Raw genomic sequence first — 48,575 nt, forward strand, 5'->3', positions numbered from 1 at the left:
CAACATAGACTTAATGTGTCCAATTGCTTTAGTTGGATTAAGCCCTTTAGGACAAACGTCAACACAGTTCATGATGCCGTGACAACGGAATACGCTGTACGCATCATCAAGACCTGATAAACGTTCCTCTGTTGCCGTATCACGGCTATCAATCAAGAAACGGTATGCGTGCAACAAACCACTTGGGCCGATGAACTTATCAGGGTTCCACCAGAACGAAGGACATGCCGTAGAACAACATGCACACATGATGCACTCATAAAGCCCATCTAGATGTTCACGTTCCTCTGGAGATTGCAAATGCTCACGCGCCGGCGTTTTATCATCGTTAATCAAATAAGGCTTAATCTTTTCATACTGGGTGTAGAACTGGGTCAAATCAACAATCAAATCACGCACGACTGGCATACCTGGCAGCGGACGGATCTCGATTTTTTTACCCTTGAAGGTAGAAACAGGCGTGATACACGCTAGACCGTTTTTACCATTCATGTTGATACCGTCACTTCCACATACACCTTCACGGCATGAGCGTCTAAACGCCAGTGTCGGATCTTGTTCTTTTAGCTTTAAAAGTGCATCAAGGACCATCATATCGGTACCTTCTTGAACTTCTACGCTGTAATCCTTCATGTATGGCTTAGTGTCTACATCAGGATTGTAGCGATAAACTGCAAATTCCAATTTCATCGGGTCTTCTCCTTAGTAGGTACGCTTAATTGGCGGGAATGCATCACGAAGTTTTGGCTCCATGTTGACATCACGCTTTGACATAAGCTCGGTTACTGGGTCATAAATACTGTGACATAACCAGTTATCATCATCTCGGTCTAAATAGTCTTCACGAGAATGTGCGCCGCGACTTTCTGTGCGGAAATTAGCAGCAGTTGCCGTTGCAATCGCTGTAGCCATCAAGTTATCTAACTCTAAGCACTCAATACGTTGAGTATTAAATTCAGTTGAGTTGTCAGAAAGCTTAGCATTGGCTAAACGCTCACGAATCACTTTAAGCTCTTTCAGGCCTTCAGCCATCGCATCACCACTTCTAAATACAGAGAAGTTCAGCTGCATACAAAGTTGTAAATCTTTACGGATCACCGCAGGATCTTCGCCATCTTTGTTACTTTCCCAACGATTCAAACGTGTTAGTGATGCGTCAATTTCAGCTTGAGAAGCATCTTTTGGCGTTGGTGTTTCGTCTAACGCTTTACCTAAGTGTTGACCCGCTGCTCGACCAAATACTACAAGATCTAACAATGAGTTACCACCCAGTCGGTTAGCTCCGTGTACCGAAACGCACGCAATTTCACCAACTGCAAATAGACCAGTCACATCTTCTTCGCTGCCATCACTATTTTGACGAATAACTTGGCCACTTACTTTTGCTGGCAAGCCACCCATCATGTAGTGACATGTTGGTAAAACAGGAATTGGACCATCAGCAGGATCAATATGTGCGAATGTACGCGATAGCTCACAAACACCTGGTAAGCGTGCTTCTAGTGTTTCTTTACCCAAGTGATCTAGCTTAAGTAGACAGTGCGGACCTAATGGACCATCAAGACCACGACCTTCGCGGATTTCTGTCATCATTGAACGTGCTACCACGTCACGTGATGCCAAATCTTTTGCGTTAGGTGCGTAACGCTCCATAAAACGCTCGCCGTCTTTGTTTAGCAGGTAACCACCTTCACCACGACAACCTTCAGTTACAAGTACACCAGCGCCAGCAATACCCGTTGGGTGGAACTGCCACATTTCCATGTCTTGCATCTGCACGCCAGCACGCATCGCCATACCAACACCATCACCAGTGTTAATATGAGCATTTGTGGTTGACGCGTAAATTCGCCCTGCACCACCGGTAGCTAAAATTGTTGCTTTAGCTTTGAAGTAAACGATTTCACCGGTTTCAATTTCAATTGCAGTACAGCCAACAATTACACCGTCTTCATTCTTGACTAAGTCGAGTGCATACCACTCAGAAAAGACTTCAGTCTTATGTTTAACGTTTTGTTGATATAGGCAGTGCAGTAATGCATGACCAGTACGGTCAGCAGCTGCCGCTGTACGAGCCGCTTGCTCACCACCAAAGTTTTTAGACTGACCACCAAATGGACGTTGGTAGATTTTGCCGTTTTCGAAACGTGAGAATGGTAGACCCATATGCTCAAGTTCGATAACCGCTTCAGGGCCAGTCTTACACATGAACTCAATCGCTTCTTGGTCTCCGATAAAATCAGAACCTTTTACGGTATCGTACATGTGCTGTTCCCAGTGATCTTCGTGGGCATTACCCAGTGCAACAGTAATACCACCCTGTGCAGATACAGTATGAGAACGAGTTGGGAATACTTTTGATAAAAGCGCACAGCTCTTACCTTCTTTAGAGATCTGTAGAGCGGCTCGCATACCGGCGCCACCAGCACCGATCACAACCGCGTCAAATTCGCGAACTGGAATAGCCACTTAAACACCCCACACTATCAAAATGCCTGCTGCCAAATAACTGAAGGCTGCTACGACAAAAACAAACTGAAGTACACCACGTAGAGAAACACTCTTTACATAATCTGTTAATACTTGCCAAATACCGATCCAGGCATGTACCAACACTGCGACTAGCGCAAGTAGGGTAAAGATTTTCATTGGCAATGCGCTAAATAAGCCATGCCAAGCGTCATAGGTTAGTGGAGAGCTACATGCAATAAACCCAACCAAAAAGATGGTGTAACAGGCTAGGACTACTGCACTTGCACGTATAAGTATAAAGTCATGGACACCGCTGCGACCAAGACTTGCTGCGTTAGTTACCATACCCAAATCCCCGCAATGATTGAAAACACTACTGCTAATGCAATAGCGACTTTAGCCGAAGCAACACCAGAAGAAAGTTCTTCCCAGTAGCCAGCGTCCATCACTAAGTGGCGAATACCCACAATCAAGTGATAACCCAGCGCGGTAAGAATTCCCCAGATGATGAACTTAACGACGAAGTTATCAAAAAGAGATTGAACGCCTACGAAACTCTCAGGTGATGCTAATGATTCATTAAGCAACCAAATAAGAATTCCAACGGCAAACAGCATGATGACGCCCGAAACACGATGAAGAATGGACGCAATCGCAGTTGCAGGGAAGCGTATGGTCTGCAGATCTAAATGGACAGGTCTTTGCTTTTTCACGTTCTGCTCACTCTGCTCAATTGAGCTAATTTTTGTTATACGAACCGCTTTTGCTCAAATTCCAAACAGTGATCGTTCTCACGGTTTGAAACTTTCACAAAAGAAAACTTGAAACAAACATTTAACAGATTTAGCAACCACTAATTAAGCACGTAAAAAAGTGATAACTTATCGCTAATGTGTGCAGCTCTTCTGAGCTGCGGCAAGTATACGTGGGTGAAATGTCAAATACAAACATCACATTATGCAAATTTTGTTTTTTTGGTAAAAAAATATAGCCAATCCCCACTGGTACAGGCGCTTAGACAAAAATAAGACCATGGTCTAATTAATTTAAACGCTTATTTAAATTGAAATGTGATCTAGATTCACTGTAAAGTAATGTCGTTTGATAAGCCGCACTCAATAAGAATGAAGTAAGGAGAATGGGGTATGGCTGACAATATAGCCAAGTTAGAACTACCAGGGAATGAATCAATCGAGCTGCCTATTAAAGAGGGTACGGCAGGCTTTGATGTAATTGATATCAGTAAACTAGGTAGCAAAGGTCACTTTACTTTTGATCCAGGATTTCTTGCGACCGCATCCTGTGAATCAGCGATTACCTATATCGACGGTGAAAAAGGCGTACTGCTTCATCGTGGTTACCCAATCGAACAATTGGCAGTAGAGTCTGACTATTTAGATTTATGTTATTTGCTTCTTTACGGAGAATTGCCAAATAAAGCTCAGTACCAAACATTTGAGCATACTGTAAAAACACACACTATGGTGAATGAGCAACTTGCAGCCTTCTTCAGAGGTTTCAGACGTGATGCTCACCCAATGGCCATGTTATGTGGTGTAACTGGTGCACTTTCTGCATTTTACCAAGACTCTTTGGATGTGAACGATGAACGCCATCGTGAAATTGCTGCATTCCGTTTAGTGTCTAAGATGCCGACGATCGCCGCTATGTGTTACAAGTATTCAATCGGCCAACCGTTTGTTTACCCACGTAATGAACTCAGCTACGCAGGCAACTTCCTAAGCATGATGTTTGGCGTACCTTGTGAAGAATACAAGGTTAACCCAATCGTTGAGCGTGCAATGGATCGCATCTTTATTCTGCACGCAGATCACGAGCAAAACGCTTCAACCTCTACTGTACGTTTAGCAGGTTCTTCAGGGGCGAACCCATTTGCATGTATTGCAGCGGGTATTGCGTCATTATGGGGTCCTGCACACGGTGGTGCTAACGAAGCATGCTTGAATATGCTTGAAGAGATCGGCACTGTTGACCGTATTCCTGAGTTCATCGCACGTGCCAAGGATAAAGAAGATCCTTTCCGTCTAATGGGCTTTGGTCACCGTGTTTACAAGAACTTTGATCCTCGCGCTAAAGTCATGCGTGAAACATGTCATGAAGTGCTTGCTGAACTTAAGGTTAATGATCCACTGTTAGATGTGGCAATGGAACTTGAGCGCATAGCACTGGAAGACGAGTATTTCGTATCTAAGAAGCTTTATCCAAACGTTGATTTCTACTCAGGGATCATCATGAAAGCGATTGGTATTCCAACAAGCATGTTCACCGTACTATTCGCGCTTGCGCGTACAGTTGGTTGGATTGCACACTGGAAAGAGATGCTAGATCAACCAGGTCACAAGATCAGTCGTCCTCGCCAGCTATACACTGGTGATGCTAAGCGTGATTTTGTTGAGCTTGATAAACGTGATTAATTAAAATACTAACTATTTGCGGATTGAATTCGTCACTCAAAACGCATTTATAGCATGTTCAAAAGGCACTCATTGAGTGCCTTTTTTAATGCACTATCATGAAAATATTTCTACTTTAATAATAGTCTCCCCTTCTCACCCGCCTTATAGCAATCTCAATTTGCTCAATCAGCTGTAATACCAAATGTAACATTCGTTAAAAAAGCCAACATATGTACATTTTCGCTACATATTAACTAAACACATTTTAAATGTTGCGCACAAGATTCGTAAGCTACTGATAAACATAAAGTTTAATACATGGCACACATTGTGCTTTATCACTGCCATTGGAACAATTAGATTAAGGTCTGCTTACATGGAAGCGTTAAATAAAAACACTATTATTCTCCCCCTACTATTAACTGCTACGTTATTGACTGGCTGTGGTGGTAACGAAGAGCAACAAAAGGAGGAAGAAAAGTACGCTGTACCGGTGGAAACCACTACCGTAGTGCAAGGTGATGTATCTTCTTTCTACAGTACAACCGCCACCCTAGAAGCTCCTCAAGAAGCAAAAGTCGTTACTCGTGTTGCCGGATTAATTGAGTCGCTACAAGTCGAAGAAGGCGATAGAGTAAAAAAAGGCCAGTTACTTGCCATTATTGATTCAAAAAGACAAAAATTTGATTTAGATAGATCTCAAGCAGAAGTGGAAATTATCGAGCAGGAGCTTAATCGCCTAAAGAAAATAAACAATAAAGAGTTTTTCAGTGCCGACTCAATGGCAAAGCTTGAATACAACTTGCAAGCAGCAATCGCTAAGCGTGACTTAGCCGCTCTTTATGTTCAAGAAAGCATGATCCGCTCACCAATCGACGGCGTTATAGCCACTCGCTTTGTGAAATCAGGCAACATGGCAAAAGAGTTTGATGAGCTTTTTTACGTGGTCAATCAAGACGAGCTCTATGGCATCGTCCACTTACCAGAACAGCAATTACAACATTTACGATTAGGCCAAGATGCTGAGATTTATGCGAATAAACACACAGAGCAAACCACGCATGCCACTGTGCTGCGGATCAGCCCGATTGTCGACGCACAAAGCGGCACTTTCAAAGTGACACTTTCTGTTCCTAATAAAAATGCCACACTAAAAGCTGGGATGTTTACCCGAGTTGAGCTTAAATATGACACTCACACCAATGTTATCACTGTGCCTTATAACGCATTAGTGAATCAAGATAACGAATACGCCTTATATGTCATTGATGGTGAAAACGCCAATCGCCGCAGTGTGTCACTTGGTTATCGCGAAGCCGATACTGTTGAAGTCGTTAGCGGTATCGAGCCTGGTGAGCAGATTGTAATTCGTGGTCAGCAAAACCTTAAAGACCAATCTTTAGTTGAAGTAATCAATTCTACAGAATTAGCGTCAGCTAAATAGTTTACAAACTGCGGAGCACGATATGTCTATTATAAAAACAGCGGTCAACCGGCCTGTTACAGTTTGGATGTTTATGTTTGCGGTAATTCTGTTTGGCATGGTGGGGTTCTCTCGCCTTGCTGTAAAACTGTTACCGGACTTAAGCTACCCTACAATTACCATTCGAACACAATATGTCGGCGCGGCGCCAGTTGAAGTTGAGCAGTTAGTGTCTAAACCCATTGAAGAAGCTGCCGGAATTGTAAAAGGCTTAAGAAAAATAAGCTCAATTTCACGTTCAGGTATGTCTGATGTGGTACTTGAATTTGAATGGGGCACAGACATGGACATGGCAAGTCTCGATGTACGAGAAAAGCTCGATACCATTGAACTACCACTTGATGTTAAAAAGCCGCTGCTACTGCGCTTTAATCCTAACCTTGATCCTATTGTACGCTTAGCACTTGCCGCGCCGGTTGCTGATAGCGCTAATGGCGAGATGAGTCAAACTCAACTTAAGCAGATGCGTACCTACGCAGAAGAAGAACTTAAACGCCAATTAGAATCGTTAACTGGAGTTGCGGCAGTCCGTCTTTCTGGTGGTTTGCAGCAAGAAGTACACATTCAATTAAATCAGCAAAAACTCACCCAACTAAATTTAAGCGCCGAGCTTATTCGTAATCGTATCGCTGAAGAAAACATTAACCTCTCTGCGGGTAAAGTGATTCAAGGCGACAAAGAGTATTTAGTGCGTACTCTTAACCAATTCAACTCACTTGATGAGCTTGGCCAAATCGTGATCTATCGGGATGAGCAAACATTAGTGCGCCTGTTTGAAGTAGCAACGATTGTTGATGCATTTAAAGAGCGTAATGACGTCACTCGAATTGGCGATAAAGAATCAATTGAACTGGCAATTTATAAAGAAGGTGACGCCAACACTGTTGCGGTTGCACGTAAAGTGACCAGCGAACTCAATAAATTAAACGCAAGCAATGCTAAAGGCGAGTTAAGCGTTATTTACGATCAGTCTGAATTTATTGAAAGTGCCGTAAAAGAAGTAACCAGTGCCGCTCTCATTGGTAGTTTACTTGCAATGTTAGTTATCTACCTATTCTTAAGAGATATTATTCCCACTCTGATTATTTCTATCTCTATTCCATTTTCGGTTATTGCCACCTTCAATATGATGTATTTTGCGGATATCAGTCTCAATATTATGTCACTTGGCGGAATAGCCTTAGCCGTGGGACTCTTGGTTGATAATGCCATTGTTGTACTTGAAAACATCGATCGCTGTAAAACACTAGGAATGAATCGACTTGATGCTGCAGTCACTGGTACAAAAGAAGTTGCAGGGGCTATCTTTGCTTCAACCTTAACCACACTAGCAGTCTTTATTCCGTTAGTATTTGTCGATGGTGTTGCCGGTGCGCTATTTTCAGATCAAGCATTAACTGTCACCTTTGCCCTACTTGCCTCATTACTTGTGGCGTTAACGACTATTCCAATGCTGGCTTCTCGCGAAGGCTTTAAAGCTTTGCCACCATTACTTGAAAAAGCTGCAAAACCTAAGCCTACAACTAAAATGGCTAAATTGAAGCACTATAGTGCAACCGTGTTTTCATTCCCATTTGTATTATTATTCAATTACCTGCCAAGTGCCCTACTCACATTAACCTTGATTGTCACTCGCTGCGTTTCTTGGTTAATAGGACTTGTCATGCGCCCAATAAGCGCAGCCTTTAACTGGTGTTATCGTGTCGTAGAAAACTTGTACCATAAGCTACTAGCTGCGGCGTTAAGATTTAGGACGCTCACTTTAGTAATGGCGCTAACTGTTACCGCCAGTGCAGCGTTACTTGTTCCACGCCTTGGTATGGAGCTAATTCCACCTATGAACCAAGGTGAGTTTTATGTGGAGATTTTACTGCCTCCAGGAACTGAAGTTACCCAAACAGACCGAGTCTTACGTAAATTAGCGCTATCAATAAAAGATAGAGCTGATGTAAAACATGCTTATAGCCAAGCTGGTAGCGGCGGTTTAATGACCTCAGATACCTCTCGCGGTGGTGAAAACTGGGGACGTTTACAAGTTGTTCTTAGTGATCCAGATGCTTTTGATGCCGTTGCCGATAAGCTCAGAACAACCGCAATGCGTATACCTGAGCTGGAAGCAAAAGTGCAGCACCCTGAGCTATTTAGCTTTAAAACACCATTAGAAATTGAGCTGATAGGTTATGACTTAGATCAATTAAAACAAACCGCGGACAACCTAGTTAACGCTCTAGGTGATTCAGACCGCTTTGCCGATATCAACACCAGTTTACGTGACGGCCAACCAGAGCTAAGTATACGGTTTGACCATCAGCGCCTGGCTGCCCTCGGAATGGACGCGCCTATGGTTGCTAATCGTATTGCACAACGTATTGGCGGCACAGTTGCCAGTCAGTACACAGTACGTGATCGTAAGATTGACATTTTAGTACGCAGTGATCTGGACGAGCGTGATCAAATTAGCGATATCGATGCGATGATCATTAACCCGAATAGTAGTCATCCCATCTCATTAAGCGCTGTTGCTGATGTCAGTTTAAAACTAGGCCCATCTGCTATCAACCGTATTAGCCAGCAACGAGTTGCTATTGTCTCTGCTAATTTAGCCTATGGCGATCTCAGTGATGCGGTAATGACTGCCCGTGAAATTTTAGCTCAACAGACTCTACCGACGTCAATTCAAACTCGTTTTGGCGGCCAAAATGAAGAGATGGAACATTCATTTAAATCACTGCAGATAGCCTTAGTATTAGCGGTATTCTTAGTTTACTTAGTTATGGCCAGTCAATTTGAGTCATTGTTGCATCCGCTACTTATTCTTATTGCTGTACCAATGGCTGTGGGCGGCAGTATTTTCGGCTTGTTCATCACCCAAACTCATTTGAGTGTCGTTGTGTTTATCGGCCTTATTATGTTGGCTGGCATTGTAGTAAATAATGCCATTGTTCTTGTCGATAGAATTAACCAACTACGTCAAAGTGGTGAAGAAAAAATAACTGCAATATCAAACGCTGCGAAATCACGCTTGCGTCCGATTATTATGACCACAATGACGACAGCTCTTGGACTATCGCCAATGGCATTTGGTCTTGGTGATGGCAGTGAGGTTCGTGCACCAATGGCGATTACGGTTATCTTTGGTTTATGCCTCTCGACCGTACTCACCTTAGTTGTTATTCCAGTACTGTATGCCGTTTTTGATCGAAAAAAATTTGATAACGAGTTAAACCTCACAAATAACGAGCTAACCGATCCTGACCATAGCCCAACACTTACAGGAGGCCAAGCATGAATATCACCCGCTTTGCCTTAGCCAGACCGGTTACAACTACCATGTTTTTTGTGGCAATACTGTTATTTGGTCTCGCTTCAAGTAGGTTATTACCTCTTGAAATGTTCCCAGGGATCGACATACCGCAAGTCATTGTCGAAGTACCTTATAAAGGCTCGACGCCTGCAGAGGTTGAACGCGATATCACCAATATATTAGAGGAGTCATTAGCAACAATGAGCGGAATTGAGGAGATGCGCTCAAGCTCTTCTCAAAACGGCGCTGAGATTGATTTGAGAATGAAATGGGGCCAAAACGTAGCAACCAAAAGCTTAGAAGCCCGTGAAAAAGTCGATGCCGTGCGTCATTTGTTACCGAGAGATGTTGAACGGGTATTTATTCGTCAGTTTAGTACTGCTGACATGCCAGTACTTAATTTACGAATATCCAGTGACCGAGAGCTTTCAAGTGCATTTGACTTACTTGATAAGCAACTGAAAAAGCCCCTTGAACGCGTGCAAGGTGTATCGCAAGTCACTTTATATGGCGTCGAGCAGAAACAAATCGAAATTCGCATCAACGCAGACAAACTTGCTGCGAGTAATATTTCGGTGCAAGCATTGAACAATCGACTGCAACAGCAAAACTTCGTCATTAATGCTGGTGTACTTAAAACTCAATCACGTGTTTATCAAGTTTCACCAAAGGGCGAATTTAGAAATTTAGATGATATTAATGCGATTGTCATCGCTCAAGGTCTGACTTTGGGTGATATTGCAGATGTCAGCTTTTCACTGCCCGAACGCTTAGATGGACGCCATCTAGATCAAAATTACGCAGTTGGCCTTGATGTATTTAAGGAGTCTGGTGCCAATCTGGTCGATGTATCTAAGCGGGTAATGAAGGTTATCGATGAAGCGAAACAAAACTCACAATTTGATGGTATCAAACTGTTTGTTATGGAAGATCAAGCCTATGGTGTGACGTCATCATTACGTGATTTGCTTGCGGCAGGCTTAATTGGTGCCTTACTCTCGTTTGTGGTTTTATACCTATTTCTGCGTGATCTAAAAATGACATTAGTTATCGTGTCATCTGTGCCTATCGCAATTTGTATGACACTCGCGGCGATGTATTTTTTAGGTTACAGCCTCAATATTTTATCTATGATGGGCTTACTGCTCGCCGTTGGTATGCTTATTGATAATGCAGTTGTTGTTACCGAAAGTGTGCTACAAGAAAAGCAAGCTGAAACTACAGGCGCTAACGTAGCTCAAGCCATCAAAAGCAGCGCGATTTTACGTGGCGTCGATAAGGTATCCCTTGCTGTACTTGCCGGTACGCTTACCACTGCCATAGTGTTTTTACCCAATATCTTTGGCGTTAAAGTCGAGCTAACTATTTTCTTAGAGCATGTAGCAATCGCTATTTGTATTTCGTTAGCAGCTTCATTATTGGTCGCCAAAACGCTGCTGCCATTAATGTTAAGCAAGTTAAACTTTTCAGCCAAATCTAAAACTAGGTCAAGTCGCTTACAAACCCGTTACCAAAAAAGCCTTGATTGGATTTTAGCTCACCCAAGGCTATCAGGTGTATTTGCCTTAATAATTCTAGCATCAACCGCATTACCACTTAGCATGGTAAGCCAAGATCAATCTGATGGCGAAGGTAATAACCGTTTGTATATCAACTATCAAGTAGAGGGACGGCATAGTTTAAATGTAACAGAAGCTATGATTACTAAAATGGAAACCTATCTCTATGCAAATAAAGAAAAGTTCCATATCGACTCCGTTTACAGCTATTTCTCTGCAGATCGCGGCCAATCGACGCTAATTTTAAAAGAAGATCTTGATGTCGATATGAAAGCACTGAAAAAAACCATACGTGAAGGCTTTCCTAAATTTGCTATAGCCAAGCCACAGTTTGGTTGGGGCGGTGAGAATAACGGTGTGCGGGTATCACTCACAGGTCGCTCAACCTCTGAACTTATTCGCATCAGTCAGCAAGTTGTTCCGCTATTAAGTAGTATTGAAGGTTTAACCGATGTGCGTTCCGAGCTGAGTGGTGCTCAACAAGAGGTGGTGATCCGTATTGATCGTCAAATGGCTGCTAGGTTAGATCTTAAGCTCAATGAAGTCGCCTCAAGTATTTCAATGGCACTGCGCGGTACTCCACTGCGCTCATTTCGGCATGATCCGAGTGGTGAATTGCGCATAGAGATGGCATATGAACAACAATGGCGTTTATCGTTAGAGCGACTAAAGCAGTTGCCTGTGATCCGCATCGATAACCGCGTTTATACTCTATCTAGCTTAGCTAAAGTAGAGATCTTACCACGCTTTGACACCATCAGGCATTACGATAGACAAACCGCTCTTTCAATTGGTGCCAATTTAGATGAACTTACAACAGAGCAGGCACAAGAGAAAATCACTCAAGTCATGGATAGCGTTAACTTTCCAGCAGGATATGGTTATACACTGCGCGGCGGTTTTCAGAAGCAGGATGAAGACGAAGCCGTCATGGCGACTAACATGATCTTAGCGATTGCCATGATTTATATCGTAATGGCAGCACTTTTTGAATCGCTTTTGCTACCAACAGCGATTATTACTTCAATTTTATTTTCGATAACAGGCGTGTTTTGGGCATTACTATTTACTGGTACCCCCATGTCTATCATGGCAATGATAGGTATTTTGATCTTAATGGGCATAGTGGTGAACAACGGCATTGTTCTGGTGGATCAAATTAATCAAATGTCACCGACATTAGATGAGCTTTCCGATGCAATTAGTGCTGTATGCTATACCCGATTACGTCCGGTATTAATGACGGTTGGCACCACAGTGTTAGGTTTAGTTCCACTCGCGATGGGAGATACTCAACTTGGTGGCGGTGGGCCTTCATACTCACCGATGGCCATTGCTATTATCGGTGGACTAACCTTCTCTACGGTGACCAGCTTGTATCTAGTACCACTCTGTTATCAAGCACTTTACAGAATGCGTTATAACAGTGCGGTACGTTTAGGCCAAGCAGATAAAATTTCAAGAAAACTATTACCTTGGATGAATAATGCCTAACGCTCGAGTTTTTTAACACAGCGGTAAGTATCACTATGAGCATCGCTTTCAAGTCATCTGCGGCTTAGTCAGCTCACTTACACATAAGACCAAAACCTTTACTGGTTTTGGTCTTTTTTTTCGTGTTAGTCTGCATAAATTATACAGTAACGTGGACCGTTGAATAGGAAGTAATAAAAATAACTGTTTATAAAATAAGACAATATTGAAATAGAAATTTGTTATCCTAATTTCAATTAACCTTGCTTTAATCCGCTTCTGGCACACTTAAAAAGCATTGTAATTCTATGATAAGGATAATCATGAACCCGTTTGTGAAATTTATATTGGTTGGCTTAACCACTGCGTCACTATTAAACACTCCAACAAGCCTAGCTACAGTCCAAACTGCACCACTAATTCCTTCTCAATGGAGTTATGCTACAGATCCTTACGGCAGTACAGCCACATTTCGTAATCAAATGATCACCAACGAAGGAGTATGGGTAAACTTTAAACGTATACCTAGAGTGGATGCTGAACGGAATTCTTGGGTTGAGGTTATTTACACGCCTGAAGCGGCGACTTTAGCAGGTACAAAAAAGATCAGCCTTACCTATAAATGTGATATCCCACTACTGATAAAACTATCGCAATCACATTACGGTAAAGACGGTGATAAGACTTATGCTCACTACCAAACAAAACTTCCAGCAAGCAGTGATTGGCATACCGTCGAAGTCGATTTCAATGATTTTGCACGCCCAGACTGGACTCCTAAAAGTTCGGTAGACCATGGCATAGTACTTAATGAGATCAACGCTCTCTACTTAACCCCTAGCATGACAGATAAACATGGCGGAGAGGCAACACTACAAGTCAAAGCAATTGAATTAATTCGCTAGGAATTCTCCCATTAAAAAAGCGCCTTACGGCGCTTTTTTAATGCAACAAAACTATTCAGCCAAAGGCTCTGCTTTGTTTTCTAATAAAACTGGAATGCCATCATTGATAGGATAAGCCAATTTGTCAGCCTTACAGATCAGCTGCTGTGCTTCTTTGTTGTATTCAAGTTTGCCTTTACACACTGGACACGCAACGATTTCGAGTAATTTTTTATCAAATGCCATTTTGAATGCCTTTACTTATCTGCTACTAGCTTATTAATTTTCGCCAATAGTTGTTTATCAAATGAGGAAGATAGCTTCGCATCAACTGCGAGATACCACCAGTTATCTTTTGCAAAATCGCGACATTTCACCGCATCTTTTTCTGTCATCACTAACAAACGACCACTTGCTAGCTCATCTAATACGCTCTCGCTGTAGCGACTGTGATCATCAAATGCCTGTGTTTGACTAACTTGATAACCCTGCTCTATCAATGAATTAAAAAAACGCTGTGGGTTACCAATGCCAGCCATGGCGACTAAAGCATCATTAACCGTTGGCGCACAGGCTTCACTTGTTGTAGAGACCGGCAGCCACTTAGTGGGTTGAAGCTGCATGCTTTGCTCATTGGCAAAAGTTGCTGTAGTGCTATTACTTACGCCATTAACGATCACTTGATCGACACTCTGTAAACGCCATGCACCTTCACGTAGTGGCCCTGCAGGCAATAACATGCCATTACCAAGACCACGCTCACCATCCAATATAACTAGCTCGATATCTCGCACGAGTTGATAATGTTGTAATCCATCATCACTAATAATAATGTCTACATCAAAATCAGATAATAATTTTTGAGCCGCATCGACACGTTTTGCGCCAACAACCATAGGGACTTGGGTACGTGCAACTATCATTGCTGGTTCATCGCCAACATTCATAGCTAAGTCGCCAGGTCTTACCGCGCGAACGCCTTCGATATCAACACCATAACCACGACTAATTACACCTGGCTTAAACCCTTGCTTGCGCAGTAGCTCAATAAGATAAATCACCATTGGTGTTTTACCACTACCACCTACAGTTATATTACCAACAATAATCACAGGTACAGGCAACTTAGTCGCTTGTTTTAGTCCAAACTTAAAAAGCTGGCGTCTTACACCTGTAATAACCGCAAACAGCAATGACAAAGGCCAAAGCAAAAATCTCAGTGGATGACCTTGATACCATAATTTATTAACCCAAGCCTGCATTTAGCTTCCAAACTGCATCTGATATAGATTCGCGTATACGCCGCCTTGCGCCAATAATGTCGCATGATTTCCGCGCTCAACAATCTTGCCTTGATCAACAACCAAGATTTGGTCGGCGCTTTCAATCGTTGACAAGCGGTGAGCAATGACCACGGAGGTACGGTTCTGACGTAAGTTATCAAGACCTTGCTGAATCGCTTTTTCAGACTCGGTATCAAGCGCAGAAGTTGCTTCATCAAGAATAAGCACAGGTGCATTACGTAAAATCGCTCTAGCAATAGCAATACGTTGTCTTTGCCCGCCAGAAAGGTTTACGCCATTCTCACCAATTTGGGTATCTAAGCCTTCAGGTAAAGGCTCGATAAACTCCATAGCATGCGCTAACGTAGCCGCTTCGATGATCTGCTCTCTCGTTGCTACACCTGGATAAGCATAAGCAATATTATTGGCAATAGAGTCATTAAATAAGGTGACCTGTTGAGATACTAAAGCCACCTGACTACGCAAATTTGTAAGTTTGAAGTCATCAATATTATGGCCATCAAGGGTAATTTCACCTGCACTTAAGCCAGTATAAAAACGTGTAACTAAGCTCGCAATCGTGGACTTGCCGGAGCCTGAGCGGCCAACTAAAGCCAGAGTTTGACCTTGCTCAACCTTAAAGTCGATCCCATTTAATGCCAGTTTCTCTTGACCTGGGTAGCTAAAGTCAACTTGATTGAATGCTAAGTCACCTTTTACTCGCTCAACTTCATAGGTTCCTTTGTCACTTTCTGGTTCTGTATCAAGTAATTCAAAGACCGTTGTACAAGCAGCAATACCGCGCTGAAATTCAGCGTTCACCCGGGTCAAGTTTTTAATAGGTTGCAACATAGCTAGCATTGCAGCCAAAATTGTTGCAAAAGTACCGGCAGTGAGCTCATCTTTCATGCTATCTAAGCTGGCAGCATAGAGCACAAAAGCTAAAGCAAACGAGCCAATAATCATAACCAAAGGCTGGCTGATTGCTTGTGCTGTCGCAAGCTTCATTGTTTGATAGCGATTTTGATTGTTTACTTTAGCGAAGCGCTCGGCTTCAGTCTGTTGACCACCAAAAGACAACACATTCTTATGGCCTTTGATCATTTGTTCTGTCGCAGCAGTAACCCCGCCCATGGCAGTTTGAATTTGCTTGGATACTTTACGGAAACGACGACTCACGACAGTGATCACTAAGCCAATAATCGGGCCAACGACTAAAATGACTAAAGACAATTTCCAAGAAAAGTAAAACATGATCGTTATCATGCCGATCACAGTAATACTATCGCGAACAATAGTAATCAATGCGCTACCTGACGCTCGGGCGATCTGTTCAGTGTCATAGGTCACCCGGGAAATAAGATTACCGGTATTTTCTTTATCCATATAGCTAACGGGCAGTGTCAGGTAATGTTCAAAAACTTCTTGACGCATGTCCATTATCACCCGCGCACTCATATAAGAGATGCAATAAGTCGATAGGAAATTGGCCAAACCGCGCAATGAAAATAAGCCGATAACGACTAAAGGAGCGATAAGCAAGACATCATTATCGGAATTGAAACCGGCTCCAGTACCAAAATCGATACTGCCAAATCCACCCGTTGCTTGGGCTGCTTGTCCAGCCTGACCACCAAAGCCTTCATCAATAAAGGGTTTAATCACCGCGATAAAGGTTGCATCTACAAGGGCATACATAGCTAGGCCGAAAATGGCTAAAGCAAGCACTGCTTTAAGTGGCTTTAAATAACCAAGTAAACGCTTAAATACAGTCCAAACTTCACTTTTAGAAGATGTTGTCATTGAGAAATTAACATATTGGCAAAAGAAGCATTCTACTCTGGATTTTGCATCTGACCAAACCTAAACACTCGGTTATACCAAAATGGGGCAAAATCCGTACGATATGTATTCAATTTCATCGTTCGCTGATTAAATAAGATACTTACCTGCCCGTCTATACCTGTTGTGACCATCTCTATCTCGCGCTGCCGATATCGATCAACGACTTCTTCCCTTGGAAAGCCGTAGCGATTATTAAAGCCTGCAGCAAACACCGCTACCTGAGGCATGACTGCATCTATAAACTCAGCACTGGAAGAGGTATTACTACCATGATGAGGTGCTATCAATACCGAACTTTGTAACCATTTAGGCTCGATAGTAGCAACTAACGCCTGCTCTACTGGCTTTTCAATATCCCCTGTCAGCAATAAGCTATGTTCCGTACTGCTAACACGCAGAACACAAGAACCGTTATTCCCCTTACTAGGCTCTTTAGGTGCAATAAAATCAAGACTAAGTGACTGCCATTTAACTTGTTTTGGCCGGCAATCATTAATTAAGAACTTGGTAGTAGAAGTGCTTTGCCAGTCTAGCGAGCTGTTCATTCGCTGAAAATGAAAGTCAGCAATAACCTTTACATCAGGGTACCTATCAACAATGTAATTGGCGCCACCAGCATGATCATTATCGCTATGACTAAGGATCAAAAAGTCTAACTGGCGAATACCTTTGCTGATTAAAAATGGCTCTAACACACGCGCTGCATAACTGAAATCTCGTCCATAACGAGCCCCGGTATCATAAACAATTGCACGCTTGTTTTGCTCTATCACTACCGATAGTCCTTGGCCAACGTCCAATACGTGAACTTGCCAACGTTTGTTGAGCTGTGGCGAAAATAATGTCATCCCGATATGAAATAATAAAGGCAACAACATCACAGATAGTACTAGCCGCCACTGAGTACTTTTACTATTAATCAGCAAAAAACAACCAATGCAGGCGATGATCGCTGCAGCAATCAGATCATCAGATAACACCAACCACGAATAACCAAAGTCGCCAGTTATCGATAAAATCCAGAGTACCGGTTCCATTAACAGTGCAGCCAAATCAAAAACTGAAGTAACACTCAAGCCAAATAAGTTAAAAAACATAAAACAGATCAGCGAAAATAAGCTCAATGGGATCAATATGAAACTAAACCAAGGCACTAACAGCATATTGACAACGACACTAACAACTGAAGTTCCCGCAAAGAAGATCGCTTGAATTACCCCAAGTGCAACAATTAATCGCCATTGCAGCGCCCAAAACATCTTGATGCCGTTATAAACTTTTTCTCTTAATCGCTGCTTACCCTTTGTCGATTCTGCCGTACTCTGTTGTGTTTGATTGGTTGATATCGATAAACCAGTATCCAACTTGGCAAACCGAGATAAGGTTAATAAGATGATGGCCAGCGCAGTAAAAGAAAGCCAGAAACTTGCACTTAATACGCAAAAAGGATCCAGCAATAAGATGATAAACAGTGCATATAACAATCGCTCCCAACTCGATGAATGGCGGCTTAATACACTAAAAAGAATAAAGCCAAGCAACATTATCAATGCCCGTTGAGTTGAAACAGAAAAGCCCGCCAAATACGCATAACAAACAGCCCCAACAGCAGAGATAAGCAAACATATAGCCCAGTTACGCCGACTATTAACGGGCAAAATCCGATAAAGTGCCGTTCTTGCCAACAAAAGTAACCAAGCAGATACAACCGATAAGTGCAGTCCGGAAATTGCAAACAGGTGGCCGGCTCCACTGACCCGAAGTTGTTGCCAGCGGCTATCACTGATTAAAGATTTATCACCAGCAACCAATGCAAGTAGCAGATCACCACTAGCATATGACTCCAGCACAGGTTTGAGTTTTGCTATTAATCTCGAACGATAAGATGGGTTATTTGCGATCAGCTGACCACTAATTACCGTTCCCTTGGCTACAATATGTTGAGCAAGAAAGTATCTTTGTTGATTAAAGCCGCCTTGATTCAAAATGCTGGTAATGGGTTTTGGCTTTATCGTTAATTGCCATCGTTGACCAACGCTGACTAGCGGGGGCAGTTTCCAGAATAACCGCAGTTTCGCAGCAGGCATGTGTGATGAATTTGCCCCTAAAAGGACGAGATCAGCACTAATCCAGTCGCGATTTGAGCTAACTAATGATACTATCTCGCCCTCGATCTTAAGTGTTTTACTTGGTTCGCTAATGTTCCAGCTCATTAATAATGAATAAAAAACACTACTCCAGCCTATAGCTAATAGGCTTCCGGCGATAAATGGAAACCGCCGACAGGCTGTAATAACCACTACGATTAAAAAAGGTAGGATGTATAGACTAACCAAGGATGGCCAGAACATTGTAGATACAATGGTGATGCAGTAGCCGCACATAAATCTATTCATAGTGCATTAAGTTAAGACAGCAAATAGAAGTTATGCCAAAAAAATTTATTGAAAAATTTATGCCAAAACCTGAAACATTGCGCGAACATAAACACCTGCGCATGTTTGGAGATCTACTTTTAAAGCCCAATTTATGGACGCTAAACCGTCACTCAGCCCCTGGTGCATTTGCCGTAGGCTTATTTGTTGCATGGATCCCCATGCCCTTTCAAATGGTACTCGCTGCCGCATTAGCAATACTGTTTAATGTTAATCTACCACTGGCGGTGGCATTAGTGTGGATCACCAATCCAATTACTATGCCCTTTATGTTTTATATCGCCTACTTGCTCGGAGCGACAATACTAGGCCATGAGCCACAAGCGTTTAACTTCGAAGCCAGCTGGCATTGGGTTCAAGCATCCCTTGAAACTATAGGCCCACCATTTTTATTAGGCTGTATCGTGCTAGCAGTTGTATTTGCAGTGTTGGGATATTTTCTTATTAATACCCTTTGGAAGTATTCAGTACTGTTTAAATGGAAGAATCGTTATAAGTAATCGCTTCATGCATCAAAAAATCAAAAAGCAGTCTAATGACTGCTTTTTTATTGCGCTTACTGTTTGGCGACAACACTTTTCATGGATGGCACAACCGTCTCAGGATCTAAGCGAACTTGATACCAGTTAATTCGCCAATCAAGATGTGGCCCAGTTGAGCGACCCGTAGAGCCGACTTCAGCGACTTTATCGCCCTGTTTCACAAGCTGGCCCGGCTGCACATACAACTTACTTAAATGTAAAAAGCTTGAGCTAACACCGTAACCGTGGTCAATAATCATAGTGCCGCCAGAATAAAACATATCCGGCACAGAAAGCGAAATGACACCATCAGCCGGAGCCACAACAACAGTGCCAGTTTTTGCTGCAATATCAACACCATAATGTGGTGTACCCGGCTTACCGTTATAAATACGCTGACTACCGTATACTCCCGATATTCTGCCAGTCAACGGCCATATAAATTGCTGAGTAAACGCATCACTAGCAGTAAACTGAGAGCGTGCTTGCTTTACCTGTTTTGAATCTTGTGCCGCCCTAGCTTGCGCTTTAGGATCCGGCTGCATAATTTTTTTACTGATCCCGGTAATATTTTGGATCTTATACTCGCGAGTGTTAATTTTTAACGGCTTAAGCTCGGTCAAACCATCGGGATAAACCAGCTTCAACATCTGTTCGCTTTGGGCGTCACGTGCAAATCCAAACACAAACTGACCTTGTGGATTAACCTTTATGGCTTGATCGTTGAGAAACACTTGAGTACCAGGCTGAACTTTTGCTCTGATCAGAGCGCCTTGAGACAATTCGCCATTTAATTCAACTGCAGCATTAGCGTGCATTGCCATACTGGAAAGTACACCGGTTAATATAATCTGTACTATTGGTCTCAAAGCGACTCCTTATTGCTTTATTAATAGTAACCCTGCTTAACGCCATAATGATTAAGCAACTTGTTAAAGACTATTGTGCACTGCGGCTTGCAATAGCTCCCTTACCGACACCTTCATAGGCGATAACTTTGAAATCGCTGTCAGGCTGTTTATCTGATAACGTTTGCGCCATATAGTCAGCTAACAGCTCTACCGTAGTATCCTGCGGCAAAATATCACAAAGTGCTTTTGGCATAGCAAGCTGGAAATCACCTTGTGGTGCTTGATAGTGAAAACCAAAATGAGTTTCGTCGTCGATAGCTGTTTGCGCAGAAAGCGCCAATGTTGTTACTGAAACCTGATCTTCGACTGTTGCTAAATAAATATCTTGCCAACGCTTAGCCCAATATTCATCCCATTTAGGTGCTGCTACACCATTTTCAAATACCGTCACAGGGCTACGGTGACCATGAGCGATTCGCTGGCAATTACCATCATGCTTTTTCAAACCGTGGCTATAGTGATAATAAGGACCTGAGTGAATTTCATTTCTTAATGTAAGTGAAATTGCTTCCACATTATCCGGCAGCACTTCTTTAAGTGCTTGTTGTAAAAACTTATTCACACTTTCAAAATCAATAATTTCACTTGGGATCAATGCAAATGCTTGTGATGGACAGGCTAAGTGAATATCACCTTTTTGGCTTGAGAAATCCATCCATACTCTATCGGCTTGTTGTTGCCAGCGCACACCACTAAAGGCTGTAGGGATCAGCAAACGATGATCGGCAACATCATCAATAGTATGTTTAATGGTACGTTTTACTTTGGCAAAATCTAAAACCATATTTTGTTCATCAAGACCGCCATCAAGCAGCACATCAACAATCCAGCTTTCTCCAACCATACCTCTAATCGGGCATAAATAAGAAAAATCTATTACGGTCAAATCTTTAACAAACAGTTGCATTTTCGCTCCTAGGTAGAAAAACAGTCTACCTGTCTTAGTCCATACAGCAGTGGCCGCAGGATGAATCATCTTAAAGGCGAGAAATCGCCCCGTTACACTATTGCAGTAGCTTACATTGAACCGAAGCAACATTCGACTTTTTTAACATTGAGTGCTGGATAAATGTCGTTGTAACAGCGGCGAGTAAAAAACAAAAACCGAGCACTAGGCTCGGTTTTAATTTATAACATATCATCGGCATTCAAAAATGACGACTACTCACCTTTTAGGCGACGATCAAGCTGATCTTTTAAGTTAGCTGGAACACCTTTAATAATAATCGTGTCTGATACAGGATCGTAAATAACACGCTCACCTAAATGCTGACCATCAAAACTTAAGGTTACGCCCCCACCAGTGCCAGAGAACTTCTTAAGTTGGCGCAAGGTAGGCTTATCACCAGGAAACTCTTCTGCTAAATCGTAAGAGCCGCTTTGGGCAAAATCATAAAAAGAATCCATACCTTGATCAGCAAGTTCATCTGCTAAATCTTTTATTTGGATTGAGGCACCTTCGTCACAACGCTCAGTACAGTAATCAAATACGCGCTCACGAGCTTGTTGACGCTCATCTTTGGTCAACTCGCTATTACCAACAAAGTCTTCAACAGCATTCATCAATGACTTATTTTGAGCTTTAGTATTAACCCCTTCAACACATCCCATGAAATCCAAAAAGAAATCAGCAACTTTACGGCCTGCACGCCCACGAATAAAAGAGATATATTTCTTTGATTCAGGCTCGGCTTGCCACTCAGTTAAGTCGATACGCGCAGCGAGCTGAACGTTGTTAAGATCTAAGTGAGTATTTTGCGATAACTCCATATCATCAAGGACTGTCATTGACGATTTAGCATTTAGCAATGACACGAACAAGTAATCGCTAGTCATATAGGTGTAGCAAGATAACAGTAAGAAGCCTCCGGTACTAAAATCGTATTTAGCCAGCTCTTCTTGCAATAACTTTCCTGCAATACCTGAAAACTCAACAAAGCCAAGTTCGCCGCTGCGGTATGTTTTTAACGCTTCTTCAAACTTAGTGTTCGCTTCACCGTCTTCGCCGCTAATACCAAAATGACCAAAACCTTTACCCGCTTTAGTCGTATAGGTTTGATGCAACTCTTCTAGCATCGCCTCAACAGCTTGACTGTTAAGCAATGGTTGCGGACGTAATCGGCAACTTAGTTGGCCTTCACCATCTTGAATAATCGAATGGATAATGGCTTGTTCGACGTTAATACTCATTGAGCCTCAATAAAATTTGGCAAGGAGCGCTACACGTTATCGACGCTCTTTAGTGTTTACAATAGTGATATAGATACAGGCTTTAGTGATTTTTTCGCCTGCTGCTAAGTGGTCAATATCATAACCACAGAGCCGCAATAAATCCATATTTGTTGTTGTGCTTTAGATGGAAAAAACACGTAACGAGCGATGAAAACAGATCGATTAGCTGCAAGCTCGCCACAAAGCTGCAAGTGATTAAAACAGTGTAAATAGCATGCGGACTTAAACTGACATTGCGATAGCAAACAACAGAAGTGAAGTTTACGACTTGAATCGTCAAAAAGTACGATAAAAGTGCGGAGCTTCTTGATAAAATCCGTTATTATATGCCGTTAATCAAGATTTAAAGTGAACCTTTTTAATTATGGCTATTCAATCTAAATACTCTAATGCTCAAGTTGAGTCTATTATCGCTGAATTACTTGCTGTGCTAGATAAGCATCAGTCTCCAACCGACTTAAGCTTAATGGCACTCGGTAACTGCGTAACTCACTTATTGCAAAACAAAGTGCCTGCTGAAGCACGTCAAGTTGTCACAGAGCAATTTGCTAAGGCCTTGTCACAATCAGTAAAACCTAACTAAGATACAACGATATTTGGTTTACATCAGTAAAGGTTAAACTTAGGGGTTAACCTTCTACTCGCCTCAACAATAAATGGATCAACATGGTCGAGCGACAAAAACAGATTGGACGTGATCGCGTTTCACGCTTAGTAAGCTGGGGACATTGGTTTGCCTTTATTAATGGTCTATTAGCCATTATTGTCGGTTACCGATACCTCGATACCATAGGTTTACCTGAATCATTTATTGGCTGGGGTTACTTAGTCATAAGCACTATAGGTCATTTTAGCTTTTTAGCTTTTATGGTCTATTTGGTGCTTATCTTTCCTATTACCTTAATCCTGCCCTACTCCAAGATTTTGCGGGGTTACGCTGCAGTAGTCGCAACACTCAGTCTCTGTATATTACTCTACGACACCGTCATTTATGACGACTACGGTCTGCATTTGAGCCCATTTGTATTTGATCTCGCCTGGGCTGATTTAAACGCCCTTTTACGCGGAACCTCATACATCATTACACCTATTGCTATTTTAGCGATAGAGCTAACTTTGGCTAATTTCCTGTGGAAACGTATAGAGAAGATCCGCAAACTCAATATTGGCAACAAGGTCGTAGCTGTTGTTGGTGCTTGCTTTGTTGCAAGTCATTTAGTACATATTTGGGGTGATGCCGCAGATGTGACCGAAATTACTCATTTCGACGATGCCTATCCATTATCCTACCCAGCAACGGCAAAAAGTTTAATGGAGAGCTATGGCATAGAAGGCAGTCAGAGCAATAAAAATAAAACGCCACCTAAATCCAGTCTCAAATACCCATTATCTGCGATGCAGTGCACTGCTGATAATCAACCTAATATTCTCGTGATTGCGGTAGAAAGTTTAAGAGCCGACTTAGTTGATAAATCAACCATGCCTTTTTTGGCTAACTACGCTAAGCAAAACATGAACTTTACCCAACACTTAAGCGGTGGTAATCAGTTTAACAGTGGTATGTTTAGTTTGCTTTATGGGCTACAAGGCAGTTACTCCAATGCGGTCGATTTACATTTCGAAAGCCCTGTCATGACCCAAGAGCTATTGCAACAAGGCTATCAATTAGGCTTGTTCACAACACAAGACACAGCAGCGGTGCCACAAGCTATTTATAACGACTTCAAGCGCGTGGACGCAAAACACACTGATAGTTACGCCAAATCAGATCTGCAGTCAATTGCTAACTGGAAACAGTGGACCCAAGCCACAACAGCGCCTTGGTTTAGCTTACTTAACTTAAAGTCACCAGAAAGCTACGATACTCCGATTGGCTTTTTAGGCATAAAAACCGTCCAGTCTGCCACTAAACTAAAGCCTGCTGAAAAAGTACTATTTAACCAATATAGGCAGTCTCTGCACTTTGTAGATCAACAAATAGAGCAAGTTGTTTCAGCTCTGCCTGAAAACACTTTAGTCGTGATTACAGGTGTTAGCGGTAAAGTGTTTACCAGTAACACCAATGAAGCTAGCGTCAACCTTTCTCCAGCGAGTGTGCATGTGCCGATGATCATCCATTGGCCAGATGAAGATAAAGGTAAACAGATCAATTACCGCACGACTCATAATGGTTTAGTACCAGCAATTATGACCCAAGCACTAGGTTGCACCAATCCAGCTTCTGATTACAGCTCAGATCAAAGTTTAATGCAGCCAAGTGATAAAACATGGGTATATGTTGGCGACCATCGAATTTTTGCCATTTATCAAGCGTCTGAGATCACTGTCATTGACCGTCATGGCAAATATCGTATTTACGATGATAAATATAGTAAGCGCTTAAAAAAGAAGCTCAGTGCACCAGAACTAGTTGAAGTGATGCGTGAGGGGCGTCGACTTTATATTCATTAAGCATATAAAGTTATACCACTTCGATAACGAAATGATAGCGATTATCTGTAAGCTGTTTGTATTTAATTCGGGATATGGCCTAGCCCGGTAAGGCGCTTGTCTGGGGGACAAGAGATCACAGGTTCAAATCCTGTTATCCCGACCAAATTTTAAAAGTTCAGTTCAGAGAAAACAAAAAAGCACTGCCTAAGCAGTGCTTTTTTATTACAACGATATTATTCGTGACAATCAGCACATTCTTTGATTGTTAGATCTGGAGTGTGAACTTCTTTGTCTAGTTCATGAGCACTTGCCATATCATGACAATCATTACAAGTAGCAATGGTTGCTTCCATTTCTGTGTGCTCTTCAACGTTGATAGTCTCGTGACAATCAGTACAGTTTACTGCCATAGCAGATGCTGAAAACGCAAGTGCTGCAACCAAAGTTAAATATTTCATATGCATTCCTTAATATCGGAGTTATTGCGCTTAATGCTTTTTTAACAAAGCTATTAAGGCCTTTATTGTTAAAGCTGTTTGAAAAATTAATAAGTTAATGATTCTTGAGCCATGTCTAACATGATATGAATTAAACTTAATTGAAACTTAAATTTCAATCTCTAGTTGAACAAATGCTGAACAACATCACGATGAGTTTTCAAGGTTGTGAGCAAGGTCAGACATATACTCAATTGAGCTATTTTATTTTTCAAAGGATCTAAAATAATGCTCAATAAAATCATTGTGAAAACATCAGATATAAATCTAATGATTTCTGGCGCAGAATGTTTTTTTACGTCAATAATTGTTGCTATCCAGCCTTAAAGTTAATAGATTGTAAATGATGCTTTTTTGCATAGAAGCCACTCTCCAACTGCAGTAAAAAATAGGCAGCACTTTTGGATAAAATCAAAAATAATAAAGTTATCTTTGCCACCGTTTTAGGGCTAATAGGTTTCACTATAAATCTTTACCCTATTCACCTTTTCGCCAACGTTCAGTTAATCCTTGGTAATGTTGCTTATGTTATTTCAGCAATCTTACTTGGCCCTTGGTATGCGTTTTATACTGCAATGATTGCCGTTAGTGGCCTGATGATTGCTTGGGATAGCTTCCATGTTTACTTTTTGTTTGGCGTAGAAGCAATATGCCTTGCCTTGGCAAGACGGCGCGATATTTATGCGCTATACGCCAACTTTGGCTTTTGGCTAATTCTAGGTATGCCATTGTTTTATCTGTACCTTTCACAATTTACAGAGTTACCTAGCGGCCATATTGCTTTTATCAGCCTAAAACAGGGGATAAATGGCTTGCTATATACCAGTATGGGTTCCTTACTTATCATACTGACTCCTACGTTTTGGCACTTTAAGAATAAAGTTAAAGACCAACAGCGACGCACCTTTAATGCGCAGCTAACTTATACTTTTTCTTTAGTCATTACCGTTGCATTACTGCTTGCGGCATTGATGTTTAATAATCAATTTATCGAGCGTCAACAGAATTTACTTTATGCCAATATAAAAAACTCTGCTGATAACCTTGCAGCCTCTACGCAAGCCTATATTGATATGCATACCCAAGCTATTCATAACGCGGCACAGTGGTTGAGTTTAAATCAGCATAGCGCCACTGATGAACAAACCCTGTTGACTCAGTTGCATAGTAACTATCCGGGATTTATTACTATGCTGCTGGCAGATAAACAAGCAAACATTGTTGCGGCCAGCCCTGCGTCATTAATAACTAAGCGCAATTCTCAAGTGCCTCTTAATATCGCTGAGCGAGACTATTTTATAGAGGCGTTTATTAATCAACGTACATTCATATCGCCGCTATTTTTGGGTAAAGGCTTTGGTCGCGATCCAATTGTTGCTATCAGTGCTCCGCTTTATCACCCTGATAACAGGCATAGTCCTAGAGGGATCATTGAGGGATCACTGGATTTAAACCAATTCAAATTGATTGATGAAATAGATAACCACAACCAACATCAAACCATGCTGCTCATCGATAACAATAATCGAGTTATCTATGCATCGGAGAGCTTGCAGTTAACGACGTTAACCGAATTTACTTATTCTGAGCCAAGTGACAAGTACATCACGCCGTTTCCTATGATAAACCTCGATCCAAACAATAGTGTGGCACCCGAATATGTGTATGCTAGCGTAACATTAAATAATGGCTGGAAACTCCTCATTCTGAACCCTTTTAGACCACTGGTTGAATTAGTAGAAAATATGTATGTGGCAACGTTTGCAATTTTGATTGCTTCACTACTTATCGCACTCTATTTGTCCCGGGTAATTAGCGCACGCCTTACCTTACCATTGGAAAATATCGCTAATAAGTTCAGTACCAAATCAGCAAATAGTGATAAAGATTATGCGGTGGATAACGAGTCTCCAAAAGAGATTTATTCATTATTCAAACGGTTACAACAAAGTAAAAGTCAGCTAATTGGTTATCAATTAGAACTTGAAGAAAAAGTAGCTCTCAGAACTGTAGAGCTAGAACACGCTAATAATCGCCTTAAGGCCTTAGCAGAAAAAGACTCGTTAACAGGCCTGTATAATCGCCGTTATGCAGAAAATAAATTCACTGAAATACAAGAACTTTGCCAACGTACAGATGAGGTCATTGCTATCGCGCTGCTCGATCTTGATAAGTTCAAATTTATTAATGACACCTATGGCCATCACAGTGGTGATCTCACCTTAAAAGTGGTAGCCGAGCAATTAAAACGAGAGTTTAAGCGTAACTCTGACATAGTTGTACGCTATGGCGGCGAAGAGTTTTTATTGATTATGCCATTATGTAATGCATTAAAAATTGAAGAACATTTAGACAACTTCAGGCAAAGGCTTGCCAAAATTGTGATCGACAATAAAGAAGACAATCATCAATTCACCGTGACCACCAGCATAGGAGCTGTTTTAGGTAACGGAACCTTCAGTGCGTCCCTAGAAGACTGGGTAAAGCAAGCCGACATCAATTTATACCAAGCTAAGCATTCAGGCCGTAACAAGCTAGTGTTTACTACCTTAGCCAATGAGTAGCCACAACAGTCTAAGGAGTAAAAGTATTATCTATTTTCTCTAGCATATAGGGATAAAAGGGATTCCATTTTTGACGCATCATCTCACTTGCAGGCACAGTTATCACACCGCGTTCTCCCTTTGATGCACCAAGTCCTATTTGAATATGACTACGGTTAACATCTGCAATAGGCCCATACAAGGGATCTAATTGCGGAAAAGGCAGCGCCACATGGGAAAGCGAATATACTTGTTTAGGCCATTGTAGATTTAGAGGCTGCAGTTGACGATTATTTAAGGTGCGAGCTTGTACCTTTCGGGTATCAGTAGCTTGGTTTTCCACAAGCGTAAATGTAAATTCAAAACCTCCCTGTTGCATCATATCTGTATAAGGCATTAACGGATCACTATTCATCAAGCTCATATTCACTTTAGTTCGATTAATATCAAATAAAACCAGTTCATGGCCTGCATTTGGTAACTTTAAATAGAGTTCATTAACCACTGCAGCAGTATCAACCGTATCATCAGTCAATGATTGAAAGGTCAAAATCGGGGGCAGTTCTTTGAGCTTATTTTCACCCAACATCTTTATTAAGCTCAAATTATTTATAGACAATTGATACACTACATCTCCCGCATTAACCGCAAAAGAGCCATATTTAAATGGATCATACTCAGGTTGAATACTATTCCAGCTTAACTTGTCTAAACCAAGCGCATACCCAAGTATTGATTGCCACTTAGCTCCCGCAGCAACGGGTGACAAACCTATTGCCGGAGAGAGCAACACCATTGCAGAATACGCAGGTTGGTCATTGGCAGCAATTCGCTCAAGTTCATGGTTTAATGCTAGCGCCGCACCAGTAGAGTAGCCGATAACATAGAGTGGCTTACCAGCAAGTGACTGTTGTAGATCTTGAGTTGCAATATTCACCGCAGCAGCTAAATCTTGCCAACGCATATGGGTCAATGCCGATGGAACTGTGCCATGGCCTGGCAGCCTTAACGCCAAAACATGTGCTTTATCTTTAAAATGTTTTGCAAAGTGGGACATGGCATAAGGGGAATCTGACATACCATGTAATAATAGGACGCCAAAATCGGCATTTTTGTTGGGCCATTCGAAACTACGGTTCCAATCTTGCGGCCAATGAGTCGGTGACGAATAACTGCCCTTTACATACCGATTAAGTACATCAAAAGACTCCGGTTCAAGTAGCTTTTGATACACTTTATTATCTAATTCAGCAAATAACTTTTCCTCAAGTTTTAGGTATTCATCAAAACTGCTAACATCGGAAGAGGCACGATACTCAGATTGTAAATCGGTAGTATGCCAGATCGACAAGTCAGGACGAGAGTTTAAGTACCAAACTGCCATTGCTACGAGCGCAATACTTGTACCAATCAATGAATAAAATACAGCAAAAGCAAGATGTTTTGTTGAACCGATAATAATAGATTTCATATGTTTTGCTATTCATCCTTAATCAGCAGAATATTGATACTAACTGGTAAAGCAGTCGTTATAAAACGAGAACCAACTGAAAACTAATTTAAAATAGGTCAATATCAATGAGCCAAAATATGCTTGTCATAGGTAATCAAGATGCAAGTCATTGCTTCTATTTGCCCACGCCACCACAAATCCCCTCAAACTGGCAATATGACTCATTTGATGCTACTGCCAGCTTAATCGCTGCAAACGGCAACCATTGGCGTAAAATCCTCACCATAATGGCAAAGTTGTCAGTTCTCGATACAAACTGGCGCAACTACCGTGACACTCAGCTACTCAAACAAAATGAGTGTCTCGTCATAGGAGCAACAAACTTAATGACCAATGCAATACATCATTTTGTTTGTGGGCAGCAAAGCGCGCATAAGCTGGAGCTTAATATGCTCGATATGACCGAGCTTAAAGGCTCTGAAGAGTTTATAAGCCGTCTGCATTCTAACCTCTACCTATGCCCATACTTTGACTATCGACAATTTCCTAACCAGCATATTGATAATTTGCGTCGTTACTTGGATCTGCCTGCGCTACTATAATACCAATTGGTATAACTCATAAGCCAATCTTACTATCGCTCTAAAAAAGGCGCCTACGCGCCTTTCTAAATACCGGTATAACTTGCAACTCAAACGCAACGACTAATCATAAATTGTTGGGATCGCTTCACGCTTATGTTGAGTTGCCCGATAAATACCTATGAGCTTATCGTTAACAAAGTCACTCACCTCTTTTCCTTCAAGAAAGTCATCGATTTGATCGTAAGTTAACCCTAACGCCACTTCATCTTCTAATTGTGGCTTGGCCTCTTCTAAATCTGCAGTAGGTGCTTTAACAACCAATCGTTCAGGTGCACCGAGATAAGCAGCTAATTGACGTACTTGACGCTTATTCAAGCCAAATAGTGGCGCTAGATCACAAGCACCATCACCCCATTTCGTATAAAAACCGGTGATATTTTCTGCGCTATGATCGGTACCGACAACTAAGCCAGCGACAAGCCCCGCGATCTCATACTGTGCAACCATACGCATGCGCGCTTTTACATTACCTTTAACGAAATCAATTTTATCCACATCAGGTAAAGCAATACCGGCAGCTTCGACCGCGCTAAGTGTTTCAGCATGCACACCATCTACACCTTGCTTAACATTAACAGTAACTTGCTTTGACGGCTGGATAAATTGACAAGCCATTTGCGCTTCATCTTCATCTTTTTGCACATTGTATGGCAGACGCACAGCAATAAACTGGTAATTAGAAGCGTCTGCCTCAAGGTTTGTATTTATTTCGTCTACAGCTAACTGGCATAAACGCCCCGCTAATGAAGAATCAACACCACCACTAATCCCCAAAACTAAAGAACGAGTATTTGATTGCTTAAGCTTAGACTTGATAAATGCAACTCGCCTTTGAACCTCAAAAGCTGGGTCAATTGCCTTAAGCACCTTCATTTCCCTTAAGATCTGTCCTTTCACTATTTGCTCTCCGCTGGCCATAGTTATAAATCGACATCTATTATGGGTGAATTTTTATCAATATTCACGAGCTGATTAACGCTATTCGTGCTAATTTACGATTTAAATCTTAAATACGCGATTTATCGTCAACAGTTCCGCCCATCAATAATTACTGCAGAGCATCAATGGATTTTCAGATACTCATTTCACTGGCATTAGTGCACATAGTAGCGCTAGCAAGCCCAGGCCCCGACTTCGCACTAGTGGTGCGCATCGCCACACAAGAATCCCGCGCGACAGCGATTGCAGCTGCACTGGGTATTGCTATTGCAATTTTAGGCCACACACTCCTCAGTTTAACCGGGGTTAGCTTAATCATTAAAAGCTCTGAAGTGTTATTTACGCTGGTGCAACTTACAGGCGCAAGTTACTTAGCTTGGATGGGCTTAGGTGCATTAAGAGCTGCAAAGCAGCACTGGCAAGACAAGTTCACTGTAGAGCAAACTTCAGTAAGCAAAGGCTTAACTGTTTCTCAAGGCTTTATGCAAGGCCTATATACCAACATATTAAACCCAAAAGCCTTAGTGTTTTTTATTACGCTCTTTTCAACCTTGATCACGCCTCAAGTCAATTTAATCACCAAGAGCTTGGCCGCTGCTTTGCTGTTTAGTTTATCCTTTATTTGGTTTAGTTTTATCGCAATTGTATTATCTAAACCCAGTATTCAACTCAAAATGAAGCAAGCTAGTCCGCTAATCAATTTATTAACTGGCCTAATCTTTGTGTTAGTCGCATTAGTGATTATCAATAGTGTTATCAGCACTTATCTACAATAATTACAGGACACATAACGAGTTGAAAACTATTCCCCAAAGTGCAATATCAAGCAATATGTTGCGTTCATTAACCCGTAATAGCGTGCTGTGACAAATACCCAGCTACCATTGAGGGTGTTACACTAGAATTGCTCACTATTAAGTTAAGATACTTTTATGTCACAGCCACCACTTCGCCAAGCAAAATCTCTCGATAATGTGTTTAATAGTGCCTATTGGCACCTTAGCCAGCAAGATTTTACCATCAGCGAGCTCCGCAGTAAGCTCGAGCGGAAAACCACCAATAGCCAATGGATTGATACGGTTATTTGCCGGCTGTTAGAAAGTGGCTATTTAAAAAGTAACATCGAATTTGCACAACGTTTTTGCCAACTTAGTTTTGGCAACGATATTGGCGTTGGCGCCATAAAACGTAAACTACTGCAACGCGGAATAAGCGAAGTAGACATTACCGATGCGCTAGAAAAAGTCATGAGCGAACAACATATTGATAGCTATCAAATGGCAAGCAATCGCTTATTAAATAAGTTTGAGCACTTTAATAACACCACAGCAGAAAAAGTCTTTAGTCAAATGACAAATAAAGGCTTTAATCGCGCCGAAATCAATTATGCGATTGAGCAACACCCCGCCAAAGATACCTTGCGCAGTAAACTAGCAATCAAAGCTGAAAAAGCTGACTTGGCCGTTGAAATTATTAAGCTATATAAAAAAGGCAAAGGCGGAAGCTTAATCTTACAAGAACTAAAACAACGGCTAATAGATGTAAGCGATTTTGAGCAAATTGTTTATCAATTGAGCTTATCTGAACAAGTCGACTTTTACGCAAGCTGTAAAGCTGAGCTCGATAAAAAGCGTTATGACTTAAGTGACTTTAAAGAAAAGTCAAAAGCTTATGCCTATTTATGCCGCAAAGGCTTTAGCAGTGATGAAATAAAACACGCAATGTTATTGGAGGAAGAGTAATACCGGTAAAATGACGTTATGCTGCTATTGCAGCAGCTTTATGCGTTTCTGTGAAGCCACCTATAGAATACCGCTTATGCTTTAAAGTAAGCTTGTTACTTCTAATCTGATTTCTGTAGCCAGAGGTAAAAGCTAATGTGGTGGCGAGTACTTATTATATTTTTAGCCTATGTTCTAATTGGGGCACACTTTTTACGTTTTGGCCACAATGAAGCCTGTATCGCATTTGCCTTAAGCCCGTTATTGCTTCTTATCAAATCAACCTGGGCAACTCGAATTTTACAGTTAGGCTTAGTTATATCAGCAATATTGGTATGGGGACTCAGCGCATTTGAATACATTCAAATGCGTATCGCTGCTGATGCACCTTGGTATCGACTAAGTGCCATTATGACTGCGGTAATTGCGTTTACACTGTTAGCAGCTTGGTGCGGCAACGGTATTATTGAAAAACGTAACCAACGTAAGTTCTTCAGTTAAGCACATACTAAAATATCGCTCAGTAAATAGTTGTGATATTGAGCGATATTAAACCTTTAGTTAAATTCGCAATTTATATACTGTGCGATAACCACGCACTATCATTAACAGCACCTAGCTAACTGCTTATGTTTCCCGTGCAATAGTCTCCTACTTGCGATATCGACCAATATGTTAATTAACGCGGTCACTAACAACAGCACAATTGCGCCGTTATAGCGGATTTCAGCAAAATTACTATCAATATAAAATCCCAGTGTTGCCACTCCTAACATACCCAATATCGCAGTTTCTCTTAAGATCACTTCAAAGCGATAAAACAGTAACGCCATCATATTGGGATAAACTGCTGGTAATACCTCAAAAGCATAGCTGTCTATGCGTTGATTAAAGTTATCTGCTGTGGGTAACTTATCTGATTGGCGAGTGAGCAAATAAGCGATCAGCGAGCATCGCAGGCAACATAGACGGACCAAGTAAAAGCAGAAAAACAAACGCAAAAATATACTCTGGCACTGAACGACAGATCAGCACCATAAAGCGACTACAATACCCGACAAATAAGCCCGCAAATGCGCGATGACACATAGTGCTAGCAACCAGAGCAATCGTATAGGTCATTCCTAGAGCGGCAACAGCCAATAGCAAGGTTGCATACATGCCGGGTAAAGCCTGCTCATATAATATAGGCTTCAGCCAAGTCGCTAACTCAAACAACCAAGCGCCTGATATTCCCTCGCCGTCTACGCCACCAGTCTGCAACATAGGAGGTAAAATATCATGACTAATAAAACGCCAAATAAGCGTACCATCAACCTCAGGCACAACCGGTAAGCTCCATACTGCAATCACCCAATAAACAGGTAATAGCTTTAATCGGCACCAATAATGAATAGTGCCAATTAGGCTAATAAACAATATTAACAATGCTGCTGCTTGATGATAATGCCCTTGCCTAAAAGCAGTTTCTAAATAAAAGCCTAAGGTTGGCATACCTACAAACCCCAATACAGCACTGCTCTTCAAACCACATTCAAAACGGTATCGTATATAAGCGCTGATTGGCACCAATACATGGGCTAAGCGCCCATATATATAGCGACTAATTCGATCGGTGTTACAGGCAAAGGTTTGCGATGTGGTCATAGGCGCTTACTGTAAAATATCACTAAATACTCGAGCAAATGTGGCACCATAAGGTAGCCCAATAGCCAAAATGCCAGTTAGTGGTGACAGACCAAAAATTTGTAAAAACAACAGCGCCCAGAACAGCTCATGAATTGAGCGAGTAAAGGCACATATACAGGCGATAAACGGCTTGTGATAAATAAGCGACAGTGGTGCACCAATACATAGCGCCAAACTGACACCTAGAAGCGCAAATCCGACAGTTTGCCATAGGGCATTGATTAAATATTCCGTAGCAAAAAAGTCAGGCGATACAAAGCCTTTTGCTATCAAAACCAATTCATGCCAAGGATCTAGTGCAATGATTTCTGTATCTGCGAACAAAAAACAGATGCCTGCAATCAGTAATAAAGAACAGCTTACTTTTTGCCAATAGCCAACAAAGGCAAATGGGCGAGTGAAACGCTTACGATCAGCTGACAAATCAACGACTCATTTCATAAAGTGCTTGGAGCTGATCTTGATGAGCATCAACGCAAATGTCGTGGACATAAACATCAAACTGTCTCTTACCTTGGTGCAAACCAATAACGCGGTCGAAACACGCTAATGCCATACTGGTATCATGCAGTGCCATGATTACAGTTGAATGTTGATTAAAGACATACCTTAACAAGCGTCTTCCCATTGTAGGATCGAGCGCAGAAAAGGGTTCATCACCAATAAAGACCTGCTGTTTTTGATAAAGCGCTCGCCCTAAAGCTACACGCTGACGCTGGCCACCTGACAGATTGGCAACAACTTGAGTCATTGGGCACTCAAGCTCTAGAGCAGTAGTAAGCTCACTCACTTTATAACGGTTGCTTGGTAGTGGATAAACTAAGTTAACTAGATTGTATAACCAATGGTGTCGCTGCAGTTCCCCCATATAGATATTATGAAATACACTCAGGTTTTCAACCAAGCCTTGTCGCTGCGAGCACAATGCCGCTTTAGATCGCAACACATCATAGATATGATGAATAAGCGTTGTTTTACCACTACCTGAACGCCCAACTATCGCTATTTTTTCTCCCTCTTTTATCGTTAAACTATCGATGTCTAACGCTACTTTACCGCCAAACTCTACAAGTACATGTTCAATTGTAAGCATGAGTTAATCGATCAAACCTATTGCTTTAGCGACATCTTCAATGGGCTCATAATCACTGTTATCTGCGGGCACAAAAGACTGTCGAGGGAAACTGCTAAGCAGCTCTGTATCTGTCATTCCTAGCAAGGCTTGAGTGACTTTTTCAGAAAAGCCTTTACCAAAATTAGCGTTAACGTCGCCTCTAATGGTCCATTGATAGTCTGGATAGGCGGGACTTTCCCAGATAACATTCACTTTGTTTAAATCGACTCTACCGTTAGCTAATGCGCTTTCCCAGACCTTATAATTAACTGCACCGACTTGATAAACACCAGCCTGAACTTGCGCTATAGTGCGACTGTGATCCCCTGAGTAACCAATCCTTTTAAACACTTCTTTAGTATTTTTACCTAAATTACGCTCAATAAAGAATTGCGGCATAAGTCGACCGGAGGTGGAATTTTTTGCACCAAAAGTAAATGTATAACCATTTATATTGGGAAAACTATCACTCGGCACAATCTCTGTTGATGAATGCGCAATAAAATAGCTTTTAAAAAACTGATCTTCGTAGCCCTGCGCTATCGCTTGGGAATCTGGAACTAAACGCCGAGCTTGTACCCCTGACAAACCACCAAACCAGGCCAGTTGAACTTGATTATTTCTAAACGCCGTGACAGCTGCAGAATAAGACTTAACCGGAATATACTTAACATCTATGCCTAATTGCTGCTCAAGATATTGTGCGACCTTCTCAAACCGAGTACGAAGCTGAGTCTCATCTTCGTCTGGAATAGCGGTAAAAGTAAACGTCTGTGCCATTACCGTAGGCGAGCTTAACAGGGCTAGTAATACGGCACATCGCATCTTGAGCGACATATTGTCATCCTTAAAAATGAAAAATAAATTTTACTTAACCTTAACGAAAATTCAGCAACAAACCCAGTGTTCACCACATAAAATAACGTGAAGATCGTAAACGACCGCGTTTTATAGACAAAACTCTCACTTTTAAGGCCAAAACCTACACAAAAAAGAGGTGAATATCCTAGTTCAGCAGTTGTTAAGTTTATAAGGCGTAAACTCTTTATTCATCACATACATAGTTGCAGTCGTCGTAATTCTGCGTAAACTGAACTGTATCGAATTCAAGGATATTTAGATTATGCGAATACTGGTTGTTGAAGATGATCCAATTTTATCTCACCACTTAAAAGTTCAATTAAGTGAGTTAGGTAACCAAGTTCAAGTTGCATTAACAGCTAAAGAAGGATTTTATCAAGCCACCAACTACCCTATTGATGTTGCTATCGTTGATTTAGGATTACCCGATCAAGATGGCATTAGCCTTATTCAAAGCTTGCGTGACAGTGGTCTTAAAGCGCCAGTACTTATCCTAACTGCTAGAGTTAACTGGCAAGATAAAGTTGAAGGCCTAAATGCCGGCGCTGATGACTATTTAGTTAAACCATTTCAAAAAGAAGAGCTAGTTGCACGTCTTGATGCATTAGTCCGTCGCAGTGCAGGATTTGTCAAACCACAGATAACCAGTGGCCCGTTAGAGATAGATCTCGCAGCTAAACAAGTGACATTAAATGATCAGCCAATGGAAGTGACTGCATTTGAATATTTAATCTTGGAATATTTAATGCGACATTGCCATGAAGTTGTAGCTAAGCAACGTTTGCTCGATGTCATATATGGCGACAAAGAAGGCGATCCCAATACCATTGAAGTGATGGTTAGCCGACTACGTAAAAAGTTAACTAAAGACGGCCTTGAAAACCCAATCGCTACCATCCGTGGCCAAGGGTATAAGTTCAACTTACCATGCAGTTAAAATTCAAACCAAAGAAACGTCTGCTCACGCGGATGTTTCTTACCTCCTTATCAATTATCGCCTTAGTGGGTTTTGGCTTGGCCTGGATGGTCAATATTCTGCATGCGCAAAATAGTTATAATGAAGAAACTGCACAGCTAATTGCTGAAATCCCTAAAGTTGCTGCTGAGTTAAGAGAGCACGACTTAATACCCGACAACAGTGATGAATGGCTTGAAGATAATAGCGCAAAACAGCGTTATATTATTGCCAGTTGTGACAGTACATTTAATCAAGTATGGACCTCGTCACTCGCCGTTGATCGTGGACTGTTTGACACCTGTGAACGTTTTAACGAGATCAGAAATAGCTCTCCCCCCTATTATCTTTCGCTTGCCGACTCTAAAGGTTATTTCGTTTATTTGCTGTCCCTTGAGATTGCCGCCAATAAATACAATCTACTGGTATTAAAAGACGCTGAAAAACTCGAAGAAGAATACAGTAAGTTCAGTCGCTTAACCTATATCCGCTTAGCGTTTGTATTAGCCCTCGCACTAGTGTTGCTTATCAGTGCTGCCTACTGGGGAATGCGCCCCTTAGTACGATTACGCAATGAGTTGCAGTCTGTAAACAGTGGTAAATCTAAATCCTTATCCGATGGCTACCCAGTTGAACTTGAAGGCGTCACTCAAGCACTCAACCAACTGCTTGTGCAGTCAAGCGCGCAGCAGCAGCGTTACCAAAACGCGATGAATGATCTCGCTCATAGCCTTAAAACCCGACTGGCAGCGGTGCATGCCATCACTGATGACTCATCCTTAGATAAAGAGGCTTGCAGTGAAAAAATCATGGAACAAGTTAGCCAAATGGATCAATTGGTAAAATACCAATTAAAACGTGCCATGCTAGGCCGTAAAGGACTTAAGCAAGAGCAGACACAAATTGGCCCTTTAGTTGAACAACTTTCGCAAATGTTGTTTAAAGTCTATCGTGATAAACAGGTAAAATTTGAGTCAGCAATTCCAGCAGAACATGTGTTTCCCGGTGACAAAGGCGACTTAATGGAACTGTGTGGAAATTTAATGGAGAATGCATTCAAACTATGTATCAGCACAGTGAAAGTGTCTTCCTATTACAATGATGCCGGTGAATTTGAATTGCTCGTTGAAGACGACGGCCCGGGTGTTGAAGAGAGTATTAGACAAAATATCATTCAACGAGGGGTACGCGCGGACACCCAAAAACCTGGGCAAGGGATCGGCCTTGCTGTTTGTAATGAAATCGTCATCAGTTATGGCGGCCGTTTAAGCATTGAAACCTCTGAACTCGAAGGGGCATGCTTTAGGATTTCTATTCCTATTTAACTGCGGCATATAACTGCTCAGCGCGATTAAACATGATCCAAGACGTTGCGATATATTTGTCGTGACTCTTGGGCATATTGCCTCGATGAGAATGGGTGAACCCAGCAGGCGCAATAACCATAGTGCCCTTTTTCGGCTTTACCCGCTTATTCTGATAATAGAACTCAGTTTCGCCGCCCTCTTCCACGTCATTTAAATAAAACATATAAAGCACGACTCTGTGCAACGCTTCATTATGCCCCTGTTGCGGAAACTGCTCTGAATGCCAATGGGGATAGCCGCCTTTTGCTTTAGGGTACTTTTGAATATTAATAGTGCCACTTCGATACAGGTATTTAACCAAGGCTTCAGCTCTGTTTTTACCGTACTTTTGATAATTATCAGGCGTTAAGGTGATTGATTCACCATTCTCGCCAGCAACATTTACCGCTACCGCCCCCATTAATGCGAGCGAATACTTATCAAAGTATCTTGTTACATTCGCTAATGTATAACCCAATAAACGATTTTTCATCACTGCCAGATCCGGGTGAGCATCAAGCATTAAATCTAAGCTGACCTTCTTAGATGTATCTACCCCACCACCAGTACGACCAGCTTGCACACCTGAATGATTATCAAATTGGCGTACTAATTCATCACAAAATTCATTCGGAAGTGCATTGGGATATACTTCTATAAAATCCATTTATTGGGCTCTCTATTTATCTATAATTTACAGTTAAGTAATTGTAAATTATATAACTTGAGTTAGAATAGCAAATCAGCAAAGATTTAAAATAATACTCATGACAAATAGTTGTAAAGTTGCAGTAACACAGCTTCAAGTTGGTAATTTTGTACGTTTACCTATCGCCTGGAAAGATCATCCTTTCGTTTTTAATACGTTTAAAATCAAGCAGCAAGCTCAAATAGAGATCATAAAAAATCTTGGCATAAAATTCGTTTATGTTAGAGAGGATCGTAGTGATGCACCACCGCTGTCCGCTAAAGCTGCTGCAAATAACGCCGCTATTATTGATAACAACTTGCAACAAATTTCCAATGAACTGCATCAGCAAAAAGCCAAGAGTATTGAAGCCCAACAGGCGCTAAGACGTCATCTGCAAAAAACCGAGAAAGACTTTGTTCGCAACGTCGCTATGATGCGTAATCTGATAAATAAACTACGCAATCGTCCCCTTGACGCCGTTAATGAGGCCAAAGAATTAGTTCACGGTGTGTGTAATCAACTTCTTACCGAAGACAAACTCGTTTTACACCTAATGTCAGATGCCAAAAATGACGAAAGTATCTATTACCACTCTATCAATGTTGCGGTCCTTTCAATGTTAGTTGCTAAAGAGCTTAGCTGGAGTCGCAAAGAGATTGAATGGATTGGCATGGGGGCTTTATTTCATGATATTGGCAAGCTTAATATACCCACTCAACTATTACGCAAAGCCACACCACTGACAAATGCAGAGCAGAACTTTTTTAATCAGCACCCATTAATGGGCGTAAAGCTACTTAATGGCGCGGATAACTTTCCGAAAGAAGCCCTACCTATCGTGTTAAATCATCATGAATTTTTAGATGGTTCTGGTAGCCCCAATGGCTTAAAAGAAGCTGATCTTGATAAACTAAGCCAGCTGGTTTGTGTCATCAATACCTATGACAACTTGTGCCACTCAGATCGGAGCAAGAAAGCGCGTACTCCCTACTCAGCGCTCGGCTTCCTTTACAAAAACTATAAAGAGCAGCTTAATCAAACGGTAATTAATCGCTTAGTAAAAATATTAGGGGTTTATCCACCGGGTAGCGTTGTCGAATTAAATTCAGGCCAATTTGCTATGGTCATGTCGGTTAATTTGAGTCAGCTATTACTTCCTAGAGTACTCGTCTATGATCCAAGCGTGCCAAAAGAACAAGCGCCAATTATTGACCTTGCAGCTGAAAACTTAAATATTGTTAGATGTTTGCCTGTAGCCGCTCTGCCAGAGAAAATATTGAAATACCTCAACCCAAGAGAAAAAGTCAGCTATTTCTTAGGCTCGGAAAGATAACCTTGATAGCAAGCAGTAGCAGGTTCATCACTAAAAAATGATAAGCAATTAACTGCTATTTCTTGCTGAATTAAGCACCACTAACTAACGTTAATATATAACATTAATGTTACAGGCAGTGCTTATGACTGAACTTCCAGATTTTGATAGACTATTATGGCTAGCAAAGAATGCCCCAGATAAGCTCGATGCATTACAAAAAAAATTAAGCCAAGAAGTCATTAATGATGCGAGTCAAACTAATCAAGCCAACCTCAACTGTTTACTGCATGACTTAGAAAAACGCTTAGCTTTATGCGATAGCCCAAATCAACGCTGCCAACTAGTTAGTAGCTTAATGTTTCAAAAGCTGGCCATACTCAATCAAGTTTACAACCAGCCAGAGCAGTTTTTTTCTAATAAAGCTAAAGTTGTTCCCTTAGGTAACAAACTAGGTTAATGCGGATTACAGCCAGCCTTTGCGCTTAAAGAATAGATAAGTACCAGCGGCACTGCCAAACATCATGGCGATAGCCATTGGATAACCAAAGCGCCAATCAAGCTCAGGCATATTGACAAAGTTCATCCCATAAGCGCTGGCAATCACAGTCGGTGGCAGAAACACCACAGCCGCAACCGAGAATATCTTAATGATCTTATTTTGCTGTAGCCCACTGAAGCCCATTGCCGCATCAAGTAAAAAGTTTAACTTATCAAAAATAAACTGACTATGTGGCATCAAGGACTCAATATCTGACAGCATTTCTCTTAGATCTTTAAGCTCCTCATCGGACAACTGGGTACGATAATATCGTTGCATAAAACGCAGTGAACGTTGAGTATCTAGCAGACTTAAACGGATCTTGCCATTTGAGTCTTCTTGACGGGTGATCAGCTTAAAGACATTATCGAGTTCTTCATTTTTAAATACTTCCTCACTGACATTTTCAAGAACAGTATAAACGTCTTCAATGAGATCGGATAAGTATTCAACTTTTAGGTTAAATAGCTCCAACAATAGCGATTCTGGCGTTGTTGCCTCAATTTTTCCAAGTCGCAGGTAATTACGTAACAGACGTATTAAACCAACATCTTCATCTCGGATTGTCAGTAAGAAATTCTTACGTAAATTAAAAGACACGTTAACGCCTTTAACGTCTTGGCCTGCACGTTGCGGAAATAACGAGTTAATGTGCAGACCATCGTTATTTTGATAAAAACGCGCAGATGCTTCAATTTCGTTGATATCTTCTTCATCTGGTACGTCTTCAACAGAAAAACGACTTAACCATTCACGTTCCTGTTCATCTGGCTTATAGAGATCAAGCCAAATGATACTGGGAGGGATTGTATCCTTAATGCTCAACTCAAAAATCGTGATCTTACGATTCTCATAGGCATAGGCTGTAATCATAGCTCCTCCTTTTAAACGCATAATGCAAACGGTAAACAAAAAAACGTGGGCTATTCTACCCTATAACGCGAGTCTGCAAAGGGCTATCCAGAAAAATATGCCTAAAGATTATTCATTTACAGGGTTTGCTACGATAATTCGCTCTTGGTTCGACAATCTTATACGAATACCGTTAATGGTTGTTATTTCATTGCTAGTGATATCTTTTTTTCGTACTTGATACACAACCGACTCATCACTTGCCGGTGACACTATCGTTACACTTACAACCTTACGGCCATCACTCCAGTCCCAATACCAATATGCTGCGGTCGCAGTCAGTGATAAAGCAATTAAAATATAACCTGCAACTTTTAGCTTAATGTTGTTTGCCAGATCTTTGGTGTTAACCCTAGTGCTTTGGCTCTGCTCTTTAGGTCTTCGGATATAAAGCATAGCAACAACAATAACCAGCACAGTAATCAGTATTTTAGTTAGCACTCAAGTTCCCTCATTAGCATTTGTACTGATTATACTCATAAATCGCTTAATAAACTGTTATCGAGCTCCAAGCATTTGCATACTGCTTGGCAATATCAGCATCTCGTCATGCAAATTTGGCATCATTCTGCTATAAAAGAGATCATTACTCTTAGTTAGGATCCCTAATGAACCGTTATTTAATTGCCTTATGTTGTTCTGTATTACTTTTTAATACCAATGCTGTTGCAGAGGTAACCCTAGATTTGCCCTCAAATCTAGATCTTGTGTTAGTTAACGGCAATGAGAGTAGCGGCAATGACACTCTCAAACTCGAGAATGGTACCAATCAGATCGCATTTCGCTATATTGGCCGCTATCAACAACATGGCACTCAAACCCAATTTAAGTCTGATATCATTATTATCAAATTCGACGAGCAGAACAGCCAACTTAGCCTTACATTGCCAAGGATCCGTTCAAACGGTGCCGCAGATAACTTTAATAAAGCGCCCCAGCTAACGTTAATTGATAGCAATGAGCAAAACGTTCACTTTGAACAAGGTAAGCTAATAAAAGACGGCTTACAGCTAGGTCGAGATTACCAGCAAGAGATGGCGGCCTATAATTTAACCGCTCAAAGTGCTTCGCTACAGCTTAAAGGGTCAGCTGGCGTAAGCAGTGCTATGATCGCCGCTCCAACGATAGCTGCAGCAAGTGGTACTACTCCCGCTAGTAGTCAGCAGCAGAGCACTTCTCAAGCTACAGTTAACCAGCAAATTAATGTTGGCCAAATGCTCGACTTTTGGTATCAACAAGCAGACGAAGAAACCCGCAAAGCCTTTAAAGAGCGGATTAATAGCAATTAGTTTAAATAATTAACAGCCTTTAAAAAGCCTGCTATATGCAGGCTTTTAACTTTTATGGAAACATAGTTACTCTATAACTTTAAGGTTTTGACTATTCATAAAAAGATGAATCGACTGAATAAGTGACTGCTTTTCTGACGTTATTTTTTGAGGGTTATACACGGCGCAAATATGAGCATTAATTTGCTGCTTTAACGCAACGAACCGAATATGCTGCCAATTTTGACGGCTAAAACTTTGCGGTACAATCGAGATCCCTTCTCGGCTTTCAATGACATTCATCAATGTCATAGGCTCAACCACCTCTTGTACTAAGTTAGGTATAAAACCGGCTTTAATACAATGGTTAACCACTAACTGCGCTGAAGCAGAGTTTTTTTGACTCATCATGACAAAGTGCTCTTTAGCCAATTCAGTCAAACATAACTGCTTGTGTTTACTTAATGGATGCTTATCCGATAATGCAACACACATAGGTTCGCAATACAAGTTGCATGATTCTAATGGGGCAATATCTAACGTATCAGCATAACGAACAAAACCAATATCAATCTCGTTATTAAATAAGGCCACCTTTTGTTGCTGTGGTGATTGCTCAATAAACTCAAACTGGATTTTAGGAAATTGTTGTTTCAACTGCTGACATGCATGGCCGAACCCCGCCCAAAACACCGAACTAACGATGCCAAGTCGCAACACCCCTTGGCTATGACGCGCATACTGAGTCACTTGATTGATAGAGCTTTCCATCACGTTAAAAATAGACTGGCATTGTTCCCGAAGTAAAAATCCCGCCTCTGTAAGCTGAATACTTCTTTGTTCGCGATTGAATAACACTACACCTAAGACAGTCTCAAGCTCGCGCATTTGTGCACTGAGCGGCGACTTAGAAATGTGTAATTGCTCAGCCGCTTGAGTCAAGCTTTGACAGTGACTCGCAACATAAAAGTAGCGCAGCATTTTCATACTAATTCGCTCCGCCCAATACAGAGTTTTGAGATCTAACGCACTTACAGTTTGGTGTTTGTTCACAAATTTAGCGTCCAATATTTTTGTGCCATTAATCACTTTTGATTGTGCCGTAATCAGAATACTGCATTAGTTGATGTTTTAATTATCAGTTCTATGAGTACTCGCTTTAAAGATCACAAACGTACTGAAAAACAGCACAATAGCGTTATTTTTAGCGATTTTAATCAAATTGGCTTAGGAATATCGTGAGACCAATAACAAAGTCCACCTTAGGAATATATTAATGTCTCTGTACGACCCTGTCCCAAATGCTGTTGCTACCATAGAAAAATACAAGCCCGGCTTTAAACCGCAAATTGCAATGATCTTAGGTTCAGGCCTAGGAGTGTTGGCTGACGAACTAGAAGATAAAGTTAGTATTGGTTATCAAGAATTAGACGGTTTTCCAGTAAGCACTGTTGAAGGCCACAGTGGTGAACTTGTTCTTGGTTACCTAAACGGCGTACCAGTAGCATGTATGAAAGGCCGCGGACATTTCTATGAGCACGAGTCAATGAAAGTAATGACGACTCCGGTGCGTACTTTCAAAACACTTGGTTGTGAAATGTTGCTAGTAACTAATGCTGCAGGCTCACTTCGTCCAGAGCGCATTGACGTGGGTTCACTCGTTGTGTTCTCTGACCACATCAACACTATGCCAAGCACACCTATGACTGGACCAAATGACGATAAATACGGCCCGCGCTTCTTTAGCCTAGCTAACGCTTACGATAAAGATCTGCGTGAACAAGCCCTATCAATTGCTCAACGTGAAGGTATCGCTGTAAATGAAGGGGTATTTGTTTCTTACCCAGGCCCATGTTTCGAAACCGCTGCCGAGATCCGCATGATGCAAATTATTGGCGGCGATGTAGTAGGCATGTCAGTTGTACCAGAGGTGATTTCAGCGGCACACTGTGGTTTGCCCGTTCTTGCGATTTGTGCCATCACCAACATGGCTGAAGGACTAGGTGATGTGAAGCTATCACATGAACAAACACTAAAATGCGCCAAGCTAGCAGAAAGCGATTTCTTAAAGCTAATTAACGCTTTCGTTATCAATGTTAAGAAATAAGGGGCTACCACAATGATGTTCATGGGATTTGTCGGCATGCTAGTGCTACTGGGCATTGGTGTCGCTTGCTCAGTGAGTCGCCGCTCAATCAATTTGCGTACCGTCGGCGCAGCATTAGGTCTACAAGTACTTATTGGCGCGTTCGTACTTTATGTACCTGTCGGTCGCCAAGCTTTAGAATCGATGTCACACGGTGTACACGTTGTACTTGATAGCGGTAAAGCCGGTATTCGCTTTTTGTTCGGTAACTTAGTTAACTTCTCAGTTGAAGGTATTGGCTTTGTTTTCGCACTTAACGTACTGCCACTCGTGGTATTTTTCTCTGCCTTAATTGCCGTTTTATACTACCTCGGCATTATGCAATTTATCATCCGCATCATTGGTGGCGGTATGGCTAAATTACTTGGCACCTCGCAGCCAGAATCTATGTCTGCTGTATCAAACATTTTTGTTGGTCAAAGTGAAGCCCCATTAGTCATTAAGCCATACATGGCAAAAATGAGCGACTCAGAGTTTTTTGCTGTGATGTGTGGTGGTATGGCGTCAGTTTCAGGTACCGTGTTAGCCGGCTACGCTATGATGGGTGTCGACATGGAATACCTACTAGCCGCGTCATTTATGGCAGCTCCTGGTGGTGTTTTATTCGCTAAACTTATTTTGCCGGAAACTTCAGCACCAACCTACACCATGGATAGCAAAATCCAGTTTGATGACAAGCCACCTGTTAACGTGCTTGCTGCAGCGGGTGAAGGAGCAGCCAGTGGATTGAAACTAGCTGCAGCTATTGGTGCAATGCTAATTGCAATGATCGGTTTAGTCACGCTTGCCAATAACCTACTTGGCAGCGTCGGCGATCTCGTTGGTATGCAGCTTTCGCTTGAAGGCATATTGGGCTGGATCTTTGCCCCGCTTGCTTTCCTACTCGGCGTACCGGTTGCTGATATGGCCATTGCAGGTTCAATGATTGGTAAAAAACTTATCGTTAACGAGTTTGTTGCATATAGCGACTTAGCACCATACCTTAAAGATAATGCGGAAGTCACTGCAGCAGGCCTACAAGTGCTACAAGAAAAGAGTAAAGTCATTATTAGCTTTGCACTTTGTGGGTTTGCTAACCTTGCCTCTATGGGTATTTTAATTGGTGGACTTGGTACGCTTTGCCCTTCAAGAACTGACTTTATCGCAAAATACGGTTTAAAAACCGTAATTGCTGCAACCTGTTCAAACCTAATGAGTGCAGCTATCGCAGGTATTTTCTTCTCCCTAGCAGCATAAGAATTTATCACCAATCCGCAAACGGATACCCATTATGATTTAAAAAGGAGCCTAACGGCTCCTTTTTGTTACTTAGGCGATACTTATGGAGTTTCTCTATCTCATCAATTGGTTTAATCAATTATACAAGTTGCGTTAGAAGGCATAGATTATCGGTATTCAATTTCACTATCAAACAAGCAACTTATGCCGTCAAATTTCACTGTACAAACACCGTACATTAAAGGGTTTATAAGCGATACCCCAATAGCACAAACCGCATTAGTTGCTGAAGGTGGTGGTCAACGTGGAATTTTTACCGCAGGGATTTTGGATGCTTGGTTAGAACATCAATTCAATCCTTTCAAGCTATTGATTGGTACCTCTGCAGGCGCGCAAAACTTATCGAGCTATATTACAGGACAAAAAGGTTTTGCTCATCGCTCGATTACTGAGTTTTCGAGTTCACCAAAATTTTTTAGTTTAAGCCGACCATTTAAAGGTCAAAGCACTGTCGACTTAGATTGGTATTTTGACCAAGTTGGCACAGATCCGACTAACAGCACCGCCTCGCACCAACTCGATCTACAAAAAGGGCTTATACAGCTAAAGCATCGACAACTATTAATCTCAACGACGAATAGCTCTAACTATCAGGCTAGCTTTTTTAGCCCAAATAGAGGGAACTGGTTAACCTTACTCAAGGCATCGAGCGCACTGCCCTTGCTCTATAAAGAAGGTGTAAAAATTAACGACGACTTTCAAGTTGATGGTGGCTTATCTGCACCTTTACCTGTAGAAGAAGCCTATAGAAGAGGAGCAAGAAAAATTGTTGTGCTGAGAACTTTACCCAGACAGTACGCTGCAAATACACCTTGGGCCAACCGATTAAAGTCTTGGGTTTGTTCAGAAGGACAGTGCCCTAAGGCGCTGGAATTTTTTATACACCATGAATATGCTTATCGTGACGCATTACGATTTATTGATTCACCGCCTGATGACGTCGAAATTATTCAAATCTTCCCTAAGCAGAGCTTGAAAAGCAAACTAATCGGCAGTAAAAAACTAGCCCTGCAAGCAGATTACCAAGAGGGCAAACAAGCAGGAAGTGACTTTATAAAACAGTACTCAGAAACATTACTAAAACCTGTGAAAACGACTATAGCTGCGCCTCGAAAGACTCTACGATATTGCTAACCCATGATGGCATTTATTAAACACACACCTTTAGACACATCGGATAAGACTGCACTGCAATCTCTAGCCTATTTTCAATAAAAGAATTTCATATCAATGCAGTAGCTGAGTACCTTAATAGCTGTAGGCTTACCAACGCGTAGCGTAGCTGGGGCGGACTATTTTTTGTAAAAGTCCTCGACGTCACGACTAGATTATTAAATATTACAAAACGAAAAAAGCCTCTGCATTGCTGCAGAGGCTTTCATCTTAATGTTTGTGGGTGAGTACGGCGATAGC

41 protein-coding genes, 1 tRNA gene and 1 pseudogene (1 of these 43 running past the window's edge) are annotated in these 48,575 nt (G+C 41.6%); 22 read left to right on the forward strand and 21 right to left on the reverse strand.

Features of this window, described 5'->3' with window-relative positions; genetic code table 11:
- The 4 genes in view from L884_RS0107980 to sdhC are tightly spaced (at most 12 nt apart) and all read right to left on the reverse strand, a layout consistent with a single transcriptional unit that may run on beyond the window.
- Positions 1–690, reverse strand: partial view of a succinate dehydrogenase iron-sulfur subunit gene (locus tag L884_RS0107980; protein WP_028767001.1) — the 5' portion only. 18 nt of this gene lie to the left of the window's left edge; 690 of the gene's 708 nt are visible here — the first part of the coding sequence; the start codon lies at positions 688–690; the stop codon falls past the left edge of the window.
- A 12-nt stretch (positions 691–702) separates the two neighbouring features.
- Positions 703–2,469: a succinate dehydrogenase flavoprotein subunit gene (gene sdhA, locus L884_RS0107985; RefSeq protein ID WP_028767002.1), complete on the reverse strand. Its 1,767-nt coding sequence runs from the start codon at positions 2,467–2,469 to the stop codon at positions 703–705.
- Positions 2,470–2,817 carry a succinate dehydrogenase, hydrophobic membrane anchor protein gene (sdhD, locus tag L884_RS0107990; protein WP_028767003.1) on the reverse strand — a complete coding sequence of 116 codons (348 nt, stop codon included), beginning with the start codon at positions 2,815–2,817 and terminating at the stop codon, positions 2,470–2,472.
- Positions 2,811–3,206, reverse strand: a complete 396-nt coding sequence (gene sdhC, locus L884_RS0107995; protein WP_028767004.1) for a succinate dehydrogenase cytochrome b556 subunit — start codon at positions 3,204–3,206, stop codon at positions 2,811–2,813. Before sdhC ends, sdhD begins: the two co-directional genes overlap by 7 nt.
- A gap of 411 nt (positions 3,207–3,617) precedes the next feature.
- Between sdhC and L884_RS0108000 the strand changes: the two genes are divergently transcribed.
- From L884_RS0108000 to L884_RS0108020, 5 genes are all read left to right on the forward strand, one after another.
- Positions 3,618–4,907 carry a citrate synthase gene (locus tag L884_RS0108000; protein ID WP_028767005.1) on the forward strand — a complete coding sequence of 430 codons (1,290 nt, stop codon included), beginning with the start codon at positions 3,618–3,620 and terminating at the stop codon, positions 4,905–4,907.
- 358 nt (positions 4,908–5,265) lie between these two features.
- Positions 5,266–6,333: an efflux RND transporter periplasmic adaptor subunit gene (locus tag L884_RS0108005; RefSeq protein WP_028767006.1), complete on the forward strand. Its 1,068-nt coding sequence runs from the start codon at positions 5,266–5,268 to the stop codon at positions 6,331–6,333.
- 22 nt (positions 6,334–6,355) lie between these two features.
- On the forward strand, positions 6,356–9,661 hold the full coding sequence (locus L884_RS0108010) for an efflux RND transporter permease subunit (RefSeq protein WP_028767007.1): 3,306 nt from the start codon (positions 6,356–6,358) through the stop codon (positions 9,659–9,661).
- The gene (locus tag L884_RS0108015) at positions 9,658–12,729 is read left to right on the forward strand and encodes an efflux RND transporter permease subunit (protein ID WP_028767008.1); all 3,072 of its coding nucleotides are present in this window, start codon (positions 9,658–9,660) and stop codon (positions 12,727–12,729) included. Before L884_RS0108010 ends, L884_RS0108015 begins: the two co-directional genes overlap by 4 nt.
- Before the next feature lie 302 nt (positions 12,730–13,031).
- Positions 13,032–13,613, forward strand: a complete 582-nt coding sequence (locus L884_RS0108020; RefSeq protein ID WP_028767009.1) for a carbohydrate binding domain-containing protein — start codon at positions 13,032–13,034, stop codon at positions 13,611–13,613.
- A gap of 51 nt (positions 13,614–13,664) precedes the next feature.
- Here the strand turns inward: L884_RS0108020 and L884_RS22800 are convergent, their stop codons facing one another.
- The 4 genes from L884_RS22800 to L884_RS0108040 are packed head-to-tail and all read right to left on the reverse strand — an operon-like array spanning position 13,665 to position 19,116.
- Positions 13,665–13,838: a Trm112 family protein gene (locus L884_RS22800; RefSeq protein WP_084221416.1), complete on the reverse strand. Its 174-nt coding sequence runs from the start codon at positions 13,836–13,838 to the stop codon at positions 13,665–13,667.
- Positions 13,839–13,849: 11 nt separating this feature from the next.
- A complete protein-coding gene (gene lpxK / locus L884_RS0108030; RefSeq protein ID WP_028767010.1) occupies positions 13,850–14,854 on the reverse strand; it encodes a tetraacyldisaccharide 4'-kinase in 1,005 nt (334 codons plus the stop codon).
- The gene (msbA, locus tag L884_RS0108035; protein WP_028767011.1) at positions 14,855–16,678 is read right to left on the reverse strand and encodes a lipid A export permease/ATP-binding protein MsbA; all 1,824 of its coding nucleotides are present in this window, start codon (positions 16,676–16,678) and stop codon (positions 14,855–14,857) included.
- A gap of 32 nt (positions 16,679–16,710) precedes the next feature.
- Positions 16,711–19,116 (reverse strand): DNA internalization-related competence protein ComEC/Rec2, encoded by a 2,406-nt coding sequence (locus L884_RS0108040; protein ID WP_028767012.1) that lies wholly within the window; start codon positions 19,114–19,116, stop codon positions 16,711–16,713.
- Between the two features lie 32 nt (positions 19,117–19,148).
- On the opposite strand from L884_RS0108040, the gene L884_RS0108045 reads away from it, so the two are divergent.
- On the forward strand, positions 19,149–19,655 hold the full coding sequence (locus L884_RS0108045) for a DUF2062 domain-containing protein (RefSeq protein WP_028767013.1): 507 nt from the start codon (positions 19,149–19,151) through the stop codon (positions 19,653–19,655).
- Between the two features lie 56 nt (positions 19,656–19,711).
- Here the strand turns inward: L884_RS0108045 and L884_RS0108050 are convergent, their stop codons facing one another.
- The 3 genes from L884_RS0108050 to yejK all read right to left on the reverse strand — a co-directional run bounded on the left by L884_RS0108050 (position 19,712) and on the right by yejK (position 22,777).
- Entirely contained in the window at positions 19,712–20,500 is a 789-nt protein-coding gene (locus tag L884_RS0108050) for a M23 family metallopeptidase (RefSeq protein ID WP_051435579.1), read from the reverse strand.
- A gap of 115 nt (positions 20,501–20,615) precedes the next feature.
- A complete protein-coding gene (locus L884_RS0108055; RefSeq protein WP_028767015.1) occupies positions 20,616–21,494 on the reverse strand; it encodes a 6-carboxytetrahydropterin synthase in 879 nt (292 codons plus the stop codon).
- A 254-nt stretch (positions 21,495–21,748) separates the two neighbouring features.
- Positions 21,749–22,777, reverse strand: a complete 1,029-nt coding sequence (yejK, locus tag L884_RS0108060; protein WP_028767016.1) for a nucleoid-associated protein YejK — start codon at positions 22,775–22,777, stop codon at positions 21,749–21,751.
- Between the two features lie 406 nt (positions 22,778–23,183).
- On the opposite strand from yejK, the gene L884_RS0108070 reads away from it, so the two are divergent.
- The 3 genes from L884_RS0108070 to L884_RS0108080 all read left to right on the forward strand — a co-directional run bounded on the left by L884_RS0108070 (position 23,184) and on the right by L884_RS0108080 (position 25,415).
- Positions 23,184–23,402, forward strand: coding sequence for a YejL family protein (locus tag L884_RS0108070; RefSeq protein WP_028767017.1), 219 nt, complete (start codon positions 23,184–23,186; stop codon positions 23,400–23,402).
- A gap of 83 nt (positions 23,403–23,485) precedes the next feature.
- Positions 23,486–25,270 carry a DUF3413 domain-containing protein gene (locus L884_RS0108075; RefSeq protein ID WP_028767018.1) on the forward strand — a complete coding sequence of 595 codons (1,785 nt, stop codon included), beginning with the start codon at positions 23,486–23,488 and terminating at the stop codon, positions 25,268–25,270.
- Positions 25,271–25,338: 68 nt separating this feature from the next.
- Positions 25,339–25,415, forward strand: a tRNA-Pro gene (locus L884_RS0108080).
- A 70-nt stretch (positions 25,416–25,485) separates the two neighbouring features.
- Here L884_RS0108080 and L884_RS0108085 read toward each other — a convergent pair.
- A complete protein-coding gene (locus L884_RS0108085) occupies positions 25,486–25,710 on the reverse strand; it encodes a cytochrome c3 family protein (protein WP_028767019.1) in 225 nt (74 codons plus the stop codon).
- 440 nt (positions 25,711–26,150) lie between these two features.
- On the opposite strand from L884_RS0108085, the gene L884_RS0108090 reads away from it, so the two are divergent.
- Entirely contained in the window at positions 26,151–28,313 is a 2,163-nt protein-coding gene (locus L884_RS0108090; RefSeq protein WP_028767020.1) for a sensor domain-containing diguanylate cyclase, read from the forward strand.
- Positions 28,314–28,323: 10 nt separating this feature from the next.
- Here L884_RS0108090 and L884_RS0108095 read toward each other — a convergent pair whose 3' ends face one another.
- Entirely contained in the window at positions 28,324–29,763 is a 1,440-nt protein-coding gene (locus tag L884_RS0108095; protein WP_028767021.1) for an alpha/beta hydrolase, read from the reverse strand.
- A 107-nt stretch (positions 29,764–29,870) separates the two neighbouring features.
- Here L884_RS0108095 and L884_RS0108100 point away from each other — a divergent pair, with 107 nt between their 5' ends.
- The gene (locus L884_RS0108100) at positions 29,871–30,347 is read left to right on the forward strand and encodes a DUF6942 family protein (RefSeq protein WP_245603089.1); all 477 of its coding nucleotides are present in this window, start codon (positions 29,871–29,873) and stop codon (positions 30,345–30,347) included.
- A gap of 102 nt (positions 30,348–30,449) precedes the next feature.
- On the opposite strand, the gene nadE is transcribed toward L884_RS0108100, so the two are convergent.
- Positions 30,450–31,286, reverse strand: coding sequence for an ammonia-dependent NAD(+) synthetase (gene nadE / locus L884_RS0108105; protein WP_028767023.1), 837 nt, complete (start codon positions 31,284–31,286; stop codon positions 30,450–30,452).
- Positions 31,287–31,453: 167 nt separating this feature from the next.
- Here nadE and L884_RS0108110 point away from each other — a divergent pair, with 167 nt between their 5' ends.
- The 3 genes from L884_RS0108110 to L884_RS0108120 all read left to right on the forward strand — a co-directional run bounded on the left by L884_RS0108110 (position 31,454) and on the right by L884_RS0108120 (position 33,550).
- Complete coding sequence (locus tag L884_RS0108110; RefSeq protein WP_028767024.1) at positions 31,454–32,104, forward strand: LysE family transporter; 651 nt, start codon at positions 31,454–31,456, stop codon at positions 32,102–32,104.
- Positions 32,105–32,260: 156 nt separating this feature from the next.
- A complete protein-coding gene (locus L884_RS0108115; RefSeq protein WP_028767025.1) occupies positions 32,261–33,070 on the forward strand; it encodes a RecX family transcriptional regulator in 810 nt (269 codons plus the stop codon).
- 135 nt (positions 33,071–33,205) lie between these two features.
- Positions 33,206–33,550 (forward strand): hypothetical protein, encoded by a 345-nt coding sequence (locus L884_RS0108120; protein WP_028767026.1) that lies wholly within the window; start codon positions 33,206–33,208, stop codon positions 33,548–33,550.
- Positions 33,551–33,654: 104 nt separating this feature from the next.
- On the opposite strand, the pseudogene L884_RS23450 reads toward L884_RS0108120, so the two are convergent.
- From L884_RS23450 to L884_RS0108135, 3 genes and pseudogenes are all read right to left on the reverse strand, one after another.
- Positions 33,655–35,161: pseudogene (locus L884_RS23450) on the reverse strand (PhnE/PtxC family ABC transporter permease).
- A gap of 1 nt (position 35,162) precedes the next feature.
- On the reverse strand, positions 35,163–35,831 hold the full coding sequence (locus tag L884_RS0108130; RefSeq protein WP_028767027.1) for an ATP-binding cassette domain-containing protein: 669 nt from the start codon (positions 35,829–35,831) through the stop codon (positions 35,163–35,165).
- A 3-nt stretch (positions 35,832–35,834) separates the two neighbouring features.
- Positions 35,835–36,689, reverse strand: coding sequence for a putative selenate ABC transporter substrate-binding protein (locus L884_RS0108135; protein WP_028767028.1), 855 nt, complete (start codon positions 36,687–36,689; stop codon positions 35,835–35,837).
- Positions 36,690–36,975: 286 nt separating this feature from the next.
- Between L884_RS0108135 and L884_RS0108140 the strand changes: the two genes are divergently transcribed.
- Positions 36,976–37,650, forward strand: coding sequence for a response regulator (locus L884_RS0108140; protein ID WP_028767029.1), 675 nt, complete (start codon positions 36,976–36,978; stop codon positions 37,648–37,650).
- Positions 37,641–38,993: an ATP-binding protein gene (locus L884_RS0108145; protein ID WP_028767030.1), complete on the forward strand. Its 1,353-nt coding sequence runs from the start codon at positions 37,641–37,643 to the stop codon at positions 38,991–38,993. The genes L884_RS0108140 and L884_RS0108145 overlap by 10 nt, the downstream gene beginning before the upstream one ends.
- On the opposite strand, the gene L884_RS0108150 is transcribed toward L884_RS0108145, so the two are convergent.
- Complete coding sequence (locus L884_RS0108150) at positions 38,986–39,681, reverse strand: 2OG-Fe(II) oxygenase (protein ID WP_028767031.1); 696 nt, start codon at positions 39,679–39,681, stop codon at positions 38,986–38,988. The genes L884_RS0108145 and L884_RS0108150 overlap by 8 nt on opposite strands.
- Positions 39,682–39,781: 100 nt before the next feature.
- On the opposite strand from L884_RS0108150, the gene L884_RS0108155 reads away from it, so the two are divergent.
- Both L884_RS0108155 and L884_RS0108160 read left to right on the forward strand, forming a co-directional pair.
- Positions 39,782–41,038: a cyclic di-GMP phosphodiesterase gene (locus tag L884_RS0108155; protein ID WP_028767032.1), complete on the forward strand. Its 1,257-nt coding sequence runs from the start codon at positions 39,782–39,784 to the stop codon at positions 41,036–41,038.
- A 124-nt stretch (positions 41,039–41,162) separates the two neighbouring features.
- Complete coding sequence (locus L884_RS0108160) at positions 41,163–41,477, forward strand: DUF3135 domain-containing protein (protein ID WP_037410580.1); 315 nt, start codon at positions 41,163–41,165, stop codon at positions 41,475–41,477.
- 6 nt (positions 41,478–41,483) lie between these two features.
- On the opposite strand, the gene corA is transcribed toward L884_RS0108160, so the two are convergent.
- Together corA and L884_RS0108170 are read right to left on the reverse strand one after the other, a co-directional pair.
- Positions 41,484–42,431 carry a magnesium/cobalt transporter CorA gene (gene corA / locus L884_RS0108165; protein ID WP_028767034.1) on the reverse strand — a complete coding sequence of 316 codons (948 nt, stop codon included), beginning with the start codon at positions 42,429–42,431 and terminating at the stop codon, positions 41,484–41,486.
- A 108-nt stretch (positions 42,432–42,539) separates the two neighbouring features.
- Positions 42,540–42,911 (reverse strand): hypothetical protein, encoded by a 372-nt coding sequence (locus tag L884_RS0108170; protein WP_028767035.1) that lies wholly within the window; start codon positions 42,909–42,911, stop codon positions 42,540–42,542.
- A 167-nt stretch (positions 42,912–43,078) separates the two neighbouring features.
- Here L884_RS0108170 and L884_RS0108175 point away from each other — a divergent pair, with 167 nt between their 5' ends.
- Positions 43,079–43,759: a YccT family protein gene (locus L884_RS0108175; RefSeq protein ID WP_028767036.1), complete on the forward strand. Its 681-nt coding sequence runs from the start codon at positions 43,079–43,081 to the stop codon at positions 43,757–43,759.
- 66 nt (positions 43,760–43,825) lie between these two features.
- On the opposite strand, the gene L884_RS0108180 is transcribed toward L884_RS0108175, so the two are convergent.
- On the reverse strand, positions 43,826–44,791 hold the full coding sequence (locus L884_RS0108180) for a LysR family transcriptional regulator (protein ID WP_245603090.1): 966 nt from the start codon (positions 44,789–44,791) through the stop codon (positions 43,826–43,828).
- A gap of 223 nt (positions 44,792–45,014) precedes the next feature.
- On the opposite strand from L884_RS0108180, the gene xapA reads away from it, so the two are divergent.
- The 3 genes from xapA (at position 45,015) to L884_RS0108195 (ending at position 48,296) form a co-directional block, all read left to right on the forward strand.
- Positions 45,015–45,845, forward strand: a complete 831-nt coding sequence (gene xapA / locus L884_RS0108185; RefSeq protein ID WP_028767038.1) for a xanthosine phosphorylase — start codon at positions 45,015–45,017, stop codon at positions 45,843–45,845.
- A gap of 12 nt (positions 45,846–45,857) precedes the next feature.
- On the forward strand, positions 45,858–47,120 hold the full coding sequence (locus tag L884_RS0108190; protein WP_028767039.1) for a NupC/NupG family nucleoside CNT transporter: 1,263 nt from the start codon (positions 45,858–45,860) through the stop codon (positions 47,118–47,120).
- A gap of 186 nt (positions 47,121–47,306) precedes the next feature.
- Complete coding sequence (locus tag L884_RS0108195) at positions 47,307–48,296, forward strand: patatin-like phospholipase family protein (RefSeq protein ID WP_051435581.1); 990 nt, start codon at positions 47,307–47,309, stop codon at positions 48,294–48,296.
- Positions 48,297–48,575: the final 279 nt, after the last annotated feature.

This window comes from Shewanella fidelis ATCC BAA-318 (genome assembly GCF_000518605.1).
GTDB classification, from domain to species: Bacteria; Pseudomonadota; Gammaproteobacteria; order Enterobacterales; family Shewanellaceae; genus Shewanella; species Shewanella fidelis.

Bases quoted from the DNA above. Each gene is read 5' to 3' on its own strand.
- L884_RS0108145 (WP_028767030.1), top strand. From the start codon at position 37,641: ATGCAGTTAAAATTCAAACCAAAGAAACGTCTGCTCACGCGGATGTTT.
- L884_RS22800 (WP_084221416.1), bottom strand. From the start codon at position 13,838: ATGGCATTTGATAAAAAATTACTCGAAATCGTTGCGTGTCCAGTGTGT.
- sdhD (WP_028767003.1), bottom strand. From the start codon at position 2,817: ATGGTAACTAACGCAGCAAGTCTTGGTCGCAGCGGTGTCCATGACTTT.
- L884_RS0108070 (WP_028767017.1), top strand. From the start codon at position 23,184: ATGGCTATTCAATCTAAATACTCTAATGCTCAAGTTGAGTCTATTATC.
- L884_RS0108100 (WP_245603089.1), top strand. From the start codon at position 29,871: ATGAGCCAAAATATGCTTGTCATAGGTAATCAAGATGCAAGTCATTGC.
- L884_RS0108055 (WP_028767015.1), bottom strand. From the start codon at position 21,494: ATGCAACTGTTTGTTAAAGATTTGACCGTAATAGATTTTTCTTATTTA.
- L884_RS0108010 (WP_028767007.1), top strand. From the start codon at position 6,356: ATGTCTATTATAAAAACAGCGGTCAACCGGCCTGTTACAGTTTGGATG.
- L884_RS0108045 (WP_028767013.1), top strand. From the start codon at position 19,149: ATGCCAAAAAAATTTATTGAAAAATTTATGCCAAAACCTGAAACATTG.
- L884_RS0108150 (WP_028767031.1), bottom strand. From the start codon at position 39,681: ATGGATTTTATAGAAGTATATCCCAATGCACTTCCGAATGAATTTTGT.
- lpxK (WP_028767010.1), bottom strand. From the start codon at position 14,854: ATGCAGGCTTGGGTTAATAAATTATGGTATCAAGGTCATCCACTGAGA.
- xapA (WP_028767038.1), top strand. From the start codon at position 45,015: ATGTCTCTGTACGACCCTGTCCCAAATGCTGTTGCTACCATAGAAAAA.
- L884_RS0108005 (WP_028767006.1), top strand. From the start codon at position 5,266: ATGGAAGCGTTAAATAAAAACACTATTATTCTCCCCCTACTATTAACT.
- L884_RS0108175 (WP_028767036.1), top strand. From the start codon at position 43,079: ATGAACCGTTATTTAATTGCCTTATGTTGTTCTGTATTACTTTTTAAT.
- L884_RS0108085 (WP_028767019.1), bottom strand. From the start codon at position 25,710: ATGAAATATTTAACTTTGGTTGCAGCACTTGCGTTTTCAGCATCTGCT.
- L884_RS0108190 (WP_028767039.1), top strand. From the start codon at position 45,858: ATGATGTTCATGGGATTTGTCGGCATGCTAGTGCTACTGGGCATTGGT.
- L884_RS0108195 (WP_051435581.1), top strand. From the start codon at position 47,307: ATGCCGTCAAATTTCACTGTACAAACACCGTACATTAAAGGGTTTATA.
- L884_RS0108000 (WP_028767005.1), top strand. From the start codon at position 3,618: ATGGCTGACAATATAGCCAAGTTAGAACTACCAGGGAATGAATCAATC.
- L884_RS0108075 (WP_028767018.1), top strand. From the start codon at position 23,486: ATGGTCGAGCGACAAAAACAGATTGGACGTGATCGCGTTTCACGCTTA.
- L884_RS0108095 (WP_028767021.1), bottom strand. From the start codon at position 29,763: ATGAAATCTATTATTATCGGTTCAACAAAACATCTTGCTTTTGCTGTA.
- L884_RS0108135 (WP_028767028.1), bottom strand. From the start codon at position 36,689: ATGTCGCTCAAGATGCGATGTGCCGTATTACTAGCCCTGTTAAGCTCG.
- L884_RS0108015 (WP_028767008.1), top strand. From the start codon at position 9,658: ATGAATATCACCCGCTTTGCCTTAGCCAGACCGGTTACAACTACCATG.
- L884_RS0108130 (WP_028767027.1), bottom strand. From the start codon at position 35,831: ATGCTTACAATTGAACATGTACTTGTAGAGTTTGGCGGTAAAGTAGCG.
- corA (WP_028767034.1), bottom strand. From the start codon at position 42,431: ATGATTACAGCCTATGCCTATGAGAATCGTAAGATCACGATTTTTGAG.
- L884_RS0108160 (WP_037410580.1), top strand. From the start codon at position 41,163: ATGACTGAACTTCCAGATTTTGATAGACTATTATGGCTAGCAAAGAAT.
- L884_RS0108020 (WP_028767009.1), top strand. From the start codon at position 13,032: ATGAACCCGTTTGTGAAATTTATATTGGTTGGCTTAACCACTGCGTCA.
- L884_RS0108040 (WP_028767012.1), bottom strand. From the start codon at position 19,116: ATGAATAGATTTATGTGCGGCTACTGCATCACCATTGTATCTACAATG.
- msbA (WP_028767011.1), bottom strand. From the start codon at position 16,678: ATGACAACATCTTCTAAAAGTGAAGTTTGGACTGTATTTAAGCGTTTA.
- L884_RS0108140 (WP_028767029.1), top strand. From the start codon at position 36,976: ATGCGAATACTGGTTGTTGAAGATGATCCAATTTTATCTCACCACTTA.
- L884_RS0108115 (WP_028767025.1), top strand. From the start codon at position 32,261: ATGTCACAGCCACCACTTCGCCAAGCAAAATCTCTCGATAATGTGTTT.
- L884_RS0108120 (WP_028767026.1), top strand. From the start codon at position 33,206: ATGTGGTGGCGAGTACTTATTATATTTTTAGCCTATGTTCTAATTGGG.
- yejK (WP_028767016.1), bottom strand. From the start codon at position 22,777: ATGAGTATTAACGTCGAACAAGCCATTATCCATTCGATTATTCAAGAT.
- L884_RS0108155 (WP_028767032.1), top strand. From the start codon at position 39,782: ATGACAAATAGTTGTAAAGTTGCAGTAACACAGCTTCAAGTTGGTAAT.
- L884_RS0108110 (WP_028767024.1), top strand. From the start codon at position 31,454: ATGGATTTTCAGATACTCATTTCACTGGCATTAGTGCACATAGTAGCG.
- L884_RS0108050 (WP_051435579.1), bottom strand. From the start codon at position 20,500: ATGGCAATGCACGCTAATGCTGCAGTTGAATTAAATGGCGAATTGTCT.